This is a genomic window from Paenibacillus sp. TY11 (genome assembly GCF_059772165.1).
This window is the reverse complement of sequence record NZ_JCBAIQ010000019.1, coordinates 1-57,671: the sequence shown is the minus strand read 5'-3', so window position 1 is coordinate 57,671 and position 57,671 is coordinate 1. Positions and strand designations below refer to the sequence as shown.

The 57,671-nt window shown below is 44.7% G+C and carries 56 protein-coding genes (1 of these 56 running past the window's edge); 10 read left to right on the top strand and 46 right to left on the bottom strand.

The genetic code is table 11. The features are described from left to right. The 4 genes from AC6EJC_RS19915 to AC6EJC_RS19900 form a co-directional block, all read right to left on the bottom strand. Window positions 1–1,696 carry the 5' portion of a polyprenyl synthetase family protein gene (locus tag AC6EJC_RS19915; RefSeq protein WP_444955452.1) on the bottom strand. The gene continues 692 nt to the left of window position 1, outside the view, so the window shows 1,696 of its 2,388 coding nt (coding positions 1–1,696); it begins with the start codon at window positions 1,694–1,696; its stop codon lies beyond the left edge, outside the window. Window positions 1,697–2,005: 309 nt separating this feature from the next. Then, window positions 2,006–2,944 (bottom strand): ADP-ribosylglycohydrolase family protein, encoded by a 939-nt coding sequence (locus AC6EJC_RS19910; RefSeq protein ID WP_444955451.1) that lies wholly within the window; start codon window positions 2,942–2,944, stop codon window positions 2,006–2,008. Between the two features lie 82 nt (window positions 2,945–3,026). After that, window positions 3,027–4,112, bottom strand: a complete 1,086-nt coding sequence (locus tag AC6EJC_RS19905) for a hypothetical protein (RefSeq protein WP_498475279.1) — start codon at window positions 4,110–4,112, stop codon at window positions 3,027–3,029. Between the two features lie 2 nt (window positions 4,113–4,114). After that, window positions 4,115–5,107, bottom strand: coding sequence for a hypothetical protein (locus tag AC6EJC_RS19900; protein ID WP_444955449.1), 993 nt, complete (start codon window positions 5,105–5,107; stop codon window positions 4,115–4,117). Between the two features lie 212 nt (window positions 5,108–5,319). Between AC6EJC_RS19900 and AC6EJC_RS19895 the strand changes: the two genes are divergently transcribed. Further along, complete coding sequence (locus tag AC6EJC_RS19895) at window positions 5,320–5,970, top strand: hypothetical protein (protein WP_444955448.1); 651 nt, start codon at window positions 5,320–5,322, stop codon at window positions 5,968–5,970. Between the two features lie 33 nt (window positions 5,971–6,003). Beyond that, entirely contained in the window at window positions 6,004–6,573 is a 570-nt protein-coding gene (locus AC6EJC_RS19890; RefSeq protein ID WP_444955447.1) for a DUF1697 domain-containing protein, read from the top strand. A gap of 172 nt (window positions 6,574–6,745) precedes the next feature. On the opposite strand, the gene AC6EJC_RS19885 is transcribed toward AC6EJC_RS19890, so the two are convergent. Then, window positions 6,746–8,491 carry a methyl-accepting chemotaxis protein gene (locus AC6EJC_RS19885; protein ID WP_444955446.1) on the bottom strand — a complete coding sequence of 582 codons (1,746 nt, stop codon included), beginning with the start codon at window positions 8,489–8,491 and terminating at the stop codon, window positions 6,746–6,748. Window positions 8,492–8,888: 397 nt separating this feature from the next. Here AC6EJC_RS19885 and AC6EJC_RS19880 point away from each other — a divergent pair, with 397 nt between their 5' ends. Continuing rightward, on the top strand, window positions 8,889–9,473 hold the full coding sequence (locus tag AC6EJC_RS19880) for an RBBP9/YdeN family alpha/beta hydrolase (protein WP_444955445.1): 585 nt from the start codon (window positions 8,889–8,891) through the stop codon (window positions 9,471–9,473). Between the two features lie 142 nt (window positions 9,474–9,615). Here the strand turns inward: AC6EJC_RS19880 and AC6EJC_RS19875 are convergent, their stop codons facing one another. The 37 genes from AC6EJC_RS19875 to AC6EJC_RS19695 form a co-directional block, all read right to left on the bottom strand. Beyond that, complete coding sequence (locus tag AC6EJC_RS19875; protein WP_444955444.1) at window positions 9,616–10,152, bottom strand: SMI1/KNR4 family protein; 537 nt, start codon at window positions 10,150–10,152, stop codon at window positions 9,616–9,618. Between the two features lie 56 nt (window positions 10,153–10,208). Continuing rightward, window positions 10,209–10,868, bottom strand: a complete 660-nt coding sequence (locus AC6EJC_RS19870; protein WP_444955443.1) for a DUF2625 domain-containing protein — start codon at window positions 10,866–10,868, stop codon at window positions 10,209–10,211. A gap of 36 nt (window positions 10,869–10,904) precedes the next feature. Continuing rightward, the gene (locus tag AC6EJC_RS19865; protein ID WP_444955442.1) at window positions 10,905–11,423 is read right to left on the bottom strand and encodes a hypothetical protein; all 519 of its coding nucleotides are present in this window, start codon (window positions 11,421–11,423) and stop codon (window positions 10,905–10,907) included. Window positions 11,424–11,458: 35 nt separating this feature from the next. After that, a complete protein-coding gene (locus AC6EJC_RS19860) occupies window positions 11,459–12,610 on the bottom strand; it encodes an immunity 26/phosphotriesterase HocA family protein (RefSeq protein ID WP_444955441.1) in 1,152 nt (383 codons plus the stop codon). A gap of 84 nt (window positions 12,611–12,694) precedes the next feature. Next, window positions 12,695–13,702, bottom strand: a complete 1,008-nt coding sequence (locus AC6EJC_RS19855) for a phosphotransferase enzyme family protein (protein ID WP_444955440.1) — start codon at window positions 13,700–13,702, stop codon at window positions 12,695–12,697. A gap of 340 nt (window positions 13,703–14,042) precedes the next feature. After that, window positions 14,043–14,486, bottom strand: a complete 444-nt coding sequence (locus AC6EJC_RS19850) for an Hsp20/alpha crystallin family protein (RefSeq protein WP_013311306.1) — start codon at window positions 14,484–14,486, stop codon at window positions 14,043–14,045. Between the two features lie 214 nt (window positions 14,487–14,700). Continuing rightward, the gene (locus AC6EJC_RS19845; protein ID WP_444955439.1) at window positions 14,701–15,702 is read right to left on the bottom strand and encodes an ABC transporter ATP-binding protein; all 1,002 of its coding nucleotides are present in this window, start codon (window positions 15,700–15,702) and stop codon (window positions 14,701–14,703) included. Further along, window positions 15,686–16,675, bottom strand: coding sequence for an ABC transporter ATP-binding protein (locus tag AC6EJC_RS19840; RefSeq protein WP_190297697.1), 990 nt, complete (start codon window positions 16,673–16,675; stop codon window positions 15,686–15,688). Before AC6EJC_RS19840 ends, AC6EJC_RS19845 begins: the two co-directional genes overlap by 17 nt. A gap of 61 nt (window positions 16,676–16,736) precedes the next feature. Next, window positions 16,737–17,672 carry a DUF1177 domain-containing protein gene (locus tag AC6EJC_RS19835; RefSeq protein ID WP_444955438.1) on the bottom strand — a complete coding sequence of 312 codons (936 nt, stop codon included), beginning with the start codon at window positions 17,670–17,672 and terminating at the stop codon, window positions 16,737–16,739. Window positions 17,673–17,685: 13 nt separating this feature from the next. Then, window positions 17,686–18,957, bottom strand: a complete 1,272-nt coding sequence (locus AC6EJC_RS19830; RefSeq protein WP_190297699.1) for a M20 family metallopeptidase — start codon at window positions 18,955–18,957, stop codon at window positions 17,686–17,688. A gap of 134 nt (window positions 18,958–19,091) precedes the next feature. Next, on the bottom strand, window positions 19,092–20,684 hold the full coding sequence (locus tag AC6EJC_RS19825) for an ABC transporter substrate-binding protein (protein WP_190297700.1): 1,593 nt from the start codon (window positions 20,682–20,684) through the stop codon (window positions 19,092–19,094). A gap of 35 nt (window positions 20,685–20,719) precedes the next feature. Beyond that, window positions 20,720–21,628 (bottom strand): ABC transporter permease, encoded by a 909-nt coding sequence (locus AC6EJC_RS19820; protein ID WP_028542289.1) that lies wholly within the window; start codon window positions 21,626–21,628, stop codon window positions 20,720–20,722. 34 nt (window positions 21,629–21,662) lie between these two features. Further along, entirely contained in the window at window positions 21,663–22,673 is a 1,011-nt protein-coding gene (locus AC6EJC_RS19815; protein WP_190299604.1) for an ABC transporter permease, read from the bottom strand. Window positions 22,674–22,982: 309 nt separating this feature from the next. Further along, entirely contained in the window at window positions 22,983–23,120 is a 138-nt protein-coding gene (locus AC6EJC_RS19810) for a hypothetical protein (RefSeq protein ID WP_444955437.1), read from the bottom strand. An 88-nt stretch (window positions 23,121–23,208) separates the two neighbouring features. Next, the gene (locus AC6EJC_RS19805; protein ID WP_444955436.1) at window positions 23,209–24,390 is read right to left on the bottom strand and encodes an MFS transporter; all 1,182 of its coding nucleotides are present in this window, start codon (window positions 24,388–24,390) and stop codon (window positions 23,209–23,211) included. 108 nt (window positions 24,391–24,498) lie between these two features. After that, window positions 24,499–25,461 carry a helix-turn-helix domain-containing protein gene (locus AC6EJC_RS19800; protein ID WP_444955435.1) on the bottom strand — a complete coding sequence of 321 codons (963 nt, stop codon included), beginning with the start codon at window positions 25,459–25,461 and terminating at the stop codon, window positions 24,499–24,501. 212 nt (window positions 25,462–25,673) lie between these two features. Further along, a complete protein-coding gene (locus AC6EJC_RS19795) occupies window positions 25,674–27,131 on the bottom strand; it encodes a glycoside hydrolase family 1 protein (protein WP_444955434.1) in 1,458 nt (485 codons plus the stop codon). Between the two features lie 31 nt (window positions 27,132–27,162). After that, window positions 27,163–29,076 carry a beta-glucoside-specific PTS transporter subunit IIABC gene (locus AC6EJC_RS19790; protein ID WP_444955433.1) on the bottom strand — a complete coding sequence of 638 codons (1,914 nt, stop codon included), beginning with the start codon at window positions 29,074–29,076 and terminating at the stop codon, window positions 27,163–27,165. Between the two features lie 108 nt (window positions 29,077–29,184). Further along, window positions 29,185–30,018, bottom strand: coding sequence for a BglG family transcription antiterminator LicT (gene licT, locus AC6EJC_RS19785; protein ID WP_444955432.1), 834 nt, complete (start codon window positions 30,016–30,018; stop codon window positions 29,185–29,187). 546 nt (window positions 30,019–30,564) lie between these two features. Further along, on the bottom strand, window positions 30,565–31,581 hold the full coding sequence (gene moaA / locus AC6EJC_RS19780) for a GTP 3',8-cyclase MoaA (RefSeq protein WP_444955431.1): 1,017 nt from the start codon (window positions 31,579–31,581) through the stop codon (window positions 30,565–30,567). 38 nt (window positions 31,582–31,619) lie between these two features. Next, entirely contained in the window at window positions 31,620–31,853 is a 234-nt protein-coding gene (locus tag AC6EJC_RS19775) for a MoaD/ThiS family protein (RefSeq protein ID WP_444955430.1), read from the bottom strand. Beyond that, entirely contained in the window at window positions 31,846–32,289 is a 444-nt protein-coding gene (locus AC6EJC_RS19770) for a molybdenum cofactor biosynthesis protein MoaE (RefSeq protein ID WP_444955429.1), read from the bottom strand. Before AC6EJC_RS19770 ends, AC6EJC_RS19775 begins: the two co-directional genes overlap by 8 nt. Window positions 32,290–32,378: 89 nt before the next feature. After that, window positions 32,379–33,398, bottom strand: a complete 1,020-nt coding sequence (locus tag AC6EJC_RS19765) for a ThiF family adenylyltransferase (RefSeq protein WP_444955428.1) — start codon at window positions 33,396–33,398, stop codon at window positions 32,379–32,381. Next, window positions 33,391–34,545 (bottom strand): nitrate/nitrite transporter, encoded by a 1,155-nt coding sequence (locus AC6EJC_RS19760; protein ID WP_444955427.1) that lies wholly within the window; start codon window positions 34,543–34,545, stop codon window positions 33,391–33,393. The genes AC6EJC_RS19765 and AC6EJC_RS19760 overlap by 8 nt, the downstream gene beginning before the upstream one ends. A gap of 165 nt (window positions 34,546–34,710) precedes the next feature. Next, complete coding sequence (locus AC6EJC_RS19755; protein WP_444955426.1) at window positions 34,711–35,241, bottom strand: hemerythrin domain-containing protein; 531 nt, start codon at window positions 35,239–35,241, stop codon at window positions 34,711–34,713. A gap of 22 nt (window positions 35,242–35,263) precedes the next feature. Then, window positions 35,264–35,911: a response regulator transcription factor gene (locus AC6EJC_RS19750; protein ID WP_023989699.1), complete on the bottom strand. Its 648-nt coding sequence runs from the start codon at window positions 35,909–35,911 to the stop codon at window positions 35,264–35,266. A 7-nt stretch (window positions 35,912–35,918) separates the two neighbouring features. Next, window positions 35,919–36,983 (bottom strand): PAS domain-containing sensor histidine kinase, encoded by a 1,065-nt coding sequence (locus tag AC6EJC_RS19745; protein ID WP_444955425.1) that lies wholly within the window; start codon window positions 36,981–36,983, stop codon window positions 35,919–35,921. Window position 36,984: 1 nt separating this feature from the next. Beyond that, window positions 36,985–37,437, bottom strand: a complete 453-nt coding sequence (locus tag AC6EJC_RS19740) for a GAF domain-containing protein (RefSeq protein ID WP_044647999.1) — start codon at window positions 37,435–37,437, stop codon at window positions 36,985–36,987. A gap of 45 nt (window positions 37,438–37,482) precedes the next feature. Then, on the bottom strand, window positions 37,483–38,166 hold the full coding sequence (gene narI, locus AC6EJC_RS19735; RefSeq protein WP_444955504.1) for a respiratory nitrate reductase subunit gamma: 684 nt from the start codon (window positions 38,164–38,166) through the stop codon (window positions 37,483–37,485). Then, complete coding sequence (narJ, locus tag AC6EJC_RS19730; RefSeq protein ID WP_039274409.1) at window positions 38,166–38,732, bottom strand: nitrate reductase molybdenum cofactor assembly chaperone; 567 nt, start codon at window positions 38,730–38,732, stop codon at window positions 38,166–38,168. Before narJ ends, narI begins: the two co-directional genes overlap by 1 nt. Continuing rightward, entirely contained in the window at window positions 38,725–40,302 is a 1,578-nt protein-coding gene (gene narH, locus AC6EJC_RS19725; RefSeq protein WP_028542275.1) for a nitrate reductase subunit beta, read from the bottom strand. The genes narJ and narH overlap by 8 nt, the downstream gene beginning before the upstream one ends. Further along, entirely contained in the window at window positions 40,292–43,966 is a 3,675-nt protein-coding gene (locus tag AC6EJC_RS19720; protein ID WP_444955424.1) for a nitrate reductase subunit alpha, read from the bottom strand. The genes narH and AC6EJC_RS19720 overlap by 11 nt, the downstream gene beginning before the upstream one ends. A 231-nt stretch (window positions 43,967–44,197) precedes the next feature. After that, entirely contained in the window at window positions 44,198–44,869 is a 672-nt protein-coding gene (gene modB / locus AC6EJC_RS19715; protein ID WP_444955503.1) for a molybdate ABC transporter permease subunit, read from the bottom strand. A 168-nt stretch (window positions 44,870–45,037) separates the two neighbouring features. Further along, entirely contained in the window at window positions 45,038–45,757 is a 720-nt protein-coding gene (ric, locus tag AC6EJC_RS19710) for an iron-sulfur cluster repair di-iron protein (protein ID WP_444955423.1), read from the bottom strand. Window positions 45,758–45,866: 109 nt separating this feature from the next. After that, window positions 45,867–47,288, bottom strand: a complete 1,422-nt coding sequence (gene hemG, locus AC6EJC_RS19705; RefSeq protein ID WP_444955422.1) for a protoporphyrinogen oxidase — start codon at window positions 47,286–47,288, stop codon at window positions 45,867–45,869. Beyond that, window positions 47,272–48,387: a TIGR04053 family radical SAM/SPASM domain-containing protein gene (locus AC6EJC_RS19700; protein ID WP_444955421.1), complete on the bottom strand. Its 1,116-nt coding sequence runs from the start codon at window positions 48,385–48,387 to the stop codon at window positions 47,272–47,274. The genes hemG and AC6EJC_RS19700 overlap by 17 nt, the downstream gene beginning before the upstream one ends. Window positions 48,388–48,401: 14 nt before the next feature. Further along, window positions 48,402–49,190, bottom strand: coding sequence for a YwiC-like family protein (locus tag AC6EJC_RS19695; protein WP_444955502.1), 789 nt, complete (start codon window positions 49,188–49,190; stop codon window positions 48,402–48,404). 169 nt (window positions 49,191–49,359) lie between these two features. Here AC6EJC_RS19695 and AC6EJC_RS19690 point away from each other — a divergent pair, with 169 nt between their 5' ends. After that, window positions 49,360–49,782 (top strand): hemerythrin domain-containing protein, encoded by a 423-nt coding sequence (locus AC6EJC_RS19690; RefSeq protein ID WP_444955420.1) that lies wholly within the window; start codon window positions 49,360–49,362, stop codon window positions 49,780–49,782. Between the two features lie 29 nt (window positions 49,783–49,811). Here the strand turns inward: AC6EJC_RS19690 and AC6EJC_RS19685 are convergent, their stop codons facing one another. The 4 genes from AC6EJC_RS19685 to AC6EJC_RS19670 all read right to left on the bottom strand — a co-directional run bounded on the left by AC6EJC_RS19685 (window position 49,812) and on the right by AC6EJC_RS19670 (window position 53,008). Continuing rightward, entirely contained in the window at window positions 49,812–50,609 is a 798-nt protein-coding gene (locus AC6EJC_RS19685; RefSeq protein WP_444955419.1) for a hypothetical protein, read from the bottom strand. Window positions 50,610–50,690: 81 nt separating this feature from the next. Next, window positions 50,691–51,158 (bottom strand): hypothetical protein, encoded by a 468-nt coding sequence (locus AC6EJC_RS19680; RefSeq protein ID WP_444955418.1) that lies wholly within the window; start codon window positions 51,156–51,158, stop codon window positions 50,691–50,693. Between the two features lie 201 nt (window positions 51,159–51,359). Beyond that, window positions 51,360–52,070, bottom strand: coding sequence for a DUF1963 domain-containing protein (locus AC6EJC_RS19675; protein WP_444955417.1), 711 nt, complete (start codon window positions 52,068–52,070; stop codon window positions 51,360–51,362). Window positions 52,071–52,081: 11 nt separating this feature from the next. Next, window positions 52,082–53,008, bottom strand: coding sequence for a cell division protein ZipA C-terminal FtsZ-binding domain-containing protein (locus tag AC6EJC_RS19670; protein WP_444955416.1), 927 nt, complete (start codon window positions 53,006–53,008; stop codon window positions 52,082–52,084). 159 nt (window positions 53,009–53,167) lie between these two features. On the opposite strand from AC6EJC_RS19670, the gene AC6EJC_RS19665 reads away from it, so the two are divergent. The 6 genes from AC6EJC_RS19665 to AC6EJC_RS19640 all read left to right on the top strand — a co-directional run. After that, on the top strand, window positions 53,168–53,914 hold the full coding sequence (locus AC6EJC_RS19665) for an MORN repeat-containing protein (RefSeq protein ID WP_444955501.1): 747 nt from the start codon (window positions 53,168–53,170) through the stop codon (window positions 53,912–53,914). Window positions 53,915–54,187: 273 nt separating this feature from the next. Beyond that, complete coding sequence (locus AC6EJC_RS19660) at window positions 54,188–55,273, top strand: WXG100 family type VII secretion target (protein WP_444955415.1); 1,086 nt, start codon at window positions 54,188–54,190, stop codon at window positions 55,271–55,273. Window positions 55,274–55,306: 33 nt separating this feature from the next. Beyond that, window positions 55,307–56,143: a YfjC family protein gene (locus AC6EJC_RS19655; protein WP_444955414.1), complete on the top strand. Its 837-nt coding sequence runs from the start codon at window positions 55,307–55,309 to the stop codon at window positions 56,141–56,143. Then, window positions 56,136–56,615 (top strand): DUF5381 family protein, encoded by a 480-nt coding sequence (locus AC6EJC_RS19650; protein ID WP_444955413.1) that lies wholly within the window; start codon window positions 56,136–56,138, stop codon window positions 56,613–56,615. The genes AC6EJC_RS19655 and AC6EJC_RS19650 overlap by 8 nt, the downstream gene beginning before the upstream one ends. A 176-nt stretch (window positions 56,616–56,791) precedes the next feature. After that, on the top strand, window positions 56,792–57,376 hold the full coding sequence (locus AC6EJC_RS19645) for a DUF1541 domain-containing protein (protein ID WP_444955412.1): 585 nt from the start codon (window positions 56,792–56,794) through the stop codon (window positions 57,374–57,376). Between the two features lie 135 nt (window positions 57,377–57,511). After that, a partial coding sequence (locus tag AC6EJC_RS19640; protein WP_444955500.1) for an HTH domain-containing protein occupies window positions 57,512–57,671 on the top strand: 160 nt, incomplete at its 3' end.

Below are 57,671 nucleotides of genomic sequence, written 5' to 3'. Positions count from 1 at the left end.
CTAATCCATATTCGTTCACGCCCATGACCCAAGTCAATATAGGCCGTATCCGCTTCCCGTCCCCTTCGAGACTGTAATTTGCAGCCTCAATAAGCTGTTCTTTCATGGCCGGAATCCCTTGAGGCTTGGTAATTTTCAATTGGTTGTTAATCTGCTCACGGACCATTTTGACCGTATTGAAAAAGTCTTCTTTTTCCCTCGCATCGTTTTTCAGATGGGTAATCATCTGGTCCCGAAGCAGCTTATCTAAGAAATCTACATCATCCGCTTTTTGTACCATCTTCTGAATGAGATTATTAAATTCCGGATTTCCGGATGCAAAGATCTCCATCGTTTCATTATACTTTTCAATACCTACACGTTCTTTATAACGTTTGAGTCCATTCATTGCACGATCCAGTATCACCTCACGAGCCATGGCATCGGAGTCATATACGTTATGGATCAAATAGGAAATAACCGCCCAGTATAATTCAAAGGGATTGATAAGATCAGGTCTCTGATGATGATATTTTAAATAGTAGGTATAGGGTGTTACCGCACCGTCTCTCATATCGTCAACCATATCCGCAAAATCATCAGCAAGCTGGTTATAGATACCATAAAAGAATGTTCGTTGCTCAAAACCCTCATCCGCAGGAGCACTAATCACGGAACGGACAATCAATCGGGACGAAGAAGACTTCAAAATAACGGGTATATAAAGCTCTTCATTAGTATAAGTAGCTCGCGTTAGGTCCTTAACACGGTCAATATCTTGAGCATGAAAAAAGACATAGGACTGCTCGAAAAAGGTTTGCTGTGTGTCTGGCCGCTGATGTTCCTTAATATACTCAAATGCATCCGAGAGCTCCGAATGTATGTATTGAATCAACTCCATATGTTTTCCGGTCCAATCGCCCAACTCAGGCACAGATCCACTAAGAATCGCGGCACGTATCATACGGGAATATTGTTCTTTCTCCTGAACGGTCAAAACCTGGGAATCGAGAAGATCATCAATGAAAGGATAGGTCAGACCATAGGAGTACCCAAGCCTGATGGCTTCATCAAGTCTGCGAGCACGTTCCACAGGCAACACTGTATCGTCCATTTCTTCCATCACATGCAGAATAACCCCGATAATGATCTTAATCAGTTTGCGCTGGGCTTGCTCGGAATCCATCTCCTTGGGAATATGGGAGGATACGGACCTAAGTTTGTTGATCACCCAAATTATCGCGGTTTCTATACCTTCCCTCTGGGCCCATCGATACACCCCGGCCAAATTCATAAATTCCGGTTGGTCTCCCCCGTTTGCACTGGTGGATTGGATCAAGTGTTTTTTTACGTCTGCAATGACACGCTGAATCCGGGTATGTGTGTCAGGAGAATCCAGAGCTTTGCCTAGGTCCCTCATATAAATATAGGAGACACTTCGGTCCAGATAATCATCCAATTTGCCTGTATAATTCAGCCATTGAATGTATCTATTATAGTCCCGAGTATCAGGTTTTCTCTTTCTCCGCGAAAAAAAGGATAACCATGAGGAATGATGAAGATGATTTTTTTTCCACTTTTGAATGTCTTCTGTCAGGGTAGTCACATAAGATTTGTCTAAGACCTGATCATACAGTAATGCAAAATACTGAATCGCCTTCCGCTCAGCCAGCTGATATCCTGTATTGGCTTGTAATTTTTCATTCATACAATGCATTACCTCAACTTCTCATTTTGTTAAACATGGTTGCATTTCTCCCTGAGGGAACGAACTTGGATCATGTTGTTATCTTTATACGGAAAAAAAACTGTAAGGTTACGAAATTATCATGCTGTTTACCGAAACATCCTCTTTGGCAATATCCATGAAATTGAAAATCAATTAGATATTTACGAAATTTAATGGGGTCGAGGCGATATAAGAAGTAATCCCAAGAGGTGAATCGTCATGAAATATAGTGAACAAAAAAAGCTGGGCTCTGCTCCATAAGAAAAGCAGCCCAGCTTGATCTTTATAGATATCTCCTTAGAGTGTTTGTTCCTTCTCAACCTTCTGCCATAAAGCCTCAGTCAGTTCATCTATCGTCTCCTTCATCGCCAGCTTCTCGCTCCAACGACTTGGGATACCGCTTATTCCGTAATAAGCTCCTGCAATTTGCCCGTACACCGCCCCGGTCGTATCGGCATCATCCCCCAGATTCACTGCCAGCAGTGCCCCCTCTTCAAATGAAGTCGAATGGTGAAATGCCCACAACGCAGCCTCAAGGGAACGAATGACATACCCGGTTCCTTGTATTTCGGGCGGCTCTTTATACCGGTAAGATCCCCGAATTATTTCTTCAATGGCTGCCGAATAAGCGGGCTCGTCCTGCCGCCACTTATAACAGACGTCCGCCGATAACATGGATTCTTTGTCCGCTCCTCGCAGACCTGCCACAAGGATTGAAGCAAGCACAGCACAGGCCTCCACACTTTCGGCAGCTCCATGGGTGGTTCGCGAGCTCATCTCAGCGTACATCACCGCCTCTTCCGGACGGTCCGCATAGGCCATAGCCACAGGTGCAAGCCTCATAATAGAGCCATTGCCGGCAGTCATGGGGTCAACGGACCCACTGTACGGATCTCCAGTAGCTTCGAAGCGATGCAGTGCTGCTCTCGTTGCACCACCGATATCAAAACACGTTCCCGTGCTGCTCATATATCCCAAGTGGTACCAATTGGTGTATCGGCGCATTTGGTCTGCTGGATCAAATCCATCTTTTCGCACCATACTCTCGGCCAAGCAGAGCGCCATCGACGTATCGTCCGTCCACTGGCCCGGCTTTAACCCAAAGACACCGCCGCCCACGATATCCGTTACAGGTTCAAATGTACCTGGACTGCTGAATTCCACAGTGGTTCCCAAAGCATCGCCCACGGCCAGCCCAACCAGGCATCCCAAAAAACGATCCTTGATAAGTGCCATTTTGGTTTTACGCCCCTTTTCAAATGTAATAACTAACGCATATTTTTCCCATCTCGCCAGGAAGGAAGCCCGACACTGCCATTTATTCGTAGCTTAAGGCCTTACAACGACTATCCGGTTTCAATTCAATGAAAATTCCTGCCTCTTGATGGTAAACAAGTGGAAACCGCTCCGTATCTACATATTCCCGCACACCGCTTGAAAGCCGCCATACCTGAAGCGGGACTCCTTTTCCCCATAAGAATAATTGGTCACCGCAAATGGCCATATCCGCTTGGGGGTAAGGAAAAGCCCCGTCTTCAACAGGCTTACAATTTAGGGAGGGGATCGCTGGAAGCACACGCCGGTACCCGGGCTGGGTCATATCGAATAGGACAACAGCCGGTTCAACTCCTTCCTCTCCCCAATCTTCCTCCTCCAGCAAATCGGCATCCATCTGTCCCCAAACCGCCAATGTATCGGGTCCTGTCCAGTACACCGGCCCATCCCAATCTATTGTTTGCCAAAGATGGCGAACCGATGGACCATTCTCCGATTCCCATGGATTCAGCAGCCAATCCGATAACGACCAAGTTCGGACCACTCCTAATGGAGCCCATACCCATCCCGTATCCGCAATCCACTTTCCCCCTGGTGAAATCAGTAGCCTCCCATGAAAATAATCTAGATAGTGCTCATTTTTGCTTTCGCTGTTATAAATAGGGATAGGTCTTGCTGTCAAAAGCATGCCTGTTTCTACATCCGTCAGATCAAGCCGGTTCCATTCCGTCCCATGAACAAGAATGCATGCACCATCTTGGTGTACAAATGCCAGGGGAAACATACTTTTATCGTAGTGATATTCGTCCCGAGATAATTGCATTTTTTCTTGAGCATGGACTAAATCATACACTGCCGCATGCCGTCCAAAACGATTGGAGATAGCTACATAGCTGCCATCAGAACTGGTAACCATTTGGACAGGTTGCATGGGATTAAAATCAGGAATACAAATACGTGTGCACAATTCTGCGCTGCCAGAGCGAAGTTCTAATCTCCACAGTTCTGCTTGTGTGTTTAGTGCCAGCAGGGTTATGCTTTCCTGAGAGTCGCCCTGTAGTGGATGAATGGCTGTAAGACGTCCGATAGACGGTGGTAAATCAGGTAAAGAAACGCGATGGAATGGCATCATTAATCCCCTTTTACTCTGTATAAATAATAATTTATACCCGCATTTGTGAAGCTGGATTTATCGACAAAAAATCTGATTTCAAGCAATGCAGTCAATACTTTCATAAAAACTCCCGGTTTTTTCTTGCAAAATAACTTAAGATATGTAATTTCGCTAGGATCTCTTTTGAGAACAAAATAGGAGTAATTCATCAAGATCAAATGGGAGATGAACTGTTCTGTTGGAGATTGATGCTCATTTATACAGTCTATCAGCACCTCTAACACCCTATTTTTATTAGATCTGTAGGCTTGCATAAATATCGTTGCTTCTACAAACGGCTTGTTGAAATCATCGAATGGAAAATCATATACATCATGACTACCCAGCATGAAGTTAACCCATTGGCCTTGTAAAAATTTTATTTTTTCCAGCGCTGCTTGTGTATCCATATCCATCTTACTTTTGTGAATATGCTCATGCAAAATGTTAATAAGAATGTGCAGATCATAATGTTGTGCGTCTTCCATTCTGTACATGATCCTATTATTTTCAATCGTTAGACGATCATAAATGTCGTCCCCTAAACCCAGTTCAAATAAAAGATGTTGAAGGAAAAGTAGTCTGTCCTGAGCAAACGTGAATTCATTGCCTCTCTCTCTTAGATGTGAAACTTGATATTGATAATAAAAACAAAATAAGTTTTTTCTCCTATAAGCAACATCTTTATGTATATCAAAAACATTAAAAATTAACGAAAGCAATCGAATCAGGCGTTCAGCATCCAGTTCGCTTCGAATGACATGATCCATTTTTGTAAATAGCGACCTGTCAAACAGATCATGCCATCGCACTAGAGAAACATAATCCTGCTCGTTTATATTCAGGGTTAATATTCTTAAATTTTGCTCTTGATCGGGATAAGAATAAAATAGATATTCATGACTTAAATCAGAAATACGCTCATTAAAATAAGCTCTTAATTTGTAATCGTATATTTTAGAAAATGACATACTTATCCTCCTTACAAGTAAGCCTGAGCATATTAAACTAAGCACAAAACATTTTCGAACTCCTATATTGTAAAATTAATCTGGATAGACTGGCAAGGCGGCACAATTACAGAAACATATGTTCTCCATATCTATATTATGATATCTTTAGGCTAGAAATGAAACGTTATTGTCGGAGGTCATAGCCTAAAATTAGAAAGGAATGCAAACCTATGAAACAATTAAGTGAAGCTCTGGCCCGTTTTGCACAACAGCAAAACTTGTATAATGATGCCTACGGGCTGTTCCAAAACCACGACATCCAGCCCCGGATGGAGAAAATTTCAGATTGCTGGGACAGCCAGATTCCTGTATCCCCCGAACTTGAGTATCTGTATAGCCATTATGAAATGATCGATGCTAAGGCAGCAGGAACACACAAATTGAAAAATGCGGCAGTTGAAATCGGGGATGCTGCTGTCCTCTTTTTTGCTGCACCAGAACATCTGTATCGCCAACAACTAGGCTATCGCTGGATTACATCTGGTGAGCTTGTCCAAGAATCTTCTTCGTGGCCGCCCCATCATGTCGTGATTGCCACTTTTAATGACGATCCAGTCATTGTCGATACTAGCGGACCCGATTCCCCTGTATATGTTGCATTCGAAGGCGGTGCGCCGCAGCAGGTGGCTGACTCTTTGGCTAACTTCTTTACTGCTCTTTCCATCCTGACCGAAGGTGCCTGTACCTTTAAGGGAGAATTGAAAGATGAGGACACATACGAAACCAAAGCAGAATATATTGAGCACGTAAAACCGCTGCTGCATCCGCTGTTGAGTGAAAATCAAACCACGTATTTAATGGAATACCTATCCCTTTGTTAGAAATCCTTTTTTTGAAGAGAGGTGGGACTTTTTATGATCTATATCGCATTACTGCGGGGCATCAATGTTGGCGGCAACAACAAGATCGAGATGAAGAAGCTCAAGCAAACGTTTGAAAATGCAGGTATGGGCCATGTGACGACTTACATTAATTCTGGAAACATTATTTTTTCTAGTCAGACCCAGTCTAACCAGGAGCTTTCACTCATATTGGAACAGGCGATTCTGGAGGATTTTAGCTTACCCATCCGCGTCATCGTCCGAAACATGAAAGAGATTCAGAGCATTATGGAGGCACTGCCGAATGAATGGTCTAATGATACACAGATGAAAAGTGATGTAATGTTTCTGTGGGATGAAATTAATGATATTTCCGTTCTGGACAGGCTTCCTTTAAAAACAGGAATAGGCCATATAATATATACGACCGGGGCCATTCTGTTTTCTGTCAGCAAAGAACAAGTCACAAAAAGTGGGTTAACGAAATTAGTTGGCACTAAGCTGTATCAGCAAATGACGGTGCGGAATGTGAACACAACTCGTCAGATTTATAAGCTGATGCAAATGGCTGAACAGGAAGAGTTGCAGGATACGAGTTTTTGACTGTAGTCCAAAAGCAATCTTGGAAGAGTAAACTCAAAAAGGGAGCCTTTTTACGGCTCCCCAACTGTTTTTCTTAAATGTATTGTTTTCCCTTGTCTTTGCCTATCGAACTTAATCAAGCTTATAGGTAAGTAATCCTTCATATGAAATACCACTCACCGTAATGGCCTCGTTAAATTTTAAAGCCTTCGACCAGTTCATTCAGTCGAGCAGCGCTTTCCTTCACCTGATCAGACTGGTGTGCCACTTCAATAGATTTCTCCGTCGATGAAACCATATTCTCAGCAATGTGCTGAGTGGATATAGCAGACTGTTCGCTGGCTGTTGCAATCTCATGGATTGCTCTCACCATGGTTTGGACGGTTGCATTCACCTGCTTAGAGGTGGCGTTCAAATCATTGACCGTGTTTGTGTGTTCAACTGCATCCATGTAATATTGTCCTGCTGTATCCTCAAGCAGCTGATAATCCTTGCCCACCTGGGCTTGCAGGAAGTGCAGTAATTCTTCGGCATTAGTAGTTAAATTCTCTACAGATTGCACAACTTCTTGAGTAACACTCTGAATTTGGTCTACCGCATGTTTGGAGCCGTCTGCCAACTTGCGAATCTCGTTAGCCACAACCGCAAACCCTCGACCTGACTCACCCGCACGAGCCGCTTCAATGGATGCATTTAGAGCCAGCAAATTGGTTTGTGCCGTAATTTCTAAGATAGACTGAGAAAGTAAACGAATTTGGTCTACGGCCTTGGCTCGTTCTAGCGCTTCCTTCATCTTTTCATTGGCCTTCCGGTAAATTTCCTTGGCCGCTTTATTGGATTCACTAGCCGCATGCTTCAATGTTTCGGCTTTTACACTTGTATCATTGGCAGACTGAGCTCTTTCTTGAGTTTTGACCGAGATGTACTCCGCTGCCCGCTGCATTTCTTCCGCAGAATGATTCATGTTTTCGGTGTATGCCGAAGTCTCTTCCATAGCTGCTGACAGCTGTTCGACCGTGGCAGATACATCTCTAATCCGCTCATTGAGATCTGTCATATTATAATTCGTCTGGTCACTCAGTTGGTTAATTTGGCGTGACTCATTGATAACCCCCGTTATGACCATTGAGGTTGAATCTGTCATTTGTTGAATGGCACGCGCAATGACAGCGATCTCATTATTTCCTTTGAGCAAGGTAGGATCAAGTGCTGCCGTCAAATTTCCTTGGGTAATCTCCTCACAGTATTTCGTAATTGTACTCATCCGGAAACGGATATTTCGAATGGCCGCAAAGGAGATGGTGATAAGAATAGCCAGCACGAGTGCCAGAACCGTGATCAAAACAATTGTACGCATTTTAATCTCATTTTGCGTATTTTGATATAAGTTGGCGGATTGCTCATTGTTATAATCTGAAATCGTAGTCAACATCGTAACAATTGCCGTACTGGATTTATTAATCCGGCCTCTCTCTTCCGTGTCATACGTTCCGCTATTTTTTTTGACTGCCATGATTTGCTCAATATCCTGATAATATGTGTCTATACTCCCCCGTAGTTCCTCGTACAATTTCTGTTCCTTAGCATCCAAATTCCTTTGTGAGAATTCATTTAGTCCGGTTGTAACGCTATCTTTTCCTTTCTGTACCTGTTTATACTGTTTATCTGTGTACTCTTTATTATCGAGTATTTTTGTATAATTAGCCCGCATATTGTAGAAATCACTTTTTACTTCAAGAATATTCGTTTGGTGTTGAAAGCGATCCATGTACAAAATACCTTGGCCCTCTTTAGCTTGATACATACCGAAAACCCCTACCAACGATACAATGAGCAAACCCACTAAGCTGATCATAATCATGGAGATCATCGTTGTCGTGATCTTTAAATCTCTAAAACCCTTCCCTTTTTTAGTCCTGTCTAATAGCTTGTTACTCATCCAAACCCCTCCAGATCGTCTATGGATAATAGTTCACGTTGCTCTCAATTTTCACGAGTACTTCGGTCGCTCTCCTAAACACTGTCCTCCACACAAGAAAATGAAGCAGATCACAGACGTGATGCTATATATATCGGTAGAAAGCGCTTAAATTTATAAGAAAAACAACAGTGCTACAAAAATAAAGAATATTCTGATTGCAAAATTCATACTTGGACTTGCTATGTGACTCAAATAGAGATGAGTTGGGGACAGACAAACGTTATTAACAATTTTAGGTGCTCATGAGCTTAGAGAATTTGCTAAACTAGAAGTGGGGTCTTTATACTAAGTGGGACACATATCATCAACAAATCAAAAACAAATACAAATACAGAATGATAGGAGAGAAAGCATTGTGACAAACATACAAAATAAAAAACAAGTATATATAATCCACGGATACACAGCGTCGCCATCCGATCATTGGTTCCCTTGGTTACAAGACAAATTACAGGAAGATGGGGTATCGGTAGATATACTGGAGATGCCCAACTCACAATCCCCCAAACTTAATGAGTGGATCGAGCATCTATTACAAAATATTAAAGTTCTACATAAAGACACCTATTTTATTGGTCATAGCTTGGGATGTGTATCCATATTAAGATACCTACAGCAAGTAAGTATCCCAGAACCACTTGGTGGTCTCGTTTTCGTTTCCGGTTTTACTGATCCAGTGCCGAGTCTACCGTCATTAGATGAATTTACAAATGGCCATTTGGATTATCAGCAAATTACGGATTCGCTAAAAGCGCGTTCAGTTATCGCTTCAAAGGATGACACAATTGTGCCCTTTGCACTCAGTAAGAAACTAGCTGAAGACATCCAAGCCGATTTCCATGAAGTAGACCATGGGGGACACTTTTTACAAAGTGACGGTTTTACCACCTTACCGATGGTATATCAAGTGTTAATTGAAATGATGAATGCAAATGAGTAGCATGACAGGCTTAGTTTGAAAACTTACATAACCCGCAAAATGGAACCGGCGAAGGGTTCATTATTGCGGGTTATGTAATCACTTCTGGAATACGTACGTCTTAACAAGGAGTCGCTCCACAGATGTACTTATAGTCAATACATCAATACAATGCCCATTTTTCCGTACACAGCTCTATAAATGAATGGGCAACCTGTTCACATTCGTCAAATCCCAAACTACCAGAATGAGCAAAAAGAACGGGATACTTATTGTTTCTTTTTTCCTCTCTCATATCAAACATATAGTGGTTTCCGCACCCATCCATCGCAAACGACACAGCACCCGGCATATATTCCGGTAACTCGTAGGCAAGGTTCATTTCTCTCAAATCTTCGGTATTGAAAAACTGAAAATAACGTTCTCCATTTTGAAACTCCCCGCCGTTAGAGTATCTCAAAAAATCCATATAGCTGTCAGGAAATTGCCCTTGGGGCAGATGCCAGCTCACAGGATCTAAAGGTTTATATTGATCATAGAATGGAGACGACTTTGGAAAAGGGTTCACTTGTCTTTGCTTGATTTCGTGAATCTCTTGTTCCGATAGCTTTATGTTCCATGTTTTCAAAAAATTTGCGATTTGTTCATCCGTTGCTTCCAGACTTTTTACAAACTGCTGTTCAAAGTGAATACTCCACATATCAGCCAACCTCCATACCTCGATGCCTCTAAGAGTTGTTATTTCTACCGAGCAAGCTATTCCTTATCCACTACCGCCTGCCATGCTTTTGTAATGTCTATAGGCGACTTGCTGCTGGTCTCCCCTCCACCTTCCTGAGTCCATAGCGGCGGATAATATGCAAATACCTCTCCCGGCTGAAGTTGCTCCATATCCTTCTGCCAACCGTTCCAGCGGAATGTCTGGTAGAACAAGTCCAAATCTCCCTCAGCCAACCAGCTCAAGAAACCGGAATAGGCCAGCTCTGTGGATTCCCATTCCAATGCATCTGGTGCAAAATAGTAGATATGACCGCTACGTCCGAATTTCCCTGTATCCAATCCAAAAAATCCACCTGCTGCATCATAAGCCACAATCAGCATACCCTCAAGTGCAGGAACACTTTCCGGCTCTTGAAGCCCGTTCCATGAGGTCAAGCTACCGAAAATTCCAGACCCACCCGCACCCAGCAAGGTGATCCAACCGTAATCAAACACGATTCCTCCTGTCTCATAGGCAACTGTTCCCAAATACGACTTCGTACTCACCTGCAAACGGTACAGCGTGTCCCCCGTAGCGGATTCCGATTCGGCCGATACAATGTGATGTGAATTCCGGCCTTCTTTCAGAATATTTCTGACCTCTTCCCATGCATGGTTATCCTTATCCACCAGTTCATCAACAGTTAAAGTATGCATGTTCATTCCCCTTCCCGCATATCCCAAAATTCACTTTCAACCTGCGAACTGATTTTTGCAAACCTGCGTTTGATCTAAAATCACCCACTGATTCACTTCGTCGTATCCTTTTACAATGGCCGTGACCTCATGCTTCGGATACATCCACTCGGATGGTGTCTTTTCCTCATATGTACGAGTGTCTGACAATCCGACCGCATGATGCTGGAAAATATGAATAAGCGTACCGTGTGGGAAAAATGCTTCAATATAACCCTTTACCTTAGTCCCAACGGGCAGTGCATTTTTGATTTGATGCCATTCCTTGTTGAAGGTGTGAAGATAATTGGACCAGATTTCTTCAAACTCTTTTTTTGTAACTTTAGTATAATAGGGCTCCGTGTCATCAATCGGTTGCTCGGCTAATAAGAAATGATACTGCTCGTGCTTGCGATTAGAAGCGATATAAATGCCATCATCTTGGATTACAATTTGTCGATAGGCGACACCATCTGAATCTATTTCAAAATACCAGGTTCCCATGCCTGGTTCCGGGCAATCTTTAAGATATTTCATTGGCCCCTCCTATTAAAAAATCAAATCCGTTTTCATCATTTTTTCCCGCCATAGATTCTTATCAAATATGCGAGATATTCCGAACGTGTCAGTCCTCCCGTTTGACGGTTGAACTCATCATACGAAATGTCTTCCAGGAATCCGAATTCGGCCAGTGCTTTTCGACGCTCATCCTGATATAACGGATTATCCAGCGTTTTGTACCACTCCCGCTCTTCCCAAGAGCCAAAACAGTCGGCAACGACACTTGAATACACACCGTTATTTAAAAATTTTCGTGAAGACTTGAACACTGTCTCCCCTTCCGGTTTGGAAACCGTGCCCGTTCCCCAGGACAGACTATATGTTCTTTCTTTTCTACTATCCGTACTACAGCCATAGCCGATGGGGAACACAATATCCTCTTCCACTAACAGCTTATGCCCTACCCGCTCATAGGCACCCCGCATAAAGGAATCATCCATAACAATCCAGGTCGTTTCGGATAATGGGGCGGCTGTGATAGATTCCAAAGCTGTTGAACGGTCACGACTCGTAAACAAATACGGACGCACGAATAAAGGCATGGTCATGACACTGTTCCAAATGCTATCCTCTGCAAACAACTGATCCTTTTGCATTTGGCGCAGATCTCCAATGACCAGTACATATCCATCTGTGAAAAGGTCTATTTCCACGCGGAAGATGTCTCCCGGGACCGTTTTATAACGTTGGTTTTTCATATGCTTCAGTCGGTGCAACCTGCGATCGTAATCCTTGGGCACAAGTGACGGATATTGCATAAGCCAATCGATGATCTCTTCTTTACTATGTAAATGCTCACATCCCGTAATAGGGAGTTTCACACCCGTTTTGCTATTCACAGCAGTAACATAACTAAGAGGACGATCCCTTCGAATGCCTGCTGAAAAGGTTATGCCTTCTGCCTTGATGCTCGAAACACTTGTGTAATTCAGCTTTTTCTCTTTGCCACGAGCCGTTTTAGGCAAAACAAATGCCCGGTCACGCGTAAGAATCTCTACATCGGTTTCTCCATAGGTATCCTCAGTGGAAGAAATTCGCTTGCGAATGACATCCCCATCCATACAAATAAAGTATCCTTCTTTAATTTCTACCACGTCCCAATGCTCTTCCAGCGTCTCCAGCCCGAAGTACGGTCGTAACGTGTTCGTTAGCCAACTATTCATCTGCTCCTCCTGTTCAGAGTACATCTCAATGGACTCAGGCTCAATTTTTCCAGAGACTATAACATAACGTGGTATTTAGCTCGTTTATTCATACACTGTTCCAGCTTGAACCAACTCTTCCTGAATCCAGCTACTGCTGGTAGAAAGCTGGAGCAAGTCGGCAGAGATCTGTTTGACCTGCTCTTGCAGTACATGTGACTGATCCGTTCCTTCCAGAAAGCGACTCAAAAAATGAAGAAATACGTCTACCTTCCTAAGCAGCATCAAAATAGGCAAAGCATCAATCTCGTTGTGGCTTAGATGAACCTGGCGGCTGAAGCCTCGGCAAAAATCCCGAACTGCTGTCGTCTCCTCCGGTTGTCCCAAAAATCCAGATAAGATGACCGCCGGCTCCATGACCCGAACGTCTAGCGTACAAAATTCAAAATCAAGCAGTGCAGTTACTAGACTATGATCCGAATCCTTTACTAACAAATTGGAAGCGTTCAAGTCTCCATGTACAAGCTGATGCGGCAACTCTTCTAATGCATGAAGCGAATCTGTAATCTCTTCATAAGCTGCTCCTATTAACCGCAGCTCTTCATGCAAATCCTTTAGAGGCTCAGGCGGATGTAAACAAAAGCCTTGAACCGTTTCCCGGTTACACAATGGATAGGATTGCTGCAAAGCATAATACGGTCGATAGACTGGAGTCATATCAAGATTGAATGTCGCAAGCACAGCAGATAATTCCCCCGTAGTCTCGCCCAAAGAATAGGCAAAGCTCGAATCCTGCTCCAGGGGTGATATGCCTTCTATGTATTTGAACAGACACACATATTTGCCGCTTTCCTTCTCCAGTTGAGCAAGCGTCTCTCCCGTGACCGTTGGAATAGGCTGGGGTATCCTGAATGATAGAGAATGCTTACTCAGCTCCTGCAAAACCGCATGCTCAAATTCAATTTTATCCCGATCCCTGTGTGTATCGTAGACGCGCAGCACCCCGCTTCGTCCACCACTCTTAACAAAATACGTCGTATTATTCCAACCCCCGGTTCGTTTCTGTAGCGTTCCGTTCCACTCCGGCCAGTGACGTCTTAGTATTGCTTCCAAGGATGTATCCTCCCTTCTTCGTGTCCATAGCATCGGCTGACTCCGGCATGCGAGAAGTATGGTCATAATAGCTTTACAGGTAATTTCATTATTTTAGCATAGCAGATAGCCTATTTTATAGCAGAGGGCGACTCTAATTCATAAGAATTTAAACCGAAGGAGGAATAACTCCTCCGCAAGCTAAGCGTCACAGTGTTTGTCCAAAGTTTTATTCTAAGTTTTTCCAGTAATATTAAGGACAGTTAAAAGGCTCAATTACAATGTAATCGAGTCTTTTAAACAGGACGTACACAAAAAAACAGGACTGATGAATCAGCCCTGTCTTCTACATCATACCCCTTTAGTCAATCTGGATCTGTCTGCGGGAACGATCGTCACCCTGACGTTTAGGAATTTCAAGTTTCAATACGCCTTGATCCAGTTTTGCCTTAATGCCTTCTTCATCAACATGATCCACATAGAAGCGTCGGACAAATTCCCCAGAACGGCGCTCCCGTCGAATCATTTTATTCGTATCATCCTTCTCTTCATGATATTCATTCCGTTTAGCACGGATCGTCAAATAATTATGGGCAATATCGATGTCGATATCTTCTTTTGCAATGCCTGGAAGCTCAGCTTCCACCAGATATCTGTCGTTTTCTTCACGAATATCCGTCCGAAATGTCTGAGAGTTGCTGCTAAATGGAGCAAGCCAGTGGTCATCAACCATACCATTGAAGGATTTAAACATTTGTCCAAAGAAGTCTTCATTTCTTTTACGAAATGGGATCAGATCAAACATGAAAATCAGCTCCTTTTAATTGGTTGTTGTTTGGGTTCCTTACGATTCATATTATAGTACCGAAAGGAGCGAGGCTCAAAGTTCAAAAGAGGCTGAAAATACCGAAATAACCCGATCCTAAGCGATCTGTCAAAAATAGTTTTAGATTTCAATCAATTTGACCTTTTTTGACCTTTTGACTTCACAAGAGACTACATATTCTTTTTCAGCTGGCTTATGCCTGTCCGGCTATCGCTTGTTCCGGCGTGGAAGCTGGATACAAGTGACAGGCTACCTGTCGCCCCGGTGCAGCTTCGGCAAAGATGGGCTGTACTTTGCTGCATATCTCCATGGCTGCCGGGCAGCGGTTATGAAACGCACAACCACTTGGCGAATTTTCTGGACTGGGCACATCCCCTTTAAGTACAATCCGATCACGCTCCGCTTCCGGATCAGCTACAGGTACGGCAGACATTAGCGCCTTTGTATACGGATGCAGCGGCTCTCTGAACACTTCTTGGGTCGGTGCGAGTTCGACCAGCTTGCCCAGGTACATCACACCCACGCGGTCGCTGATAAATTTGACGACCGACAGATCATGGGAAATGAACATATACGTCAGGTCATATTGTTTTTGCAGGTCCTTCATCAGATTGAGCACTTGCGCCTGAATCGACACATCGAGGGCCGAGACTGGCTCGTCACACACGATAAATTTGGGATGAAGCGCCAGTGCACGTGCGATCCCGATCCTCTGGCGTTGACCACCCGAGAACTCATGCGGATAACGATGTGCGTGATAAGGAGACAACCCGACCACTTCGAGCAGCTCTTCCACCCGCTCTTTGAGCTGCGTTTTGCTTAGCTTTTCATGCGTGATGAGCGGTTCTTCCAGCACCTGCTGTACCGTCCATCTGGGGTCAAGCGAAGCAAACGGATCTTGAAACACCATCTGCATATCCGTTCTGAATTTGCGCAGCTGCTCTGTGTTTAGCTTACGTATATCCGTGCCATTAAACAGAATCTCTCCATCCGTCGGTTCAATCAATCTGAGAATTGCCCGTCCAGTTGTGGATTTGCCGCAGCCGGATTCTCCCACGATTGCCAGGGTTTCACCCTGCTGTACAGTCAGGTTAATACCATCCACCGCTTTGACTGCTCCCACTTGTTTGGAAAAAAGTCCTTTTTTGATCGGATAGTGCTTTTTCAAATTACGTATTTCAAGCAGTGTACTCATGATATCCCTCCTGCTGTAGCAAGCAGCGGCTTTTGTGTCCGGGTTCCACTTCTGTAAGCTCCGGGGCCTCTGCACGGCAAATTTCCTTGGCAAACTGACAACGTGGTGCAAAGCGGCAACCTTTTGGCATATCGAGCGGGTTGGGAACCTGGCCCGGAATGGAAGCCAGACGCTCCTGATCACTGTTCAATTGCGGCAGTGAGGCTAGCAAACTTTGGGTATACGGATGCTTGGGATCTTTAAAAAGTGTTTTAACATCCGTTTCTTCTACTACTTGTCCGGCGTACATAATCACGACCCGATCGCACATTTCAGCAACGACACCAAGGTCATGAGTAATCATCAGAATGGAAGTTCCTTCGGACTTCTGTAGCTCACGCATCAAGTCAAGAATCTGTGCTTGAATGGTTACATCGAGTGCCGTTGTCGGTTCATCGGCGATCAGCAACTTCGGATTGCACACCATTGCCATCGCAATCATCACCCGTTGGCGCATACCGCCCGAGAGTTCATGCGGATAAGAAGCGGCTACTTTTTCTGGACGTGGAATTCCCACTTTCGTCAGCATTTCCACAGCCATGTCTTTTGCTTTGTGTTTGCTTACACCGTGGTGGTAGCGGGCAGACTCCGCAATCTGCTTGCCGATTTTGAACACGGGATTCAGCGAGGTCATGGGCTCCTGAAAAATCATGGCCATCTCGTTGCCACGAATCGAACGCATTTTCCGCTCTGAAAATTCCAGCATGTTTTCACCGTTAAACCGTACTTCACCAGCGGCTACTTTCCCAAGTCCTTTGGGGAGGAGCTGCATAATGGAAAGGGAGGTAATGCTCTTGCCGCACCCGGACTCTCCAACGATTCCGAGTGTTTCGCCTTTACCAACCGATAGATCGACGCCGTCTACAGCCCGGATGGTGCCGGCCGCAGTCTTGAACTCCGTCCGGAGATTGGTTACTTCAAGCAGTTGTGCCATGCCCTCTTCCTCCTCCTTGTCCATCATTGAACCTTCACATTCTTCATCTTAGGGAATAAGCTTATTCGGACTTGCCCATCGTTTGCAGATGCTTCATGGTACCGTACAATTTAGTAATATGTTGAAACTCTTTTTCCGAATGAAAAGAGCATTGCCCACGTCCATAAGCTTTGGCTGTTTCTACAGCCAATTTGGCCGCCAGCGCAATATCGCTTTCGTGGCTGGCCCCCGTTGCACTGCCTGGGACAGGAGCAGCGGCCGTGATGGCTACACCAACCACTGGAGCGGAAGTGGCCACCGCTGGCTGCAAAATGCTGTTGATGTGATACAGGTCGTTACCATAAGGTGTGATGTCCTGCGTAGTTACAGCAAACGTGACACACGGTTCGCCAGTAACGGTCTGCACAATATCGACGAGGTCTTCACTAATGCGTAGCACGTAGCCTTCACGTACCGTTGGGGAAATGGCAATACCTTTATGGTTAATGACCCGATTCCCTTTGGTCGTATCAATGGACAGAATCGCTTCCATTTCGGGTGTCACTTCATATTTGTTCATCGTCAAAATATCTACGGGTGAATCCATAAATGGAACTGGATCATGGGGCTGAGTGGGTGCATCTGGACAAATATGCGTACAGATGATCACATCTCCGTCAAGCACATCTCCTTTGGACTGCATGCTCAAAAGTTTAGCCGCCGCCGAAATTGCCGCTGCCGCACCGTCACCATCGGATACAAATCCGATCATTTCCGGTCGTGCTCCTAGTCCACCAAGTCGCCCTACTACACCCAAGGTTGGAGAATCGCCCCCCTGAATGCGACCCGTTTTACCGGCAATGACAATTTTAATAAAATCCGTAGCACCCTTTTCACGTTGCACGGTTGAGACCATAATCTCCGCTTGACCCAGTTGCTCCAGGTAAGCTTTGACTTCTGCCCCGCTGGCGGACGGGCTATCCAAAAGGTCATAAACTTCAAATACTTGTTTCATCATGCGGCAGATCTCCTTATGCTTCTTTTTGTGTTGTTTTCAGATATTTAAGCGCCGTCAAAGCGTATACTTTCGCAGATTGAATGATCTGCCATACAGGAGCTTTTTCATTAAAGTTATGAATCGTCGGCAGGTCGGCAGGCCCGTATTGCAATACAGGGATGTTGTATTTGCGGAATGCACGTGCGTCGCTGGTTGCCCATTGCAGTACGCCATAGGCCTCTTTACCGCTGACCTCAGCGATAGATTCCACAAGTTCATGTACAATCGGCTCGGTTGGCGGGGTCCAGTTGGCATTACCATAAAACCCGAATTGTTTGGGTTTCGTGTCAATGCCTACACTTGCAAGCAATTCTTTGGCTTTGGCCAGTACATCCCGGTGGTCTACGCCAAATGGAACACGGGAATCCACTTGCACTGTGCAACGGTCCGCAACCACATTGACTTTCGTGCCCCCCTGGATCGTACCAATGTTCACCGTTACATGATCAAACGCTTGTCCATAGCTTGGGTTCTCCCGTTCGCTTGCATAACGCTTGGAAATTTCAATGATCTCTTTGACTTCTTCCGGGATGTCCGGCTTGATGTCCCACAGTTGCTGCAACGCTTCAATTCCTTTTGCCGCCTTCAAAATAGCACTGTCACCTGCGATTGGCTGCAAACTGCCGTGACCTGGTGTGCCTTCAACGGTAAATTCAAACCAGCAGCTTCCCTTTTGCCCAATGGTCGGGTTTTGCGGACCTGAAGGCTCTGCGATCACAGCAGCTGTTCCTTCAATCAGTTTTCTTTCCAGCACCCAAGGTACTCCAAGATGTCCCCCGGTTTCCTCGTCTGGAACTACAAGCAACGACAACGCACCTTCGAGTGGTACGCCTAGTTTGGAGAACAGCGCAATGGTAAATATTAATCCGCCCAGTCCTGCTTTCATGTCCGAAGCACCGCGACCCAGGAGATAGCCATCACGTATTTCACCACAAAACGGATCAAAATCCCAACGAGTACGATCCCCTGCCGGCACAACGTCTGTATGCCCACAGAAAATCAGTTTTTTTCCGTCCGCCGTTTCAGCGCCATAATCAGAAATGAGATTCCACATATTCGGCCCGGATTCATGCACCGTTGTTTCTATACCTGCTTCTTTAAGATAGTCCATAATGAACTGACTAATTTCGCGTGAATCACCTGGAGGATTTTCCGAAGGAAACTGAATCAACCGTGAGCATAGCTCAAGCAATTCGTCCTGCCGTTTATCTATTTCATCAAGAACCAACGTTTTCCAATCTGTCATTTCCATTCAGTCCCTTCACGTTTTTCATTTAGCCAACTAAATTTTTTACGATCCATCGGGATCAGCTTCATACTTCAGGTGTAAAATGATAGCCTTCGGCTGTAAAAACCGAAGGCATAAGGTAAGATCACAGCTTACTCTTTATTCAATGAATAGAATCGGATAACCTCATCTGGGTAGTAAACATATCCAATGACGTCTTTGCTCATACCAACAACCCGATTGTATTCATATAGGTACGCCCATGGCGAATCTTGATTTATAAGCTCTTGTGCTTTGCCATACAGCTCTTTACGTTTATTTTCATCTTGCTCTTTGCCTGCTTGTTCCCAAAGCTTATCCACTTCTGCATTAGCATAATGCATATAATTCGAAGAACCGCCGCTGTACATCAGGAACCCGAGATGGTAACCAGGGTCGTTGACGAAGGAAGTCCATTTGGAAATGTATGCTGTCAGGTTGCCTTCTCGTTGCTGTTCAAGGAACTGTGCACGAGCAACATTGACAACATTCATCTTTACGCCAATCTTGGCAAGTTCAGCTTGAATCAATACAGCATCATCTGCCCAGTCCTGGAAGCCGGAACCCAGTGTCATGTCAAAATTAAACCCATTAGGATAACCCGCTTCTGTAAGCAGTTGTTTTGCTTTGTCCAGGTCGTGCTTGTAGCTGTAGCCCGCATCGGTGTAGCCAGGCGTGTTACTCGCTACAGAACTCTTCATTTGCTTTGCTTGACCGTACATGACATCGTCGATTAATTGGTCGTAAGGAATGGCATAAGCAATCGCTTGACGCACTTTTGGATCATTAAAAGGTTTAACTTTGTTATTCATGGCGAAATACAGAATCCGGTTACTTGCATTGGATTGAACCTTCAGATCAGCGTTGGTTTCCAGCTTCGAAACATCCTTTGCAGGAATCTCAATCGCCATGTCCACATCGCCTTTATCCAGCAGAAGTACACGGTTGGAAGCTTCCTTGGTAAACTTCATCGTTACTTTGCTCAGATTTGGCGCTCCTTGCCAGTAGCTGTCATTAGCATTAAAGACAGCTTCTGTCGCAGGGTCCCACTTTTCAAGCTTGAACGGACCTGAACCTGCCGCATGTGTTTTCAAATAGTCGCCATCGCCATTTTCTTTGACAAGCACATCATCCACAATGGAGAAGTTGTACAATGACAGGATTTGCAGAAACATATGATTGGGTTGGGACAATGTAACGACAACGGTGTGCTCATCTGGCGCTGTAGCGGTTTTAATGGAGCTCATACCATACAGGAAGCTACCGGAATCAGAATTTTTAAGCCGCTCAAAGGAATACAACACAGAATTGGCGGTCAACGGGTTGCCGCTCTGGAATTTAACGTCTTTACGCAGATGGAGCGTATAAGTCATGTTATCAGCGGACACATCCCATTTTTCAGCCAGCATGGGCTTAATTGCTTCCGTATCTGCCACTTCGCCGCTATCGGTAGACTTTTTGCCATAGGTCACAAGCTGATCATAGAGCGCAAGCACAAGGGTGTCCGATGTAAGATCACTCGCTTCAGCAGGGTCCATGGTTGACCCTCCCTCCGAGTAAGCAAGTGTAATCGTCTTTGGTGGGGATGAGGCATCTGCGCCTTTCTCTCCAGATGAAGCGGACGGGCTGTTAGCATTGCTCGCACAGCCTGCCGTCCATAGCAACGTAGACAAGACGACAATTAGAGAAAGACTTTTTTTCAACATGGCTTACGTTCTCCCCTTTAATGATCTATTTATTTTTATTTGCTAGAGCGCAGTCTAGGATCAAGAACATCCCGCAAACCGTCTCCAAGCAAATTGAAGCCCAAAATAGCTGTCGCAATTCCAAGACCCGGGAAGGTTACAATCCACCACTCACCGGAAATGATATACGCTCGCCCTTCTGAAATCATTGCGCCCCATTCAGCAATTGGAGGCTTCACACCGAGTCCCAGGAAGCTGAGACTGGCTGAGGTCAGAATGGCGAAGCCCATTCCAAGCGTTGCATTCACAAGCAGTGGGGCAAGTGCATTAGGCAAGATGTGGCGAAACAGGATCGTTCCGTTCGTTACACCAATCGCCCGACTGGCCTCAACAAACTCCTTTTCCCGGAGAGAGATGGTTTGTCCGTGAATCAGTCTGGCGAATTCGGGTATGCCTACAATGCCCACGGCGATGAGTGCACTCATCAGTCCTGGTCCCATCGCTGCAGCAATGGCCATGGCGAGTACCAGCGACGGGAAAGCCAACAGAATATCCATACATCGCATAATAATGCTGCCCATTCGACCGCCATAGAAACCTGCGATGGCTCCAAGCGGTACGCCGATGATAAATGAGATCGACACGGCGATCATCCCTGTCCATATGCTGATTCTCGCTCCGTAAATAACACGACTGAGAATGTCGCGTCCGTAATTATCGGTCCCAAACCAATGTTCTGCACTTGGCGGCAGCAGCTTGTTCGCCGGGTCGGTTACATAAGGATCATGTGGAACGATCCATGATGAGAGGATGGCAATGAGCGTCCAGCCAACGATAAAGATGAATCCGATTAAAGCGAGTTTATTGCCAAACAACAATCGCCAAAAGGTTTTTCGTTTCGGTATAGCGGCTGCATTGGGCTGAGGTACAGCCGCTTTTGCCACCAAATCACTTGCAGTGCTCATCCGAGTACCTCCCCCTACTTTTGTGCTTCGTTCATTATTCGTACCGGATACGTGGATCAATCAATCCGTAAACCAAGTCGACTCCAAGATTGATAAAGCTGTAAATCAGCGCACTTACGAGGGTAAATGCTTGAATCGGTGCGTAGTCAGCCGCCAAAATAGAGTCCGTCACATAGCTGCCCACTCCTGGCCAGGTAAAAATGGTTTCGGTAATAACCGCTCCACCAATCAGGTAACCGACCTGCAAACCAAGTACGGTAAGTGTTGGAATAAAGGCGTTAATGAGTGCGTGCTTATAAATAACAATTCCTTCGCGCAGACCTTTGGCTCTGGCTGTGCGAACAAAATCCTGACCGATCACTTCCAGCATGCTGGAACGCATCATCCGTGCCACAATCGCCATAGTGCCTGTGCTGAGGCAGATTGCTGGCAGGACCAAATGAGATAAACTGCTTTTTAAAGCTACAAAATCACCGGTCATCAGACTATCGAGTACATAAAGCCCCGTAATGTGCGTCGGAGGATTGATGTCACCGCTAATTCGGCCCATTGGCGCAGGAGCAATACCCCATTTAGCATAAAAAATATAAATGAATAACAGTCCAATCCAAAAGATGGGCATACATGCACCGATCAAGGAAAACACACGTGAAATGTGGTCAACAATCGATTCTTTACGGGTTGCCGCCAAAATGCCGATCGGGATGGCCACCAGAATCGCAATAACCAAGCTTGCCAACGCTAACTCGATGGTTGCCGGAAACCGGGTAGCAAAGTCGCTTGCCACTGACTGTCCGGTGTGATAAGCCTGACCCAGATCACCTTGGAACAATCCAACTACATAATGAAAGAATTGAATGTACTTCGGTTGATCCAGCCCCATGCTACTACGAATATTTTCAATCGTCTCAGGTGTAGCCTGTTCCCCCGCAAGCATCACGGCAGGATCACCCGGAAGCACTCTTGAGATCATGAATGTAATGACGACAATACCAAGCAGTGCCGGAATCATTTGTATCAATCTACGTAGTGTGTATACGGCCACAGCCTGTCCCCCCTTATCCGTAATCCCTCGTGTATTTGTCATCTTTCTTTTCATCACTTGTTATTTTGATTCATTGTACTAAGGAACAAGAACAGTTTCCACGTCCTGAATAACTAAAAATAATGACGAATTTTGTCGTTTGTGCACTAAACTAACGTATAAAGTTATTTATATGTAAAGAATTAATGAAAAAAAATCAAAAAGTATGACAACACAACCGTAAAAGTATTGTCGCTTTGCCAGATTACTATATATAGAAAGCACAAAGATCCTTCATCCAATAGGACAAAGGATCTTTATCAATTCACTCTATAAATTCCCGGTTACGACAATGCCATCTACTCGTTCCAACTGCATTCTTGCCCAAGTTGTAAAAGAATCTATGAATGCACGCAGTTCTGGCTCTTTAGCTGGCCAAGCATCCATTTCTGTTAATATCTCGCGCATACCGACTCCGAAATCGGATTATCCCAGCAGGGATCAAGACAACAGGATATCAAAGTCATCCGCGTAGATAAAGATCATCTCCTCTTAGTCAATCTCCTGCCCCTTTTCTTTTTCTTACCCCCAACATAATGATAGCCATAACAGCTACCAGAACCGCTATAAGAGCAAAGGGAATATATTTGTCCACCCGATACAGAGTCGTCGTCAAAATAGGAGCAATAATCGCAGAAATGCCCTGGACAGCAGCCACCAAACCAGCAGCTCCCCCTTGCTGTTCTTTACTGACAGAAAGAGAAGCACCGGCCATAAATCCAGGCATTAGTAAGCCCGTACCTATACCAAACATAAAGAACGCTAAATTGTAGACTACCAAGCTGGTTGAAATGAGGAATAACAGCATCCCGGCAATAAGGAACAGAGAACCGAGCAAAATCATTGGCTTGGGTTGCCATTTAAGCCATTTCATCTGAACGATCTGTACGATCAACATGGCTGCTCCAGAAAACATGAGCCCAAAGGAAACTACTCTTGCTGTTTCTTCGGATGAAAGGCCTAATTGATCTTGAAAATAAAATCCGCCTATAACCTGGATGGTCACAATACTAATCATCGTAACTAATCCTGCAAACAAATACATTCGTAGACCCGGCTGAAAAGGATTAATCCGAGCTGGCTTTTGCTGAATAACGGGTTTTGCAGACGGAATTGCCAGCAGGGCCACTACAAATGCTACAGCAGCAATCACGATTCCAAAATACAAGGGCCACAGCAAGCCAATTAAAGTAAAGGCACCTGCAATAGCGGGTCCAAATACCAGTCCAAGCCCATTGGCCGCGCTAATAATAGCCATTCCACTCCCTCGATCTTCTCCCTCCGTCACATCTCCCATATAGGCTTGAGAGGATGACAATACCGCCGGGATAAACCCGCCTATCAAACCGCGTGTAACAATCAGCAGGACTAACAACAGCCCCCCGCTGAGCCATCCATTTAATCCTCCAAAAAGAGTAAGCGTAAACAGCAAGCAACTTATACACATCCCGATGAACCCAATCAGGATTACAGGTTTCCGTCCTTTTGCATCACTCAGATTTCCCCACACTGGAGCCATTAAGGCCATGGTAATAGAACCCAGCGATATAATTAACCCGGAATGACTTTCTCTTAACCCCAACTCACGAATAAGGGGCGGCATAATTGGAGCAATGAGCATGAGCCCTAGCATAGCCACAAATACACTGAAAAAGATGCTCCCTTTTATTCTATTCATCCTCGTACACTCCTCTGTTATAGATTCTCTCTATGCAGAAGTATACGAGTCATAGCAAAACACTACTGCCTATATACGGATTATTCTACGGTTAAACGGATTTTTATTTTAAAATACTTTCTTTAAGGATGATGGCTTCACTCCGTATTCTCGGAAAAATTGCTCTGAGAATGCACTCACATTATTGTATCCTACAGCCATCGCTGCTTCTGTCACATTGCTTTCTTGACTTTGTAGCAGCTTCATCGCATAATTCAGACGAATTTGACGCAAATATTCAAATACAGTAGTTCCAAAACAAGCCTTGAACCCCTTTTTTAATTTAAAGTCGTTTAGGCCAACTTTTTTGGATAATGCGATTAGTGAGGGAGGATCAATCATGCTAGATTCAAGGATTTGCCGAGCCATATGCAGCTTTCTGACATCTTCTTTAGACAAACCTTCGGGCATGGGTGTTAAATCAAATAATTGAATCATAAACCTATTTAAAATCTCTAATGCCGCTGCTTCCATTAATAAAGGCGATCTATGCACACTTTTCAAGTCTTTTATCAAATGTTCAATCATCACTATACTTCTGTGATCCAGTTCAAAACTAAAGTGATGGAATGCAGCTCCCTTAAGAATTTGATTAAATTCAATAGCTACCTGCCGACGAGCCGCTAACTGTGAAGCCGCATAATTAAACAACGAAACAGGAATGCCAAGTGCAAATGATTTGTATTGTTCATTAACTGGAGGATGGAAAAGCGCTTTAAAATCCTGTAAAAAAATAAGTGCCCCCTGCCCCATCGGGAGTGTATAATCCAGACCAGCCACATTCACATGACGTTGACCGGAAAGCGCAAATTGAAGCTCAATCATTTGTCCTCTGGAAGCAAAGCTGGTCGGGTACGGCTCGTGATATTGAAGGTGCGAATACACAATTTCAATTCCGCTGTAAGTTGTAACTCGGTGGATATGTCCATGGCCCGCTTCCGGTAAAATGATATACGTATGCTCGTTCTGTTGTCTGAACGGAGTTTTTTCCAAATAATGCTGATATATTAATGATAACGAATTTGAATTCACACACATCCACCTCAAATGCTTTCATTCATCCTGATCCTCCAAATGAGAATAGTTATCAATTATATTAGCTGAATTTGAACCGTTTGACCAGACTTATTGGAGTAAGCTGTGAGATATTCGGGGATCCATGAGGGAATTGTTCAAACAGCGCGTACCGATTGAACATGAGCACGCGCTGACTGTATGGCCTTTTTAGAGACAGGCACTAAGATTTAATCCAACTGCTCTCCATTCGTTTCTATCACGCTCTTATACCAATAGAAGCTCTTCTTTCTGGATCTAGCAAGTGTCCCTTTGCCTTCATTATCCTTATCGACGTAGATGAAGCCATAACGCTTTTTCATTTCACCGGTTCCCGCACTTACCAGATCAATACATCCCCAAGGCGTATAACCTATTAAGTCTACTCCATCAGCAATCGCTTCTTTCATTTGCTCAATGTGTTGTTTCAGATAGTCAATTCTGTAGTCATCGTGAATCGAACCGTCTTCTTCCACCGTATCTACTGCACCAAGACCATTTTCAACAACCATTAACGGGATTTCATATCGGTTGTAAATATTATTTAGGGACCATCTCAATCCCTGTGGATCGATTTGCCAGTCCCAGGCGCTTGCTTTTAAATGGGGATTTTTTAATCCCATGGATAAATTTCCGCCCACTTTCTCCTGGTCTGGGTCGGCACTTACACAAACAGATGAATAGTAACTAAAGGTATAAAAATCTACACAGCCTTCTTTTAAGATGTTTTCATCGTTATCTTGCATCGTAATTTCAATGTTATTTTCTTTAAAGTATCGTCTGGCAAATCCGGGATAAGCACCTCTTACTTGAACATCCGAACATAAAAAATTGCTTAAGTTATCCTTTTGTTGAGCCAGCAAAACATCATTTGGATGACATGTAAGTGGGTACGAACACATATAAGCGATCATACAGCCGATTTTGAAGTCCTTATTGATTTCATGACCCAGCTTTACTGCCTTTGCACTGGCTACAAACTGATGATGTAAAGCTTGATACAGAACCTGTTCATCCTTCACTGTAGCATGGGCAAGCTCCCCATTACCCTCCGGCATCATAGCTCCAGCCATGAACGCTCCGAAAGACAAGGTTAAGATATTGATTTCATTAAAGGTTAACCAGTATTTCACAACATCTTTATATCTGTTAAAAAGCACTTCACAATATCTTACATAAAAATCTACGACTCTGCGATCTGACCAACCATTATATTTTTGGGTTAAATGAAACGGTGCTTCATAATGTGAGATCGTAACCAAAGGCTCAATATTATACTTTTTCAACTCTTCAAATACACGATCATAGAACTGTAAACCTTGCTCATTCGGCTCTGTATCATCTCCGTTAGGAAATATTCTTGACCAAGCAATGGACATTCTAAAGACCTTGAAACCCATTTCAGCAAATAATCGGATATCCTCTTTATAGTGATGGAAGAAATCAATAGCCTCGTGGCTTGGATAGTTCATTCCTTCTTCCAGTACAGGCGTAATTCTTCGGGAAGTCGTATGTGTCCCGGCTGTAATCACATCAGCGGTGCTTAGTCCCTTACCATCTACGTTATATCCACCTTCAAATTGGTTAGCAGCCGTAGCCCCTCCCCATAAAAATCCTTGTGGAAATTCCAATTTAGTTGTATTTTTCATTGTTTAATTCCTCCTCAACATTTAATTAGGATTAGACTACGACAGTCAATAAATCCTCTTGATACTCAATCGCCTTCTTTTCTGTTTCAATGACATCCAGGTAATTCGTAGTATTGGCAACGATCACAGGTGTGGTCAAAACATAACCAGCCTCTTTTATAGCTTCCATATCAAACTCCATAAGCAGCTGGCCTTTTTTAACAGCATCTCCCTGTTTTACTTTAGGATAAAAATGTTTGCCTTTTAATTTGACCGTATCTTTGCCTACATGGATGAGGACCTCAACACCGTGATCACTTGTAATTCCAATCGCATGACCTGACGAAAATAATGATGTTAATACACCATCTACAGGTGAAACAACCTTACCTTCAGAAGGTTCAATGGCAATCCCTTTACCCAGAGCACCTGTCGAAAAGGCTTCATCTGTTACTTCAGATAAAGATTTCACTTCACCTTTTAATGGACTCATCACCGTCTCTTGTTTTACTAAAACTTCTTCTTTGGCTGCTCCTGGTGTGCTGTCTTCCTTTTTAGCTTCTTTCACTTCATCATCTTTAAATCCGCCAAAGAACATAAGCAAGAAGCCTAATACAAAGCTTACCAGGATACCGATAACAGCCCCATAAAATCCGTTGTCTATTCCTGCCGGACTGATATAGCTCGGGATAGCGAAAATACCCAATCCACCAATGATGTAACCTTTAGTTCCCATCATTCCTATAATACCGCCGCCTACTGCGGATGCTATACAGCTTAAAATAAATGGTTTCTTACGTGGTAATGTAATCCCGTAAATCGCTGGTTCTGTCACACCAAAAATCCCGGAGATGACAGCTGGAATGGAAAGTGATCTCAGTTTTACATTTTTGGTTTTAAACAAAATCGCCAGTACGACGCCTGTCTGAGCAAAGGAAGCTCCCAGCGTAGCCGCAAGAATCGGATCAAATTTAAGCACTGCTAAGTTGTTCATAGCGATAGGAACAAGTCCCCAGTGTAATCCAAAGATAACAAACACTTGCCAGAAAGCGCCCATGATTATGCCTTCAATAATTGGACTTAAGTTATACACAAAGAGGGTTGCTGCCCCAAGCAGTTGACCTGCCCAAGTCGAGAGAGGTCCAATCACAATCAATGCTAAGGGTACAATAACTAACAATGTGAAAAACGGAACCAAAAATGTTCTCACTACGCTAGGGATTACCTTTTTGAAGAAGTTTTCTATTTTTGAGCCTACATAGGTGGATATGATAATCGGAAGAACCGTTGACGCATAACTCATCAGAATGACCGGAATACCTAAGAAGGTGATATATACCGGTGACTCAAATATAGTACCGCTAAATAGAGTGTATAGTGGTTTGCCCGAGGCTGTTATCGTGCTAAATGTTGGGTACACAAGCGATGCACCTATAGCCATACCTATAAAAATGTTGGCATTGAACTTTTTAGCTGACGTATACCCCAGGAAAATAGGAAAGAAGTAGAACAAACAATCACCTAAAGCATTGAGAATTTGATAGGTACCCGATGTAGTGGTCAGCCAGCCCAAAGCTACAAATAGGGCAGTGAAGCCCTTAATCATACCCGTGGCACTTAAGACACCCAACGTGGGTGTAAATACACCTGAAATGGTATCAATGAATCTATTGAACAAACTCATTTTTTCACCTGATGCTTCTTCTGAATCTCCTGTCTGAAAACCGCCTACAGCAGTAACATCAGCATAAACCTCAGGTACATGGTTACCTATAACAACCTGGTATTGCCCGCCACTCTTTACCACAGTGACAACACCATCCATATTTTTTAAAACCTCTGTATTGGCTTTACTTTCATCTCTTAGTTTGAAGCGCAAGCGTGTAATACAATGAGTTAGACTATTCACATTTTCTTTGCCGCCGACATTTCTGATGATGTCTTTTGCTAATGTCTCATACTTCATTGTAACTTCCCCTTTATTTGTATTTATAAAAAAAGGCAAAACCAAAATAGATCAAATTCGATCTAGGTTGGTTTCGCCTGCATTACCAGTAACAATCCAAGGAGTTATTCAATTTTGTCTTTGGGTCACACGCTGAATATGAATCGTTATATAGAGTTTTTCTTCATCTGACAATACCGTGTCCAAGTATTTCTCGATCTTCAGCATACACCCATAAGCCTTTTTGTACTTTGCTTTCACTTGCCTCCACAAAAAATCGTCTTCCAGTTCTACTTTTTCTTTTTTATTTAATCGCTGAAAGAAGAATCTTAAATGTGTAATAAATCGCTCATAACTGATCGAGTGTTCATCTATGGTGGTATTATAAGAGTATTTAATAATATTCAAGATGTCGTGTATTTTTTGAGTTTGCTGAGCAACATCTGCTACCTTGTTGTAGGAGCTATTTACTTGAGCATTTATTAAATGAAGAGCAATATTACCTGCTTCATCTTCTGACAATCGTTTGCCTGTTTCGTCTTCAATAAACTCCAGTGCTTTTAAGCCAACCGTAAATTCTTTGGGATAAAATTTTTTAATCTCCCAAATTAACGGATTTGCATTTTTAAACCCTTCATCAAACATTTTAAATGCATTGTTCATGTGATCCGTAAGCGAAACATATATATAATCGCTCAATTGTGCTTCTAATATGCTTTTTCCATATTCAATGATGTCATAGCATAACGAAACATATTCTGATGGAACATCCTCTAACAATAACTTAAATTTCTCTGAAGCATCTTTATGTTTAAGCACAAAGACCTTTTCAATTAGATGCTCTTCTACTTGTTCGCCTGCACTCTTTTTGAATGCAATACCACGACCCATAACAACAAATTCATCTCTTTTTTGATCTTTGGCTATTATGGCGTTGTTATTAAATATCTTCGTTATGATCATCTAACTGCCCCCCTTATCCCATCAAATTTAAAAAAGGATTTAGATGCTGGGCGAAATTTCAGATAGGTCACAAAACGGTAATAGCCGATCAAACTTTCGTCGTAAACCAATTTAAAATGTGTAGATTTACAACCTCCATCTTATGAAAGCGTATTCATAAAGAGAGAGAAAAGCCTTACGTTTTCCCTTTAACCACGCCCTATGACATCAATCTTGGCTGCCGTTTCGTTGGTCGACGTTATCATCTTTGTTGTTCACCACTTGTAAGGCTTTACATCACTCACCTTTCTGCGTTATAGCTGAGCCAGAAATGCATATCGTGCAGGATATGCATTTCTGTATTCAAAAAGAAAAGGCAAAACCCAACACATGGAAATCTAATTCCATGTCCCGGGTTTTGCCTTTTCAGTAACAATCCCAAGATCATAATAACATCGAATTTAAGTTTTGCCAACAAAAATGTTTGCGCTTTCTTTTCTTGGTTTTCCCCTATTCTTCGCGGTTGGTAGGCACAACAAATTCAGCACATTTAAATGGAATAAAATGTCAACCTCCAATGTAGGACATGTTTATCTTTTTTCTATTTTGTGCTGTCTGTTCAGTGCGTTCGTCGGAATATCGGTCAGTACGTTGCTCCCATACCTCAGTAATCACGGCGAGCAGTTCTTCGTCACTCGCTCCACTGCGCAGCATCTGACGTAGGTCAAAGCCAGCTGAAGCAAACAAACACGTATAAAACTTGCCATCGGACGATAAGCGGCCCCGTGTGCAGGACGAGCAAAACGATTCAGAAACCGAAGTAATAAAGCCAACCTGCGCGTCACTGTCTTTATAACGATAACGCTTTGCTACTTCTCCAAAGTAATCCCGGTCCATCGGCTCCAGTTCGTACGTATTCTTAAGTCGTTCATATATTTCTTTTTTTGCAATTACCTTTTTGTAGCTCCATCCGGTATCATTTCCTGCGTCCATAAACTCAATAAAGCGAAGGGTTATTCCCTGCTCCTTGAAATAAGCGGCCATCGGCAAAATCTCAGAGTCGTTAATGCCTTTTTGAACCACCATATTGACCTTGATTTCAAAGCCGATTTCTCTTGCATATTCGATCTGCTTCAAAATAACATCAGGCTTAATCCCCCGCCCATTCAACCGCCCAAATAGTTCGGGGTCCAGAGCGTCCAGACTGACATTAAGCCGTCGTAGCCCCGCGTCATAGAGAGGCTTAGCCTGCTGTCCTAGCAGCACACCGTTGGTGGTCAAGCCGACATCTTCCACTCCGTCAATGGACAGGATTTGGGAGACCAGGTCGGGTAGATTCCTGCGCATTAAGGGTTCGCCGCCCGTGAGTCGGATCTTTTTTACACCTAGGGATACAAAGAGCTTCGCCAGCCTATGCATCTCTTCAAACGACAGACATTCACGTTTGGGAAGAAAGGCAAAATCGTCACCGAAAATTTCTTTTGGCATACAATAGGAACAGCGAAAATTGCAGCGGTCCGTCACGGATATACGTAAATCACGGATCGGCCGTCTCAATTGGTCTTTCAGTGGATGTGAACTCATGTGGTCACCTCCTTTTCTAGTTGTCTAGGATGTTATCTTTAACCGCCGCTGACGGGCGGAATAAAAGCTGCGACATCTCCATCCTGCAGCACATCCGTAAGCAACGCATATTCCTCGTTTACTGCAATTCGTACAGAACTGATCGGCAGATTCGGATATCTTTCTGCTATCCAACCGTATAAGTCCCCAACAGTTCGACCCACCAAATCCGCCATTTCTTCAGATATTCCCGTCACCTCACGGAGTCCCGCAAAGTAGTACAGCTTAATCATGACTGATCTCCCCCGGCTTTTTCTTTTGATCTCCGACCCACTGCGTTCCATCTTCCCAAATCTCTCGTTTCCAAATAGGAACTATTTCTTTGATTCGTTCGATCGCGTATTCATTCGCCTCATACGCATCCAAACGGTGAGGTGAAGAAACGGCAATGACAACGGCGATATCACCGATTTGAAGCTCGCCAATGCGGTGCGCAATTGCCACTCGTGTCCCTTCCCATTTCTGTTCGATTTCGCGACCAATCTCTGTGAGTTTTTTTTGGGCCATAGGGACATAGGCCTCATAAGCAAGGTATAAGGTCCGTACGCCTTGAGTCCATTCTCGTACGTGCCCAGTAAAAACAGTCACCGCTCCTGCTTCCGGCCTTAGGACATAATCCGCATAAGCCTGCGGGATAATGGGCTCCGTCACGATTTCAAATACACTCATCTTATCCACCTTCCAGCCACCCGGCAAGCTAATCTCTCATGAAAAACTCTATATAAAATATTATTATTTCTTGTATCTACATTTTTCGTTTAACCAAACAACTGATGATATAGTTTTTGACCTTTGGCAACACTCCGGACACCGTGAATGAGAAGCCTTCCGTTTTTAAATAGAATCATTCGATGCTTAAAGGCATAAAATTCAACAAAATAAGGAGTTCTTTTTACACTATCTGCTATAAGTCTGCCCATTTTCTCTGCATCATCGAGCGTGATCGGACGCTGTGGGTCTGGAAGAACTTGTACCACGTTCCGTCCGCACAGAGCCGCATACGCCGAGCGACGTGATGCTGTCAGTGCAGGAAACGTAGGATGTTCTCCACAGGTTGGACAATCTTGGTTACGGATGCGGGAAATCCCTATGTCCATCTGCATGCTCTCCCATAGATCAAATAGATGAACCTTGCGGCGCATCTTATCACGTCTGCCGCTCAGCCACTTCATGGCTTCTGCACATTGGAGGGCGGCTGTCACCTGGACTGCGGGCGAGATGATTCCAGCCGTATCGCAGGTCTGATTGATCGCAGGCAGCGATGGCAGAAGGCAGCGTAAACAAGCTGACTCGCCCGGCACGAATGGAAAAACAACGCCTGTGCTTCCAACACAGGCTCCATAAATCCATGGAATTCCTGCCTTCAGTGCAGCATCGTTGATAAGCAGACGAGTTTCGAAATTGTCCGTAGCATCCATCAGCAATATACTTTTGCTGGCAAGTTCTTGAACAAGCTCGGCATCCAAATTATCGAGATATGTGTGCAACCGTACGTCTTCTCGTATGGCTTTCAGCCTTTTTTCGGCTGCCATGACCTTAGGCTGCATTTCCGCGGCGTCCTGCTCCGTGAACAGCTGCTGACGTTGCAGATTCGACATCTCCACATAATCCCTGTCGACAAGATGAAGCTCCCCAACGCCCGCTCTTACCAGTGTCTCGGCAATGGCGGAACCCAGTGCCCCGCAACCGATAATGGTGACGACAGCAGCGGATAGATTACGCTGCCCTTCGCCACCAATGGGTCTAAATAAGATCTGTCTGGAATAACGCTCATTCATTAGATTGTGTCCCTTGATAATACAGCCATATGACGAGGATCAGGCTAGCCAGCGCCACTTGGGAGAGTAGCATGAATCCAATGGAATAATGGCCAGTAACGGCATGAATCGTCGACAACAAGATCGGAGGGAAAAAGCCACCGAGACCGCCCATCATGGATACAATTCCGTTAACTATACCTGCTTGTTTATTAAAATAAAATGGAACTAGCTTGAAAATGACGCCGTTCCCCACTCCAGCACATACAGCGATCGCCAAGCAGCCTACTGTATAAAGGGTGATCCCTGGTGAAAAAGCCAAAAGAATCGCAGCGACCGTATAAACAGAGAACGTGCCTACCAGCAGGAACAGAGGCTGAAACCGATCCGCCAGCCAGCCACCGATGGGGCGGAAGAAAGTGGCAATCGCAATGAAGCCTGCTGTACGCATCCCTGCATCCACTTTGGTCAGCTCAAAATTTGATACCAGGAAATTCGGCAAGTACACCGTGAACGCTACAAATGAGCCAAATGTAATAAAATAAAAGAGCGAGAAAAACCAAAGCTTCTCATTTTTGTAAACGCCTTTAATCTGTTCCATAATGGGCGTCTTTACTTTAGCTTCATGACGGTCCCCTAAGAAGAAATTCAAAACGATAAAAACTAACAGCAGAATGAGATACAGCTTCACTGTAGGGGCCCAGCCAATTTGGGTAGCCACAATAGGGGCCGAGAAGGTAGTGACGGCTGTTCCCAAATTTCCTATGCCATACATTCCATTTACAAATCCATGCTTTTCCTTTGGATAATACTTCGGTAGCGAAGTCACACCAACCGAGAACACAGCTCCTCCAATCCCAAGGAACAAGCCACCGATAATTAAATCCATCATCGTAGAAGCTTCACTGATATAGTAGACGGGAAACAAAAGCAAAATAAAGCTAACGAGAAAAACGATTCTTGCTCCGAAGATGTTGGCATAATAACCCAACGGAATGCGCAGAACCGATCCCAGCACGACCGGAATCGCCGTAACCATGGCCAATTTTCCGGGTGGAATAACAATATCCTCCGTAATGAACGGCATAAGCGAAGAAATGATAACCCATACCATGAATCCAAGAATCAAGTTCAATGTTTGTAACGGCAACTGCATTTTTCTAATCATTTAACTCACCTTTTCAACGTTTTTTCTGTCGAATTATTTATTTAAATTTTCTGTCCCCATTGTAGCCTCTGCCGATCTGTTCGAATATAGGGGAGTCCCCTTTACCTGGCAGGGGACTCCCTGAAAATATAAAAAGCCGCTTCTATATGAAGCGGCTTGGTCTGTTCAAGAGATAAGTGTATTTAATTTGTCACATAACCTGGTCAGATCATTCCGATTGATCTGTTGCTCTGCCATAGGAAAAAGTACAGTTTCCTCTTTTATAAAATGTACAGTCAGCACTTCAAAGGCCTCTCCCGCGTTCTTGGCCGCCTCCTGAATCTCATCAAGCGAGAGCAAACTCAAATCGCCCTCCGTCTGATAAAGAAAATGATCGATATAGCCCTCTATTTCACGGTGCTCCTCCTGTATACCGACGAGCGGTCCCTGCTCAAAACCAATGTAGGTTCCTAGCATAGAAAAGAAGTGTTCTTCTTCCTTTTCGGTATGTTTCTTGAGGGGTACCCTAAAATCGATAATCTGCATTCTCAGTTTTTCCAGTTGCTTGCGGCCTTCTTCCAAATCTAGTATTCTGTGCTGCTCAAACCACAATACAATGGCATGCCATTCATCCATCAGATAGGTTAGATAGCGATGCTCATTTTCAAGAATACGCATGGCAGGTTTGGAAAAGCGCAGTTTCTCATTTTCCAGCACGCGGATTTCCTCCATTCATCGGCTAAAAATCCAGCATTTTTTTCTTTAATGCATATTGGACCAGTTCAGGCCGGCTTCTTAAATTCAATTTTTCCATGATCTTCGCTTTGTTCGCTTCCACCGTCTTGACAGAGATGAACAGCTTTTCCGCAACTTCCTTGTTACCGTAACCTTTTGCGACCAGAGGCAGAATCTCCAGTTCCCGCTTGGACAGGATCTCATACGGATCTTCAGATTGTGACGTCGTATCTTTCTTGATGAACTCACGAACGAGAGAAGTTGCCATTTTAGGATGAATATAAGTCCCACCCCCATGAATGGTTCGTATAGCAAGCAAGAGCTCCTCATCTGGAGCATTTTTCAAAACGTATCCTGAAGCACCATTCTTTAAAATATGAAAAAGATATTCTTCATCGTCATGCATGGTCAGAATCAGAATTTTAGTATCAGGGTGGTCCTCTTTAATCTTGCCTGTGGCGATCAATCCACTTTCGCCTGGGGGCATGCTGAGGTCCATGATTAGAATATCCGGACGATATTTAGCTACCATCGTATACGCTTCAATGCCATCCGCAGCCGTTCCGACAACCTCCATATCCGATTGGAAGTTCAAAATCATGGAAAATCCGCTTCGCACAATAGCATGGTCATCCGCTAACACAATTTTGATCAAGTCTCTATTCCTCCTCTTGTCCAATCGGAATTTGTAAAAAGACTTTGGTTCCCTGACCAACATTTGAAAGGACGCCAAAACTTCCGCCTACCAGCTCTGCTCGCTCCTGCATACCATATAAACCTAGTCCCGTTCCAATAGGATTGCTTCCCTTTTCAAAGCCAACTCCATCGTCCTCTACAGTCAAACGAAGCGTATGATCGTGCTCAGTCAAAGAAACTTTAACCATGTCTACCTGGGCATACTTCAAGGCATTGAGAACAGCCTCTTGGCAGACACGGTAAATGACCGTTTCCTTTTCACTTCCATATCGCTTTTGGGGAAGATCCGACACAAATTCAACGACCAGACCAAAACTTTGTTCAACCCTCTTAAAGTGAGAACGAAATGCCGCTTCAAGTCCAAAATCATCAAGTGTGGCAGGGCGTAGTTCCACAGACAGGTTGCGGATATCATCCAGCAGTCGCGTCATGGATGCTTCGGTCTGCTTCATGTTTTTGATGAGCTGTTCATCATTCGTCATATATTTTAATACCCGCAGTTCAACAACCGCGCTCATCAATTCCTGGGCGACGCTGTCGTGCAGTTCCCTGGAAAGCCGTTTGCGCTCATTTTCCTGCGCTTCAATGACATGTTTCATCATTTTGTTTTGATACAATTTTTCCTGCGTCTGAAATTGCGGAGTCAAGTCTCTCAACATCAACACCCGTGTTCCATGTTCAGAATCAATGGTGTGAAAAGAAGCAGCATAGGGAACCATTCGATTGCTCTTCGTTTCCAAGTACACCTGAAAAGAAGCAAAGTCCTTGGATTCTGGCATATTGAAATAACAGTCAAGGCAGGTACGGGGCTCCGTTTCGCTTGTATAGCCCCTGCATGTTCCACATAAAGCTTTGTCCTTCCCTTCATAGAGTTGAATGAGGACGTCATCGCCCACAATCTCCTCAGCTGCCGGGTTCATGGCTAGGGTATTCCCTTGTCTATCAAAAAAGAAAATGGCTTCCGTACTGTTCTCAAACAACTTCACCATTAGCGCACTCAAAGAGCCATTCCCTACAGACAATGTCAATTCACATCACTTCCTTCCCGTTCAACTCTCCAATTCCCCTATGCGCCAAGGCTTCCAAATCACGCATCATGGCTTCGGTCATCAGCTGTTCTTCCCGAAATCCACCAAGCAGTACACCCGCGACACGAGCATCATTCCATAGGGGAACAGCCCCGAGACTCTTGAGTTTCTCGGATTGAACGATCGGATAGTTAAACAGGTTGTCTGCCCCCACATATTGATAAACAGATGGAATGAAAACGGATTTCCCGGTTTTAAACACGATTCCTGCTATGCCCTTACCGGATTGCAGCACAATCCGCTTAAAGCGATCATTTAAATTACCGGCTGCATTTTTCCATTTAATTACGTACTGATATTCGGCCGGTTCAACCAGAGCAAGCGCCATGAAATCATAACCGAAATGTTCGCGTATTCGCTCAAGCTCCCTTTGATAATCCATCCTATTATTCATCGCTCTCTCCTAATAGAATTAGGAAAGAAGGCAGAGCCCGCTTTCCTAATTCGATTTATGTCTTCTGTACAGGATATAACTTCTGCGCACATAGTTCAACGGAACACTCCACACATGTACAAGCCGGGTAAACGGCCAGAATGCAAAAATCGCAAAGCCCATAAGTATATGAAGCCTGAAAGACATCGGTACGTCTCTCATCAGTGTCGGGTCTACACGGAATATGAATAAACCGCGGAACCAGATCGAGATCGTCTCCCGATAATCGAATTCCGGCTGTACCGCATTCGTCACGAGAGTCGCGAACATCCCCATGCATACAATGGCCAAAAGCAATACGTTTACAATCAAATCAGACGCTGTACTTAAACGGCGTACATTACGTATTGTAAAACGACGAGAGGTAAGAATCAACATACCGAGGAACGTCATAGCTCCAAATATTCCACCAACATAAACTGCTCCAATGTGATACAAATGATCGTTTACGCCCAGTGCATGCATCCAGGTTTTTGGAATCCCCAAGCCAGACACATGACCGAGAATAACTGGGATAATTCCCAGGTGGAATAAGAGGCTTCCGATCATCAATTGTTTCTTTTCAATAAATTCACTCGATTTTGCTGTCCAATTGAACTGGTCGTTTCTGTAGCGGAAAATATGACCTACAATAAAGATGACCACACACATATAAGGGAAAATGACCCATAAAAACTGCTCTAGCATCATCATTGTGCGGCTGCCTCCTGTTCTACGCAAGCTTTAAGCGTTTCGCGCAGTCCCTTCACCAGATGAAAATACGGGCTTTCCATTTTTTCCAGCGCTTTAAGCAAATGATATGTGCCGTCTTCCAGGATCGCGATTGGCATGCGGAAGTTTTCTGTCGTCTTCGGATCTTGCGCCCATTCGGCGGCATACAGAAATTCACACATGAGCGGAAGGTAATCTGGCAGCTCTCCATCCGGCATTTCAAGACCATACATCTCGTATAGCACCTTTAACTTGACCAACATTTGTCCCCGTTCTTTTGCATCTTCGAATTTAAAGTAAGTCATATATAGTGCACAATTTTTTTGAAAATCAAAGGTTTCCGTATACATTTCCTGAATCTCTTCCATACTGAACTCTTGCATAAGGGACCAGTAGGTGTTCGCATACGTATATGCCGGATGGTTCGGATCAAACGATGCTTCCAGAAAAGCCGGATGAAAATCCAGCTTTTCTGGGTACATGAGTTGCTGAGCGAAAAACCCGAATGATGGCTTGCATTCATACAACTTCGCTACATTAATCACGCCAAATACCCCCGTAGAAGTTTTCTTCATACATTTCTTTGCCAGTTTTCAAAGGCTCTTCCATCCCCATCGAACTTGCCATACTACAGCCGTCACATCCAGAGCCAGAACCCATGTTTCCCATGGTATCGCCGTAACCAGCAGATCCTTGAGCCCGGTACGGATTCGAATATCCTTCTTTATGCGATGTCGGAATGACGAAACGATCCTCATACTTGGCAATCGCCAGAAGTCGATACATCTGCTCGGTCTGCCGCGGTGTCATGCCGATGCGCTCAAGACGGCTTTCATCGAAAGATTGTCCTGTGGACTGGGCACGCATATAGGAGCGCATCATAGCCATTCGCTGCAAGGACTCCTTCACGGTTTGCGTGTCGCCCGCCGTCAGCATATTGGCAAGGTACTGAATGGGGGTACGCATCTCTTCGATAGCCGGAAAGATCATATCGGGATTCTCAATCGAGTCTTTCCCTTCAAAGTAATTCATGATCGGACTAAGTGGTGGCACATACCAGACCATAGGTAATGTACGGTATTCCGGATGAAGCGGGAATGCCAGCTTGTGCTCAATGGCAAGCTTGTAGACCGGCGAGTTCTGCGCTGCTTCAATCCAGTCCTCCGAGATGCCATCTTTTCTCGCCTGAGCAATCACTGCCGGATCACTTGGATCCATGAACAGGTCGCATTGCGCTTTATAAAGTTCTTTCTCATCCTGCGTAGAAGCGGCCTCGAGCACCCGATCCGCGTCATATAGCATAACGCCCAGGTAGCGAATTCGTCCTGTACATGTCTCGGAGCAGACTGTCGGCAGGCCAGCTTCCACACGCGGGAAACAGAAGGTACATTTTTCCGCTTTGTTCGTCTGCCAGTTAAAGTACACTTTTTTGTATGGACAGCCCGTCATGCAATACCGCCAGCCGCGGCATGCTTCCTGATCCACGAGCACGATTCCGTCCTCGTCCCGTTTGTACATGGCGCCCGAAGGACATGACGCGACACAGCTCGGATTTAGACAATGTTCGCAAAGCCGTGGGAGATAAACCATGAACGACTTCTCAAAATTAAATTTAATCTCTTCTTCGATTTTCTGAATATTTGGATCAAGCGGACCGGTTACATGCGCACCCGCCAGGTCATCTTCCCAGTTTGGACCCCATTCCAAATCCATTTTTTCACCCGTTACCGCAGAATGCGCGCGTGCCACAGGTGAATGCTTTTGCTCGCCAGCGTTGGTCAGTTGCTCGTAATTGTAAGTCCAGGGCTCATAATAATCTTTCATTTCCGGCATGTCTGGATTGTAAAAAATCTTACCCAGTGCTATCTTGGACAGCTTGTTGCCTGACTTCAGTTCCAGTTTCCCTTTGCGGAGCTGCCAGCCCCCTTTATATAGTTCCTGGTCTTCCCAGCGCTTCGGATAACCGATACCAGGTTTGGTTTCCACATTGTTGAACCACATATATTCCGCACCTTTGCGGTTCGTCCAGGTTGTTTTACATGTCACGCTGCACGTATGGCAGCCGATACATTTATCCAGGTTCATGACCATGGCAATTTGAGCTTTAATCTTCAAGCCAGTTAACCTCCTTCATTTTACGTACCGCAACGTACACATCACGCTGGTTGCCGATCGGACCATAATAGTTGAATCCATAACTAAGCTGAGCATATCCACCGACCATCTGGGTTGGTTTGAGATGAATTCTTGTCGGTGCGTTATGACTACCGCCGCGTGTATCCGTGATTTCGGAGCCTGGCACTTGAATGTGCTTATCCTGAGCATGGTACATGAACATCGTTCCTCTTGGCATCCGGTGGCTGACAACGGTCCGGGCGGTTACGACGCCGTTACGGTTGTATACCTCTACCCAGTCATTGTCGGCAAGATCGTGCGCCTCTGCGTCTTCGTTGTTGATCCACACGGTAGGACCTCCGCGAAACAGTGTAAGCATGTGCTGGTTATCCTGGTAGGTGGAGTGAATATTCCATTTACCATGCGGTGTCAGATAACGGAGCACGAGTGAATCTTGCCCGCCTTTTATTTCCCGATCGCGAGGGCCGAACACCATCGGCGGCAGAGTCGGTTTGTAGATCGGCAATGATTCCCCAAATTGTTGGAAAATCTCATGATCAATATAGAAATGCTGTCTTCCCGTCAAAGTACGAAACGGAACGAGACGTTCAATATTCGTTGTAAATGGTGAATAGCGGCGTCCCTTCTTGTTCGATCCAGTGAATACTGGTGTCGGTATAACTTCCCGTGGCTGTGCCGTAATACTTTGGAAAGTGATCCTTTCCGCTGCCCGATCGGCCGAGATGTCTTTGAGTTCCACACCGTGAAGCTCTTCTGCCTGCTCATAAGCCTTTTGCGACACCCGTCCATTAGTCGCGGATGAAAGGTGAAGAATTGCATTGGCTACTTGGCGAGCTGTCTGGATTTTGGGCAGCCCGTCTTTAATGGATTCATCGTAATAAACTCCGTTCAACTTTTTCATTTCCTCATATTCGTCCGCTACAGAGAAGCTGACGCCATGCGCACCTGCTTTCCCACTAGTCAAATTCGGACCGAGTGAGATAAATTTATCGTGAATTTTAGTATAATCGCGTTCGATGATGCTGAAATTCGGCATGGTTTTGCCCGGAGTCGCTTCAATCTCACCCTTCGTCCAATCCTTTACAAGACCCATCGGCTGTGAAATTTCGCCCACACTGTCGTGTGCGAGCGGCGCAGTCACAAGGTCTTTATATATTCCTGGCAGGTACTCTTTTGCCATATCCGAAAAGACTTCGGAAAGCTGGCGGTAAATATCCCAGTCCGCGCGGGATTCCCACAGTGGATTAACAGCCGGATTAAACGGGTGTACGAAAGGATGCATGTCTGTTGACGACAAGTCTGTTTTTTCGTACCAGGTTGCCGCCGGAAGCACGATGTCCGCGTACAATGGAGTTGTTGTCATCCGGAAATCAAGGGCAACCATCAGATCAAGTTTTCCTTCTACATCTTCTCTCCAGACGATTTCCTCAGGTTTCTGTTCTTCGTTCGGCCGGGCTAGCAGGGCATCAGATGCTCCGAGTAAATGTTTCATGAAATACTCTTGTCCCTTCGCCGAACTGGAAATCAGATTTGACCGCCAAACAAAGAGTGAACGCGGGAAGTTCTCGGCTGCCCCAGGATCTTCTACAGCGAAGCGTGTCTTACGTGATTTAATCTCTTCCACAGAATGATTAATGATTTCCTCGTTGGACTTCTTGCCTAATTGCGCAGCCTCTTCGGCGAACAGCAGACTGTTTTTATTAAACTGTGGATAAGAAGGCAGCCAACCCAGACGCGCTGCGAGCACGTTGTAGTCTGCTGGATGTCTGTAACTGACATCCCCGCCAATCGGTGACTTCAAGGTGTCTGTTCCACTTTCTTCATAACGCCACTGCTCTGTTGCAAAGTAGAAAAACGATGTAGCATTTTGCTGTCGAGCTGCCCCCTGCCAGTCTTTTGCAAAGGCAATCGTTGACCAGCCTTCGATTGGACGGAGCTTTTCTTGACCCACATAATGCGCCCAGCCTCCACCGTTCACACCTTGGGAAGCAGTCAACACGACCAGATTCAAGATGGACCGATAGATCGTGTCACTATTGAACCAGTGGTTGATACCCGCACCCATAATAATCATGGAGCGCCCTTTAGTATCGATAGCATTTTGAGCAAATTCCCGAGCAATCTGTACCACAACAGACGCCTTCACACCTGTGATCTTCTCCTGCCAGGCAGGGGTATAATGCGAAGCTTCGTCGTAATAATTCTTGGCGTTATGAGAGCTGTCATTGCGTGCGACACCGTACTGGCTCATCATCAAATCGTACACGGTTGCTACGTAACGTTCCGAGCCATCTGCCAAGCGTACTTTTTTGGCCGGAATTACACGTTTGAACGTTCCATTACCGGCGTTATCAAAGTAAGGGAATACGACTTCTTCCCATTGCTCGCCATGACCTTCCACAGTGAGCGCGGGCTCAACCTTTGTTCCGTCTTCCCGTTCCAGAATCAGGTTCCATTTCTTATCCTGCTCCCAGCGCTGTCCCATCGTACCGTTCGGGACCAGCATTTCCCCCGCCGCTTCGTCATATATGACCGGCTTCCAGTCCGCATGCGGCGATACATCCCCAAGGTCACTCGCCCGTAGAAAACGTCCGCCTTTCCAGGCTCCTTCGTGTGGATCAAGCAGAATCATAAACGGCATATCCGTATATTGTTTGGCATAGTTAATGAACATCGGTTCTTGGCGCTCTTTGTAGAACTCATCGAGAATAACATGCGTCATAGCCTGAGCTACGGCAGCATCTGTACCCGGATGTGGTGCAAGCCAGTTGTCAGCGAACTTCACATTCTCCGCCAAGTCGGGAGCCACCGATACGACCTTTGTTCCTTTATATCGTACTTCCGTCATAAAATGAGCGTCTGGCGTCCGGGTAAGCGGTACGTTCGATCCCCACATGATCAGGTAACCCGCATTGTACCAATCAGAAGATTCCGGTACATCCGTCTGCTCACCCCAAATTTGAGGAGATGAAGGCGGAAGGTCGGCATACCAGTCATAAAAACTCAACATCTGCCCACCGAGTAGCGAAATGAATCGGGCTCCCGAAGCGTAGCTTATCATTGACATCGCCGGAATTGGCGTAAAGCCCGCGATCCGGTCGGGACCGTACTTACGAATGGTATAGATGAGTTGCGCCGAGATCAGACGCAGGATATCGTCCCAGGCGACACGGACATGACCGCCTTTTCCGCGAGCTGCTTTGTAAAGCTTGGCTTTCTCTGGATCTTCCACAATGCTTGCCCAGGCTTCCACCGGATTGGCATGTTCCTGGATGGCAGCCTGCCAAAGCCGCAATAGCTTGCCGCGCATATAAGGGTATTTCACGCGTAATGGGCTGTATTCATACCAGGAAAATGTAGCGCCACGCGGGCATCCGCGCGGTTCAAATTCTGGCATGTCAACGCCACAGGAAGGATAATCGATCTGTTGATTCTCCCAAGTGATGATGCCGTTTTTCACAAAAACCTTCCAACTACATGAACCGGTGCAGTTCACTCCGTGTGTCGTCCGAACCACTTTGTCGTGAGACCAACGCTGACGGTACACGTTTTCCCATTCTCTATTTTTTTCCTCAAGGATTGACCAATTTCCCGAATAGCTTTCGATCGGTTTAAAAAAGTTGAGGTTGTATTTTTTTTTCATCGATGACCAACACTCCTTTTCAGAATGAAAAACCCTAAAGCAATTCAAGGAAGGATTTCATTCGGTTACTCTCATTATGTAATTCATCGATGTCTGTTCCCATTAGGGAATGTCCTATAGCGCTACAGGAAATCCCTCGTTCTATAGAAAGAAACAAAAAAGCCTCCCTCTCTTAGAGGAAAGCTTTATGAAGGCGGCCCAGTTTTTGCGATCACACTTTTTGGCCTTGGTTTAATTTTTCTTTTGTCCGGTTAATAGGAGCATAATAAAGGAAATGACTATTAAAGAGCATGTCCAGGCCCATGCCATAGGAAGATGACCAGAATCCACCGCTACATAAATGGCCGTCGGAATGGTTTGGGTTTTACCTGGAATATTTCCGGCAATCATCAGCGTAGCACCGAATTCGCCCAGACTGCGGGCAAAACCGAGTATAAAGGCAGCTTTAAGAGAAGGGAAAATTAAGGGAAAAGTTATATATCGGAAAACCTGCCATTCACTCGCCCCTATCGAACGTCCCGCTTCTTCCAACTCCTCATCAACAGAAGCAAATCCCACCTTCATCGTCCGATAGACAAGAGGGAAAGCCACAACGACCGACGCGACCACCGCAGCCCACCACGAGAATACAATGGGTTCACCAAACCATTGCTCTACATAACGTCCGAACCCACTTTTTCGCCCAAGTAATACTAACAGTAAAAACCCCACAACGGTCGGAGGGAGTACCAAGGGCAGCATAAATACGGTTTCAACGAACGTTTTTCCTTTAAACGATCCTAATCGGGACATTGACCATGCTATAACCAAGCCTGCTACGATCACCAATACGCTTGATAACAGCGCAACCTGCAACGATAAATGGATTGGAGACCAATATTCATTCCAATTCATGATTTGCATGTTCACTTCGGTATGGAAAATCCATACTTCACCGTCATATCCAAAGAGTCTTGCGATTGTAGATACACATAAAAGTTTTCAGTTTCTTGGTTATGTTTTGAAGCTTTAACCCTCCCGATTGGGTTGATTTTTGCATTATGTTCGACTCCTCAATGTTTTAGTTCATCATCAAGTAATGGGTTTTGTTATTAGCTGTGCCTGTCTCGTACGTTCGACTAGTGTACAATTTTCAAGAAGAATATGATTATAAATGTCCGCTTCCAGATCCTCTAAGCGCTTCAATACGAGCCGGTGTGTACCACAAGCTTCCTGCATCGGCTCAAAGCCGTTTGTGATCAAACGCAGTTCCTTCAGTAATTCCACCACCGTTTGATGCTCGTCTTGCAACTTGGATAAATACGGATTTAGTGCGTCTGCCCGTTCCACTGTTGATTCCTGTAAAAACGCTTCAATCATCGGAAACACAAGGTTCTCCTCACTTTGAATATGTTCCGATAATTCCTGTTTAAGCAAGGTGAACAGTTCATTAACTCGCTTTAGATGCGGATAACGTTCGCCGTGAACCCGCGTTAGTTTGGTTACATACGGCGTTAACGCCGGTAGTTCTTCGCGAAGCTTTGTATGATACTCATTCTGGATATAGGCGATTAGTTCTTTTGGTTCGAGTGAAGGAGGTTGCATTTGCTTATGCTGGGCCTGATTTTCCTCCGCTTCATGTATCTGCGCCAGCAGTTCACCAGCGTGGAGGCCTCGATTGGCAGCTGCTTCACGGAGCGATATTTTCCCTCCACAGCAGAAATCAATCCTCAGTTTGCGGAACAGATCTCCCGTTTTGGGTACTTCTTTCACAATGTCCGCCACCCATGTTTCTTCCGTTAACTGACTCATCTTGCATTCCTCCATCTTACTTCGATTTTATGCCTCACTTTAATTCTACGTCTCTCATAAACCTGAACCAATCAGGGCGTTCCCTCTTTTACAGTAGGAAATAGCCTTTTTATAAAAAATCTGAAATCAACTGTTCAGCTGCTTCTTTGCCTTGAGCGATGCAATCCGGAATTCCAACGCCCCCATAACCGGCACCGCATAGAAAAACACTCGGTAAATACTGTGAGAAGTCCTGTCTCACCTTCGCCATATGCTCTTTGTGTCCAATCGGATATTGCGGCATCGATCGATCACACCTACTGACTTCAACGAATTCCGGTTCCGCTTCCAGGCCCATTAAATCTTTCAAATCTTTGCGCGCGGCATCCACAAGTTGATCGTCTGTCATCTGAATCCAATCCTGTGCGCCTGCATGTCCGATGTAGGTCCGTAAAAGCGTGTATCCTTCAGGAGCAGTATGGCTCCACTTCGTTGAAGACCATGTACATGCCGTAATCATTTTTCCTTCTTTGCGGGGAACAAGAAATCCCGTTCCCTCAAAAACAAGATTAAGATCTGTATTTTTATAAGCAAGGGCAATATTGGCTACGGAAACATAGTTAATCTTGTTTAACCAGCTAGCGCTTGCAACACCAGAGAATAATTTAGCCGCCTCAAAAGCTGGAACAGCGCAGATCACCGCATCAGCATCTATTTTTTGTCCATGTTCTAAAATGACCTGATAACCGCTTTCTTTCCTTACTTCAACTACACCTTGTCCCATAACAAATTGTACGGTATCGAGCCTTTCCTTTAACCGCTCCACGATTGAAGACAATCCTTGTCGATAGGAAAGAAACATACTTTTCTTAGCGATATCCGGCAGTTTGTCTTGTACAGCCGGCTTTCTCCCAGCTCCTTTAGACATACCTTTAATCAGACTTCCATGCTTTTGTTCCATGTGCTTAAATTGAGGGAAGGTTGACATGAGGCTCAGAGAGTGTGTATCGCCAGCGTAAATTCCAGACAGCAGAGGTTCTGTAATCTGGTCCAGAACTTCTCTGCCGAGGCGCCGTTTGATAAAATCACCTAGAGATTCGTCCGCATTACCTTTCTTCGCCGGGATGATTAAATCCAGGGCTGCCCTTGCTTTTCCCAGTGGAGAGATAAGTCCCGTCCGAATGAAAGGGGTGAGCTTCGTTGGAATGCCCAGAATGAAGCCCATCGGCATCGTATGAAGTTTGCCCTTATGCAAAATGCAAGCAGATTTGGCCTTCGGGTTTGTCGATACCAGCTCTGCTTCCAGCCCCAACTCCATGGTCAGATCCAATATTGCCGTCTTTCTGGCCAAGAAAGCATCCGGTCCTTTTTCGATCATAAAATCGTTTTGGCGAACGGTTTGCAGCTTTCCTCCCAGACGGTCGCTTTTCTCCACCAGTGTAATCTCCACCTCAATCTGCTTATCCTCAGCCAGCTTTTTCACATAAAAGGCAGCACTTAAACCGCTTATTCCTCCACCGAGAATAACGACTCTTTTAGAACTTTTTTTCATGAAAACACTTTTCCTTCCCAACCCCGGGTATATAAGCGCAATAAGGGTCACTCTCCAAATAGTCTCCTGTTATTGCAAAAGCCCTTGCTCTGGAGCCCCCACAGACTGTCTTGAATTCACAGACTCCACATTTACCTTTAAGTAGGGACTTATCTCTAAGATTGATCATGATCGGAGAGTTGCGATAAATATCTGCCAGGCTATCCTTTCGTACATTCCCGCATATAAGAGGCAGGAAACCACTCGGGTACACTTCGCCGATATGACTAATAAAAACAAATCCATCCCCGTCATTCACACCTTTAGGAGCACGTCCTAAAACATCTGCCCTCTTTTGTCCGTCCGCTACACCGTTCTCACCTGCTCTGTGCTTTTCCTGCAGCACAACCCTTCGGTAGTGAGGAGCTTCTGTAGCCTTTACGCCGTACGGCATCTGTTGCTGTATTTGATACAACCATTTCATTACGGCTTCATGCTCATCAGGAGTAATCATATCTTTCTCCATGCCACGTCCGGTTGGAACAAGGAAAAATAAACTCCATAACACAGCCTGCATTTCCTTTACCCTTTCTGCAATTTGCTCCAGATCATGAAGATTGTACCGGGACACGGTAGTGTTCACTTGAATAGGGATGTCCAGTTCCTTCAAATAACCAATTCCTCGCATGGTCGTATCGTAGGAACCCGGAGTACCTCGAAAATGATCGTGAATGTCTGCACATGAACCGTCGAGACTAAACGCCCACCGCGATAACCCAACTTGCTTTGCTTTTTCTACCGCTGCTCGTGTCACTTTAGGGGTGGCACTGGGGGTCATCGAAACCGACAGATTTTTCTCTTCAATTGCATATCGAGCCAGTTCAAACAGATCAGGACGCATCAAAGGATCTCCGCCTGTGAATACAACCAACGGATGATTCATTTCAGCGATTTGATCTATAAGCTTCTTACCTTCTTCTAGTGTCAGTTGGCGAGGATCAGGTTTGTACTGAGCTTCCGCTCTACAGTGAAGGCACTTTAAAGCACAAGCTCGTGTAACCTCCCAGATGACTATAAACGGATCTGTATGATAATCACGCGGCGTTTTCAAAGATATCATTGATGTCTCTCCTTTTAGAAGTATAAAAACAACACAAAAACATAGAGCATCATTGAAAATCCAATTTCCGCCATGCCAACTTGTTTTGCCTTTAATCCGAGTTTAGGAAGCCATATGGCCCGTATCAAAAAAATCAAAAAAGGAACAAACAGAGGTAACTTTAACCAAGTAGCAAACAACAAAATCACCACATGATAGATGATGGAAGCATAATGGTAACGTATATTTTTTCTTTCACGAATGATCGTTTTGACATACAAAGCAGTTCCGATAAAGTAAAGCACCAAAAGCAAGAATAGCTCTGTTGCTACTCTCCAATCCTCTCCTCCCCCCATATAAATAACGGGGTATATAAAAGAACAAAAGAGTAGAATTGCAACAATGTCATTGAGTAAAGCACGTTCATTTTTCGTTTTTGCAAAATAAATATTAGCCATAAAAAAGAGCAATAGAAGAACCCCATACCAGATCAAGGCAGGCTCAAACCATATCAGTGAAATTAACAAAGGAAGTAATATCACTCCGTATACAACGGCGGGTTTGCGGTATCTTTCACTGCTGCCTGTTTTGATCCATTGGAGGACAGGAAAACTGAATAAGTAGATAAAAAACCAGCACACAAATAGGGGGATATGAATGAGTTCCCCTCGAGAAGCAGCTAAACCGAATAAAAAAGGAAGAATGAGCATGGCCCAGGCTCCATGTTGATTGGGTATGTATCTGCTCATCCCCTTCAAACCCTTGATCCTTTTTTCACAATCTTTTTTATGTCTGTTATTTCGGTTAATCGATTCATCATCCATTCCCCCAAGATTGAGTTTTATCATCTAACTTCATTCTAAGTATTATATGAAATTGAACCAATTAGGGAGTTCCCTTTTCCTTAGGGGGGAATATCCTAACCGGAAAAATAACGCTATTTTCTTATGCTATACTGAACTAAAAAAGGGAACAAAGAAAGGATGAACTATTATGGTAGGACCTTCTTTACGTCAACTGCATGCTCATCATGCCATTCATCAAGGCGGGCTATCTGGCGCTCTAGATAAGACGAGAGAAGTAGAGGAATTACTCGAAACAAAAGAATTCAAGGTAGCGCGCCAGGCTGCCGACCACTTGATCGAATATTGGGAAACCCGCATTCTCAGCCATGCTGATGCAGAAGAGGAAGGATTCTATCAGGAAATGGTCGAGAAAAAACCGGAACTGCATGAGGCTGTCGTCAAACTTACACGGGATCATGATCTGCTCCGAATCATTGTAAAAGAGCTCAAAGCCGGGATCCGCGAAGAAGGGCTTACACCTGAAGTTCTTCAGCAGTTCCACGCGCTTCTGGTTGTCAATGCCATCCATAGTCGGGAAGAAGAACGTTTGTTGTTTGAGGAACCGTCATGATCAAGATGTCGCATAACGATTCACTTTCTCTATAAAAACGTACCGAAGTAATAGTCCAACGCCTCCTGCGAGTATCCGTCATCTCCTTGCCAAGCTGCTACGGAATAAAAATCATGATTGCCGTGCTGTCGTTTACGAGGCGTGTCCTGTGGGACCAACAGTCCGGCATATCCCCACACCTCCATGACTACATCACGCTCGTTTTTGCTGGATGGAAACACATCCTTCCAGCGCTTTTCCAATTGACGTGCACTACTTTGAGCATCACAGTTCTGAACAGCTTCGAGCATGTTATGAAGTATAGGTAGATCCTCATCGGAAACCTGAACATCCTCTTCTTGACTGAACAATTCAAGGTCCATCCAGCAATATAGAAGGTGGTTCAGACGAATACCGCCCCATTTGATTCGTTCAAAATTCAGTACATTCAAATCTTCATTGACGTATTCCTTATCAGACATCATTTTATTAAAATTACAATCCCCACAGCTACTGTAATTGGGCAGGACGACAGGCCGCTCACCATAGGTGTGCAAAGGAAGCCCTGCGGTTAATGCCCAGCTCGATAAGGTGCTTCGTAAATGAACCTTTTTCGTGGAAAGGCTGTGCAAAAACGCTGCTGCCACTCGCTCTTTTGTAGCCTTTTGCTGGTGCAGCTCATGCAGCCTGTTTATAATCTCGTTATGTGTAATCGTGATCGGATCGAACATCAAGCCCTTACTTTTGGCATATTCAAAATCCTCACCGGAAAAAGATCCCCGCTCCTGCTTCCAGCCGCTGGAGGACCAGAATGTGTTCATCAGTATTTTTTTCGCCTTTTTATCCACAACACATCTCCCTTACTCATCCAACACCCTACCTCCAACACAAAGCGCAGGGTAGGTTGTAGTGCATTTTATGTAAGATTGCTATTCATCTTTATACTTAAAAGCAATGGCCGTATTTCCCGATCGGGGGTCAAAATAAGAAGAGATTTTCCCCCAGTTCAGTTCATATTCCATATAGGGGTAAGGCTTGGTTTGACGATAGCTTGGCTTTACGGACAAATTTTGCTGTAACAAACGATCATGTTCTCTTTGCCGCTTTCTCTCTCCTTCCTCAGACCAATTATCCCACGAAGTTGGAAATTCATCGCCCTGGAGCGAAACCTCCACGACAACTAGGCTTGTATCCTTAAAGCATACGGACACAAAAAAATGCCGACACAGCAAAGAAACCTGATCGAAATGATACCAGATGTAGTCATTCCCTAGCTTTCTTACAGAATGAAAATATTTCGAATACCAAGTGGTCTCTAACAACTGATCTTCCGTTAACGATGAGTGAATAGCACGCTCACCATCGACCTGAATGATTCCTGATTCCCAGTCATTCATTGCTGCCACTCCTTCAGCTATTATGCCAATCTCCTACAGTTGCTCTCTGTCCTCATTTGTCCACATGATTGAAAATGGCCTGCCAGGCCCGATCTAGCACGTGCGTATGTAATAGCTTCTAAACTACGAGTATATAGGGACATACCGAATATTCATGCTCTACAAAACGATCGGTTCCAGACTGCTCTCTAAGTGAGCTTATCAGTAAAAATCAAAGTAACCCCGCCAGGCTCCTTCATTCTGATGCTTGGCAAAATAAAAACTGCCCCCATCGACAATATTCAATTCGGCTTTGGCATCTGAAGCAATCTGAAACACAAATTCATAGCCCTCGCCAAAGTCGATGCCCGGTTGAATAAAGCTGGGATAGCCACCGATTTTGTGAACCGCATATATTTCCTCTACGATGTCCTCAAAATAGTCGGGTTCCTCCTCGTCCATATGGTTGAGGGCATCGCCATATTCCTCAGGGATGTCTTCACCGTCCCAGACCGGATAATCATTCTCTTTGAGCTCAGGGAATAGCGGGAACGCCTTGATTTGCATAAATGCCGGACCAAAATCTTTTTCGACCAAATCCTCTACCGACGTATACTCACGAATACACATATATCCTTCCATGTCCTCATGATCCAGTACATCGGGAGACAGGAAGACCGTCAACAGCTTGACACTGTGCATAGCTGGAGGGACAAAGGGCAAGGCAGGCAAATACAATTGCATGATCGGAGCCATAACATTCCCCTGTATATCAATTGGTTGTGCCTCCGTTGGCAAAGCCACTGTAACTCTACCAATCCAGCTCTGATCAAGGGAACCCGCCGGTCTGCGGCCCCCTGTATGAAAAATAGTAGCTTTACGTTTTAGAATCGTTCTTAACTTCTCAATGGAGTTGCTGGACAACGAAACCACTCCTTTCTAATCTAGAATAGAAACGCAACAACATCCTCGCCTGCTTTAAAACCAAAATCACTTAAGCGGTCTTCCATCTCTTGAATCTGGCGCAGATAATCTTCCGGCACAGCTGGCAGACCCTGTTCATTCACTAATGTCCCGCCGAGTCTGGCGCGTGCATATTCGGCACTTTTCCACATCGCCTCAAACACAGTTTGCGGCTGCATGGTTCGTACCCCATCCATACTGAAAATCAAATCTGCAAAGCGATCCTCTGCGAGTGTACTCAACCAAAAAAATCCAGGCTCGGTTCCCGTATGTACGCTAAATAGTTCATCATAGCCTCCCGGCCCGTGATGGTGTGCATGGAAAATATCCATATCTCCCCACTCCATTCCAAGGCTCAGCATGACATCCCAGATATCCGCTCCACGGTAAGATTGGCCTTGATCCGCTACCAGCCTAAGCATGACAGCGTGTTCCCTCTCACCTTCCTGATCTGAAAATGCTTTAAGTTTTTCCGCTTTTGCACGTGCACGGGCAGCATCCTCCCGAGGAAGCACATGAACGGTGCCCTTCTCCTGAAAACGCGCTGGCAGTGTGTTCATAAAGTCTGCAACCTTGGCTTCTTCTAAACGAACCTGCATCTCTACATTATCGAATATATCAATACAAATACAGATTTTATCAAAATGGCATTCGCCTGCCGGTCTGCGTCCCACACTAGTCCACATCTGTAAATCATGGATATGCCCATACACGATATACCCTTTGAGCAATTGCAAAATATCCTCATCTGACAACGTAAAACCACTGAATTCCACATCAATCAGCCAATAGATATTAGCATCAGGCTCCACTTCATGGATTCCTTTTATGGTCTTCACAGGCTCATGTTCCAACTCCACGGCAAGGATGCTCGATACATCCTCACTCCCATGTTCAGGTAAATTCATGAATCTCCCTCCTAACTAGCTGTTTTCATTTTACAGTTTCCTATAATTCTCAATATATATTAAACTATAAATCACCAAGCACAAAATAGTAAAAAGGCGGTGCTGGGTTGTTTAACAAATCTCGTAGAAATTCAGAATTTCGGAAGGGGAGAACTTATGATGCAAAAACTTTGGAAAAAAGGGAAGTCTCTGTCCCTACCTATTATGATGTCCGCATCGCTGATATCTGGAGCGCTGTTTGTAAGTGCACCTGCGGCGAGTGCGTCTGCAACCAAGGAATTGCTTCAGCTATCCGGGCAGACTACTTACTATGGAGAGGTTGAGAATGGTCAGCCAAACGGACGTGGTACGATCAAATGGAGTGAATATAAGCAGTATTCAGGCGATTTTGTAAATGGTAAGCGTTCGGGTACTGGGAAATATATGAATCAATATACGGATGCAGATGGACAAAACCATAAGGTTGTATACATCGGCACGTGGAGCAATGACACGATGAGCGGCAAGGGTACGCAGACTGAAAAAGTGACGCAAATGGATGGAACAATACGCTCGAACGAGATCCAAGTAGGTACTTTTCAGAGCAATGGATTACAGAATGGCTACCAAGTGATCCACGCTGTGGCCGATCCAGACTACAACTTCACTTATAAAAATGGAAAAGAAATGTTAAATATCTTGCACAGTAATCAAGATCTGGTCCAAAGGTGGAAACAAGGAGATCTCTTCTCCGTAAACTATAAAAATGGCTCCGTCCAAAAGGAATACTCCATGTTCCCTGAAGAGGCTGCTACCAAAGAACGTCAAAGACAAGCGGCTATCAAGTATCTCAAAGGAATTACTGCCAAAGTCACTCCTCACTTGCAGCAGTTTGAAAAGCTGTCCAAGCAGATTCCTCTAAAATAAGTTGAAGCGACTCGCAATATGTAATTGCTTCTATGCAAGAAGGCCTCTCTTTCTTATGGAAAGCTCCATTTGAAAAGAGTGGCTTTTTTCGTTTTCTTTATGAATGACATATAAGAACTTCGGCTCATAGCTACTCCTACTATTCTCCCTTAAGCTCCCTCATGAACTCGTACAAACGACTTATTTTTGCTTAAAAACCCCTCCTTTTTTTGCTAACGCTCGCTAGATTCACTAAAATATAAGTAATTATTTTAATCATCCGAGGTGGACATCATGGCTAAAATTATGGTTCCTCCTGAGAAACTAGAGGCAGTTTCCAGGCAGTTCGCACAGGCACGTGAGCTGGGGGCACAAATTTGCGGACAACTGTCACAGCATATTCAAATGTTGGAAAATAGCTGGGCAGGAACGACACAGCAGCGCTTTTATCAGGATTTTCACAAAGCACGTGGACAAATGGATGCTTTCACTCAAACTGTCGGTTCTGTCAGCACAGAGTTGCGTTCCATTGCAGTGAAATTCAAGGAAACAGATACCCAAGCAGACACGGGTATTAGTAAAGGAGATCACAGCGGACAGATCGGCAGCAGTGAGGGAGCAACTTCCGGGAAAAAGGGACCCGATCCAGCAGATATAGCTATTAACAGTCTTTCAGAGGCCAATAAATGGCGCGGGCAACTGGGCTTTGCCGGAACAGCTATCTATAGCGGTCTGGCTTCCACACTTGTGCTCACCAAAACAGTAGAATTCAAGAAAAGTCTGAAGAATCCCACTCGAGCAGTTATACATAATGCGGCATGGGTGAAAGGCAAGGGTAACAATGTTTTTATGCGTAATTTGGGCAAAAGCCTAAACCGCCAATTCGCTAAACCAGGTATTGTGATGAAGGGTTTAAAGGGCTTTGATCGTTTAGCTGGAAAGCTTCAAATGGGTAAGCTCGGCCTGGGATTCAACAAAGCCAATAGCTTTCCTCAGTGGACGCGGAACGTCATCGCCGGGGTGGAAAAAGGCCGTTACGGCATAGCAACCCGACAAATTCCCGGCATGATTGCCAAAAAGCTGTACCCTATTAACGCCACCATGAATATTGTGGGCGAGGGTATCAATCTGGCTGGAAAATGGAAAAGCGGGAAACTTACCGGAACGGATGTGGCTGTGTCTGCTTCCAATGTAGCAATTAAAACTGCAGCGACCTATGGTGGAGCCGTCGCTTTGGGAGCCGTTGGCGGTGCTATCGGCGGTCCGGTTGGTGCAGCTGTTGGTGCTTACGTCGGCGGTACGGTGGGAAGCTGGGCAGGTGGAAAAGTCGCCAAATTCGCTGAAAAAGGGATACGTTGGGCCAGCAAACTATTTAAATAACATACACCTAACAGATGGAGAAGGAGCCTGACTATGGACAAACAAACGGTAATTTTAACGCTTGAGGAACTAGGCTTTGCCTTGACTGCACTGGGCGCAGAAGATATGGCTTCTGGTCTGCTCCAATCTTATTACGGGGAACTAACCGAAGATCGCTGGGAACTGCTTTTTCATGCCGCTACGCATAGCCTGATATCCAAGGGCTTGATGGAACAGCGGGATGACGGTCAACAGCAGCTTGAATTTGATGCGTTCATTGTTGAAATGCTAGCTCATCTGGTACAAAGCCGCCGGATGCTGCGTGGATACAAGGAGCAACAGGACAAGCAAAATACATTAACCATACACCATGGAAATGAGCGTTTTCTGTATCATTTCTCTAGTCACAATGAACTCCATTTCTTTCGTTGGTCTTCCCCAGAAGACTGGCATAACGACATTGATCAATTGTTCGGCCTGTTTTCTCCAAACTTCAATGCGCACAGCCGATACGTCGATCTGACAGAAGAACAGTGGAATGAGCTAACCTCTTCCAACTTCACCATGCAGCGAACAGCAACTTGGAAGCTTAACGAGTCGGCCCGACAAATTATACAAGACTGGCGAGAGGATTTTAATCATAATCACAGTAGCCTGGATAATTTGAGCCAGATGGTATACGCGGAAACGGATGAAGATGGACCTTCCGTTACAAATCTGCTATTTGTTCTTAAAGGAGCGAATGACCTGTGGATCGTTAGAAATACAGAGCAGGATATGCAGGCTACCCCATGTCTGCGAATTGAAAGTGTTACCGAATCTAACTGGAGAGAACGGATGACTCATTTCATTCAGGCATTTGTACGCGACGAGGCGGTATTCCGTGGATAAAATTACATATCGCAGATCTTTGGCATTTTGGAAAGCCATGGGCAGCTTGATGTTTGTGCTTATTTGTCTGTTTTTACTGCTGCTCATTTTTATCGACGAAGATATCTCAGCTCTACAAATCTTCTTCTTTATTACGTCCGCCATTGTTGGGATTCCCTTTTTTGGTAGTTATCTCGTTGTTTGTTTGAGCAGAACGCTTCGTAAGGATACCTACCTGTTCATCTTTGACGAGCACAGCATTTCCGATGGTATTCGAACTGTCCCGTGGTCTGCAATCACTAAAGTCGAATTCGAAGGAGCCTCCATCCGCAGATGGCTGCGCCCTCGCTTTCCCGCCTTTATTTTTTATCTTAATGATCGCAGCACCTGGGAAGTAAGCACAGATTATGTATTGAACGATATCGAGCTGAATCAGACAGGCAAAAAACTTCGTAACCTGATCAATCAGCATGGCAAAACCGCAAATAAATAATTACTATAAAAGCTGAACTTAAAAAGTACCTTTTTTGAGTTCAGCTTTTATATGTTCCAAGAGTGAAATAATTGAAGGCCGCTGTCCTCACTTTCGTCATTTATTATCGTTTGCAATATACCCCACTAGGGTATATTGTTAGAGTGGGTAAAAAAACATTAAAGGAGTTGTAGACGATGAAGAAACATTGGGCTTTACTCGTTGGCGCTGCTGCCATACTTATGTTGAGTGGATGCGGTAACGAAAGCACTACAGAACCAGAACATACAGCAAACAACAGTCAGCAACATACTGCAAACAACAGTCAGCAACATACTGCAAGCGACATGAACCATTCCGCTTCCAATGAAGTTCCTGACGGATTAAAAACAGCTGATAACCCGACCTTCAAAGTAGGCAGTCAGGCCATAATTAAAGCGGATCACATGCCAGGTATGGATGGCGCAACAGCTACCATAACGGGCGCTTATACCACCACTGCTTATACGGTTTCATATACTCCTACGACAGGCGGAGAGAAAGTCACCGATCACAAATGGGTCATTCAAGAAGAAATTCAAGATGCGGGCAGCGATCCGTATTCACCGGGCACTGAGGTTACATTGACGGCTGATCATATGAAAGGAATGAAGGGGACAAAGGCCACCATTGATACAGCAACGCCAACAACAGTGTACATGGTTGATTACACGCCGACTACCGGGGGAGAGCCTGTTAAAAACCACAAATGGGTGACAGAAAGCGAGCTTGCCGCAACCTAAATTCCTGATTGTCCATTTCATCAAATGTCATATGATAAAAAAGGCGTCACCGGAATAAACTGTACCCTGTAGAGTAGACACTTCAAAAAAGTCTCTCTATGGGGTATTTTTTACTATACCGTGAAAAAGACAGGGATGGGGATACAGATGAGTAAAAAAATGTTCACAGCAGAAGAAATAGAACAGCTTTCCGCAAACCCATATGTGAAATCTGTATCTTCTAAAGGAATTACGTATACCAAAGAGTTTAAACAGCTCTTTATCACATCTAATCAACAAGGCAAACTGCCAAGAG

What these genes read in the sequence shown, in the direction of transcription:
- AC6EJC_RS19810 (WP_444955437.1), bottom strand. Translation starts at nt 23,120, where the DNA reads ATGCGCGAGATATTAACAGAAATGGATGCTTGGCCAGCTAAAGAGCCA.
- AC6EJC_RS19900 (WP_444955449.1), bottom strand. Translation starts at nt 5,107, where the DNA reads ATGTCATTTTCTAAAATATACGATTACAAATTAAGAGCTTATTTTAAT.
- AC6EJC_RS19840 (WP_190297697.1), bottom strand. Translation starts at nt 16,675, where the DNA reads ATGGCACAACTGCTTGAAGTAACCAATCTCCGGACGGAGTTCAAGACT.
- AC6EJC_RS19660 (WP_444955415.1), top strand. Translation starts at nt 54,188, where the DNA reads ATGGCTAAAATTATGGTTCCTCCTGAGAAACTAGAGGCAGTTTCCAGG.
- AC6EJC_RS19790 (WP_444955433.1), bottom strand. Translation starts at nt 29,076, where the DNA reads ATGAAGTATGAGACATTAGCAAAAGACATCATCAGAAATGTCGGCGGC.
- AC6EJC_RS19700 (WP_444955421.1), bottom strand. Translation starts at nt 48,387, where the DNA reads ATGATATCTTTGAAAACGCCGCGTGATTATCATACAGATCCGTTTATA.
- modB (WP_444955503.1), bottom strand. Translation starts at nt 44,869, where the DNA reads ATGCAAATCATGAATTGGAATGAATATTGGTCTCCAATCCATTTATCG.
- AC6EJC_RS19905 (WP_498475279.1), bottom strand. Translation starts at nt 4,112, where the DNA reads ATGCCATTCCATCGCGTTTCTTTACCTGATTTACCACCGTCTATCGGA.
- ric (WP_444955423.1), bottom strand. Translation starts at nt 45,757, where the DNA reads ATGAGTCAGTTAACGGAAGAAACATGGGTGGCGGACATTGTGAAAGAA.
- AC6EJC_RS19720 (WP_444955424.1), bottom strand. Translation starts at nt 43,966, where the DNA reads ATGAAAAAAAAATACAACCTCAACTTTTTTAAACCGATCGAAAGCTAT.
- AC6EJC_RS19695 (WP_444955502.1), bottom strand. Translation starts at nt 49,190, where the DNA reads ATGGATGATGAATCGATTAACCGAAATAACAGACATAAAAAAGATTGT.
- AC6EJC_RS19775 (WP_444955430.1), bottom strand. Translation starts at nt 31,853, where the DNA reads ATGATTAAGCTGTACTACTTTGCGGGACTCCGTGAGGTGACGGGAATA.
- AC6EJC_RS19655 (WP_444955414.1), top strand. Translation starts at nt 55,307, where the DNA reads ATGGACAAACAAACGGTAATTTTAACGCTTGAGGAACTAGGCTTTGCC.
- AC6EJC_RS19845 (WP_444955439.1), bottom strand. Translation starts at nt 15,702, where the DNA reads ATGAGTACACTGCTTGAAATACGTAATTTGAAAAAGCACTATCCGATC.
- AC6EJC_RS19765 (WP_444955428.1), bottom strand. Translation starts at nt 33,398, where the DNA reads ATGAATGAGCGTTATTCCAGACAGATCTTATTTAGACCCATTGGTGGC.
- AC6EJC_RS19870 (WP_444955443.1), bottom strand. Translation starts at nt 10,868, where the DNA reads ATGCATACTTTAACTGTTGATGAACTGGTGGATAAGGATAACCATGCA.
- AC6EJC_RS19665 (WP_444955501.1), top strand. Translation starts at nt 53,168, where the DNA reads ATGCAAAAACTTTGGAAAAAAGGGAAGTCTCTGTCCCTACCTATTATG.
- AC6EJC_RS19895 (WP_444955448.1), top strand. Translation starts at nt 5,320, where the DNA reads ATGAAACAATTAAGTGAAGCTCTGGCCCGTTTTGCACAACAGCAAAAC.
- AC6EJC_RS19795 (WP_444955434.1), bottom strand. Translation starts at nt 27,131, where the DNA reads ATGAAAAATACAACTAAATTGGAATTTCCACAAGGATTTTTATGGGGA.
- AC6EJC_RS19910 (WP_444955451.1), bottom strand. Translation starts at nt 2,944, where the DNA reads ATGGCACTTATCAAGGATCGTTTTTTGGGATGCCTGGTTGGGCTGGCC.
- AC6EJC_RS19830 (WP_190297699.1), bottom strand. Translation starts at nt 18,957, where the DNA reads ATGACAGATTGGAAAACGTTGGTTCTTGATGAAATAGATAAACGGCAG.
- AC6EJC_RS19825 (WP_190297700.1), bottom strand. Translation starts at nt 20,684, where the DNA reads ATGTTGAAAAAAAGTCTTTCTCTAATTGTCGTCTTGTCTACGTTGCTA.
- AC6EJC_RS19645 (WP_444955412.1), top strand. Translation starts at nt 56,792, where the DNA reads ATGAAGAAACATTGGGCTTTACTCGTTGGCGCTGCTGCCATACTTATG.
- AC6EJC_RS19760 (WP_444955427.1), bottom strand. Translation starts at nt 34,545, where the DNA reads ATGATTAGAAAAATGCAGTTGCCGTTACAAACATTGAACTTGATTCTT.
- AC6EJC_RS19890 (WP_444955447.1), top strand. Translation starts at nt 6,004, where the DNA reads ATGATCTATATCGCATTACTGCGGGGCATCAATGTTGGCGGCAACAAC.
- narI (WP_444955504.1), bottom strand. Translation starts at nt 38,166, where the DNA reads ATGATGCTAGAGCAGTTTTTATGGGTCATTTTCCCTTATATGTGTGTG.
- AC6EJC_RS19835 (WP_444955438.1), bottom strand. Translation starts at nt 17,672, where the DNA reads ATGATGAAACAAGTATTTGAAGTTTATGACCTTTTGGATAGCCCGTCC.
- AC6EJC_RS19820 (WP_028542289.1), bottom strand. Translation starts at nt 21,628, where the DNA reads ATGAGCACTGCAAGTGATTTGGTGGCAAAAGCGGCTGTACCTCAGCCC.
- AC6EJC_RS19770 (WP_444955429.1), bottom strand. Translation starts at nt 32,289, where the DNA reads ATGAGTGTATTTGAAATCGTGACGGAGCCCATTATCCCGCAGGCTTAT.
- AC6EJC_RS19740 (WP_044647999.1), bottom strand. Translation starts at nt 37,437, where the DNA reads ATGAATAATAGGATGGATTATCAAAGGGAGCTTGAGCGAATACGCGAA.
- AC6EJC_RS19690 (WP_444955420.1), top strand. Translation starts at nt 49,360, where the DNA reads ATGGTAGGACCTTCTTTACGTCAACTGCATGCTCATCATGCCATTCAT.
- AC6EJC_RS19805 (WP_444955436.1), bottom strand. Translation starts at nt 24,390, where the DNA reads ATGAATAGAATAAAAGGGAGCATCTTTTTCAGTGTATTTGTGGCTATG.
- licT (WP_444955432.1), bottom strand. Translation starts at nt 30,018, where the DNA reads ATGATCATAACGAAGATATTTAATAACAACGCCATAATAGCCAAAGAT.
- AC6EJC_RS19850 (WP_013311306.1), bottom strand. Translation starts at nt 14,486, where the DNA reads ATGTTTGATCTGATCCCATTTCGTAAAAGAAATGAAGACTTCTTTGGA.
- AC6EJC_RS19885 (WP_444955446.1), bottom strand. Translation starts at nt 8,491, where the DNA reads ATGAGTAACAAGCTATTAGACAGGACTAAAAAAGGGAAGGGTTTTAGA.
- AC6EJC_RS19875 (WP_444955444.1), bottom strand. Translation starts at nt 10,152, where the DNA reads ATGTGGAGTATTCACTTTGAACAGCAGTTTGTAAAAAGTCTGGAAGCA.
- AC6EJC_RS19680 (WP_444955418.1), bottom strand. Translation starts at nt 51,158, where the DNA reads ATGAATGACTGGGAATCAGGAATCATTCAGGTCGATGGTGAGCGTGCT.
- AC6EJC_RS19865 (WP_444955442.1), bottom strand. Translation starts at nt 11,423, where the DNA reads ATGAAATATCTTAAAGATTGCCCGGAACCAGGCATGGGAACCTGGTAT.
- AC6EJC_RS19670 (WP_444955416.1), bottom strand. Translation starts at nt 53,008, where the DNA reads ATGAATTTACCTGAACATGGGAGTGAGGATGTATCGAGCATCCTTGCC.
- AC6EJC_RS19860 (WP_444955441.1), bottom strand. Translation starts at nt 12,610, where the DNA reads ATGAATAGTTGGCTAACGAACACGTTACGACCGTACTTCGGGCTGGAG.
- hemG (WP_444955422.1), bottom strand. Translation starts at nt 47,288, where the DNA reads ATGAAAAAAAGTTCTAAAAGAGTCGTTATTCTCGGTGGAGGAATAAGC.
- moaA (WP_444955431.1), bottom strand. Translation starts at nt 31,581, where the DNA reads ATGAGTTCACATCCACTGAAAGACCAATTGAGACGGCCGATCCGTGAT.